The 57,083-nt window shown below is 68.5% G+C and carries 52 protein-coding genes (1 of these 52 only partly in view); 36 read left to right on the top strand and 16 right to left on the bottom strand.

What is annotated here, in order from left to right; translation table 11 throughout:
* The 4 genes in view from AR539_RS00400 to rsmD are tightly spaced (at most 42 nt apart) and all read left to right on the top strand, a layout consistent with a single transcriptional unit that may run on beyond the window.
* Positions 1 to 45 carry the end of a thiamine-phosphate kinase gene (locus tag AR539_RS00400; protein WP_066431171.1) on the top strand. The gene continues 996 nt to the left of window position 1, outside the view, so the window shows 45 of its 1,041 coding nt (coding positions 997-1,041); its start codon lies beyond the left edge, outside the window; its stop codon occupies positions 43 to 45.
* Positions 46 to 67: 22 nt separating this feature from the next.
* Entirely contained in the window at positions 68 to 1,117 is a 1,050-nt protein-coding gene (locus AR539_RS00405) for a DAK2 domain-containing protein (protein ID WP_066431174.1), read from the top strand.
* On the top strand, positions 1,107 to 3,362 hold the full coding sequence (locus AR539_RS00410) for an ATP-dependent DNA helicase RecG (protein ID WP_066431178.1): 2,256 nt from the start codon (positions 1,107 to 1,109) through the stop codon (positions 3,360 to 3,362). The genes AR539_RS00405 and AR539_RS00410 overlap by 11 nt, the downstream gene beginning before the upstream one ends.
* Positions 3,363 to 3,404: 42 nt before the next feature.
* Positions 3,405 to 4,031 carry a 16S rRNA (guanine(966)-N(2))-methyltransferase RsmD gene (rsmD, locus tag AR539_RS00415; RefSeq protein ID WP_066431181.1) on the top strand — a complete coding sequence of 209 codons (627 nt, stop codon included), beginning with the start codon at positions 3,405 to 3,407 and terminating at the stop codon, positions 4,029 to 4,031.
* A gap of 273 nt (positions 4,032 to 4,304) precedes the next feature.
* Here rsmD and AR539_RS00420 read toward each other — a convergent pair whose 3' ends face one another.
* From AR539_RS00420 to AR539_RS00430, 3 genes are read right to left on the bottom strand one after another with little or no spacing between them, the layout of a single operon-like run.
* Positions 4,305 to 5,087 carry a spermidine synthase gene (locus AR539_RS00420; protein WP_197410516.1) on the bottom strand — a complete coding sequence of 261 codons (783 nt, stop codon included), beginning with the start codon at positions 5,085 to 5,087 and terminating at the stop codon, positions 4,305 to 4,307.
* Positions 5,087 to 6,295, bottom strand: coding sequence for an aminotransferase class I/II-fold pyridoxal phosphate-dependent enzyme (locus AR539_RS00425; protein WP_066431183.1), 1,209 nt, complete (start codon positions 6,293 to 6,295; stop codon positions 5,087 to 5,089). The genes AR539_RS00420 and AR539_RS00425 overlap by 1 nt, the downstream gene beginning before the upstream one ends.
* Positions 6,292 to 7,161 carry an SDR family NAD(P)-dependent oxidoreductase gene (locus AR539_RS00430; RefSeq protein WP_066431186.1) on the bottom strand — a complete coding sequence of 290 codons (870 nt, stop codon included), beginning with the start codon at positions 7,159 to 7,161 and terminating at the stop codon, positions 6,292 to 6,294. Before AR539_RS00430 ends, AR539_RS00425 begins: the two co-directional genes overlap by 4 nt.
* A gap of 61 nt (positions 7,162 to 7,222) precedes the next feature.
* On the opposite strand from AR539_RS00430, the gene coaD reads away from it, so the two are divergent.
* From coaD to mutM, 5 genes are all read left to right on the top strand, one after another.
* Positions 7,223 to 7,723 carry a pantetheine-phosphate adenylyltransferase gene (coaD, locus tag AR539_RS00435; RefSeq protein ID WP_066431189.1) on the top strand — a complete coding sequence of 167 codons (501 nt, stop codon included), beginning with the start codon at positions 7,223 to 7,225 and terminating at the stop codon, positions 7,721 to 7,723.
* A 171-nt stretch (positions 7,724 to 7,894) separates the two neighbouring features.
* On the top strand, positions 7,895 to 8,419 hold the full coding sequence (locus AR539_RS18835; protein ID WP_082699121.1) for a YceD family protein: 525 nt from the start codon (positions 7,895 to 7,897) through the stop codon (positions 8,417 to 8,419).
* Positions 8,420 to 8,455: 36 nt separating this feature from the next.
* Positions 8,456 to 8,659 carry a 50S ribosomal protein L32 gene (rpmF, locus tag AR539_RS00445; RefSeq protein ID WP_009356569.1) on the top strand — a complete coding sequence of 68 codons (204 nt, stop codon included), beginning with the start codon at positions 8,456 to 8,458 and terminating at the stop codon, positions 8,657 to 8,659.
* A gap of 21 nt (positions 8,660 to 8,680) precedes the next feature.
* The gene (rnc, locus tag AR539_RS00450) at positions 8,681 to 9,373 is read left to right on the top strand and encodes a ribonuclease III (protein ID WP_066431193.1); all 693 of its coding nucleotides are present in this window, start codon (positions 8,681 to 8,683) and stop codon (positions 9,371 to 9,373) included.
* Positions 9,374 to 9,382: 9 nt separating this feature from the next.
* Positions 9,383 to 10,333 carry a bifunctional DNA-formamidopyrimidine glycosylase/DNA-(apurinic or apyrimidinic site) lyase gene (gene mutM, locus AR539_RS00455; protein ID WP_066431196.1) on the top strand — a complete coding sequence of 317 codons (951 nt, stop codon included), beginning with the start codon at positions 9,383 to 9,385 and terminating at the stop codon, positions 10,331 to 10,333.
* Position 10,334: 1 nt separating this feature from the next.
* Here the strand turns inward: mutM and AR539_RS00460 are convergent, their stop codons facing one another.
* The 4 genes from AR539_RS00460 to AR539_RS00475 all read right to left on the bottom strand — a co-directional run bounded on the left by AR539_RS00460 (position 10,335) and on the right by AR539_RS00475 (position 15,867).
* Positions 10,335 to 11,303: an NAD-dependent epimerase/dehydratase family protein gene (locus tag AR539_RS00460; protein ID WP_066431201.1), complete on the bottom strand. Its 969-nt coding sequence runs from the start codon at positions 11,301 to 11,303 to the stop codon at positions 10,335 to 10,337.
* Positions 11,300 to 13,999 (bottom strand): alpha/beta fold hydrolase, encoded by a 2,700-nt coding sequence (locus AR539_RS00465; protein WP_066431204.1) that lies wholly within the window; start codon positions 13,997 to 13,999, stop codon positions 11,300 to 11,302. Before AR539_RS00465 ends, AR539_RS00460 begins: the two co-directional genes overlap by 4 nt.
* A complete protein-coding gene (locus AR539_RS00470) occupies positions 13,993 to 15,015 on the bottom strand; it encodes a 3-oxoacyl-ACP synthase III (protein ID WP_066431207.1) in 1,023 nt (340 codons plus the stop codon). Before AR539_RS00470 ends, AR539_RS00465 begins: the two co-directional genes overlap by 7 nt.
* A gap of 147 nt (positions 15,016 to 15,162) precedes the next feature.
* Positions 15,163 to 15,867 carry a class I SAM-dependent methyltransferase gene (locus tag AR539_RS00475; protein WP_066431210.1) on the bottom strand — a complete coding sequence of 235 codons (705 nt, stop codon included), beginning with the start codon at positions 15,865 to 15,867 and terminating at the stop codon, positions 15,163 to 15,165.
* A gap of 298 nt (positions 15,868 to 16,165) precedes the next feature.
* Between AR539_RS00475 and AR539_RS00480 the strand changes: the two genes are divergently transcribed.
* The 3 genes from AR539_RS00480 to AR539_RS00490 are packed head-to-tail and all read left to right on the top strand — an operon-like array spanning position 16,166 to position 19,195.
* Positions 16,166 to 16,873, top strand: a complete 708-nt coding sequence (locus AR539_RS00480) for a hypothetical protein (protein ID WP_231728438.1) — start codon at positions 16,166 to 16,168, stop codon at positions 16,871 to 16,873.
* Positions 16,874 to 16,877: 4 nt separating this feature from the next.
* On the top strand, positions 16,878 to 18,170 hold the full coding sequence (locus AR539_RS00485) for an MFS transporter (RefSeq protein ID WP_082699122.1): 1,293 nt from the start codon (positions 16,878 to 16,880) through the stop codon (positions 18,168 to 18,170).
* Positions 18,167 to 19,195 carry a TolB family protein gene (locus AR539_RS00490; protein WP_066431213.1) on the top strand — a complete coding sequence of 343 codons (1,029 nt, stop codon included), beginning with the start codon at positions 18,167 to 18,169 and terminating at the stop codon, positions 19,193 to 19,195. Before AR539_RS00485 ends, AR539_RS00490 begins: the two co-directional genes overlap by 4 nt.
* A 34-nt stretch (positions 19,196 to 19,229) precedes the next feature.
* Here the strand turns inward: AR539_RS00490 and AR539_RS00495 are convergent, their stop codons facing one another.
* Positions 19,230 to 23,987, bottom strand: a complete 4,758-nt coding sequence (locus tag AR539_RS00495) for a DUF4082 domain-containing protein (protein ID WP_066431215.1) — start codon at positions 23,985 to 23,987, stop codon at positions 19,230 to 19,232.
* A gap of 386 nt (positions 23,988 to 24,373) precedes the next feature.
* Here AR539_RS00495 and smc point away from each other — a divergent pair, with 386 nt between their 5' ends.
* Both smc and ftsY read left to right on the top strand, forming a co-directional pair.
* Complete coding sequence (gene smc, locus AR539_RS00500) at positions 24,374 to 28,018, top strand: chromosome segregation protein SMC (protein ID WP_197410517.1); 3,645 nt, start codon at positions 24,374 to 24,376, stop codon at positions 28,016 to 28,018.
* Between the two features lie 62 nt (positions 28,019 to 28,080).
* On the top strand, positions 28,081 to 29,286 hold the full coding sequence (ftsY, locus tag AR539_RS00505) for a signal recognition particle-docking protein FtsY (RefSeq protein ID WP_066431217.1): 1,206 nt from the start codon (positions 28,081 to 28,083) through the stop codon (positions 29,284 to 29,286).
* Positions 29,287 to 29,371: 85 nt separating this feature from the next.
* On the opposite strand, the gene AR539_RS00510 is transcribed toward ftsY, so the two are convergent.
* Both AR539_RS00510 and AR539_RS00515 read right to left on the bottom strand, forming a co-directional pair.
* Complete coding sequence (locus AR539_RS00510; RefSeq protein ID WP_157360881.1) at positions 29,372 to 31,051, bottom strand: hypothetical protein; 1,680 nt, start codon at positions 31,049 to 31,051, stop codon at positions 29,372 to 29,374.
* Positions 31,052 to 31,162: 111 nt separating this feature from the next.
* Complete coding sequence (locus AR539_RS00515) at positions 31,163 to 32,410, bottom strand: MFS transporter (protein ID WP_066431219.1); 1,248 nt, start codon at positions 32,408 to 32,410, stop codon at positions 31,163 to 31,165.
* A 262-nt stretch (positions 32,411 to 32,672) separates the two neighbouring features.
* On the opposite strand from AR539_RS00515, the gene AR539_RS00520 reads away from it, so the two are divergent.
* Both AR539_RS00520 and AR539_RS00525 read left to right on the top strand, forming a co-directional pair.
* Positions 32,673 to 34,040 (top strand): ammonium transporter, encoded by a 1,368-nt coding sequence (locus AR539_RS00520; RefSeq protein ID WP_066431221.1) that lies wholly within the window; start codon positions 32,673 to 32,675, stop codon positions 34,038 to 34,040.
* On the top strand, positions 34,037 to 34,375 hold the full coding sequence (locus tag AR539_RS00525) for a P-II family nitrogen regulator (protein ID WP_024366371.1): 339 nt from the start codon (positions 34,037 to 34,039) through the stop codon (positions 34,373 to 34,375). The genes AR539_RS00520 and AR539_RS00525 overlap by 4 nt, the downstream gene beginning before the upstream one ends.
* 1,056 nt (positions 34,376 to 35,431) lie before the next feature.
* Here AR539_RS00525 and AR539_RS00530 read toward each other — a convergent pair.
* Complete coding sequence (locus AR539_RS00530; protein ID WP_066431223.1) at positions 35,432 to 36,823, bottom strand: glucose-6-phosphate dehydrogenase; 1,392 nt, start codon at positions 36,821 to 36,823, stop codon at positions 35,432 to 35,434.
* A 152-nt stretch (positions 36,824 to 36,975) separates the two neighbouring features.
* Here AR539_RS00530 and ffh point away from each other — a divergent pair, with 152 nt between their 5' ends.
* The 20 genes from ffh (at position 36,976) to AR539_RS18845 (ending at position 52,487) form a co-directional block, all read left to right on the top strand.
* Complete coding sequence (gene ffh, locus AR539_RS00535; RefSeq protein ID WP_066431228.1) at positions 36,976 to 38,562, top strand: signal recognition particle protein; 1,587 nt, start codon at positions 36,976 to 36,978, stop codon at positions 38,560 to 38,562.
* Between the two features lie 59 nt (positions 38,563 to 38,621).
* Positions 38,622 to 39,365: an alpha/beta fold hydrolase gene (locus AR539_RS00540; RefSeq protein WP_066431233.1), complete on the top strand. Its 744-nt coding sequence runs from the start codon at positions 38,622 to 38,624 to the stop codon at positions 39,363 to 39,365.
* A gap of 23 nt (positions 39,366 to 39,388) precedes the next feature.
* A complete protein-coding gene (locus AR539_RS00545) occupies positions 39,389 to 40,471 on the top strand; it encodes an amidohydrolase family protein (protein ID WP_066431237.1) in 1,083 nt (360 codons plus the stop codon).
* A 101-nt stretch (positions 40,472 to 40,572) separates the two neighbouring features.
* Complete coding sequence (locus AR539_RS00550; RefSeq protein ID WP_066431240.1) at positions 40,573 to 41,448, top strand: VOC family protein; 876 nt, start codon at positions 40,573 to 40,575, stop codon at positions 41,446 to 41,448.
* Positions 41,449 to 41,718: 270 nt separating this feature from the next.
* Positions 41,719 to 42,156 (top strand): hypothetical protein, encoded by a 438-nt coding sequence (locus AR539_RS00555; RefSeq protein WP_066431243.1) that lies wholly within the window; start codon positions 41,719 to 41,721, stop codon positions 42,154 to 42,156.
* A 252-nt stretch (positions 42,157 to 42,408) separates the two neighbouring features.
* On the top strand, positions 42,409 to 42,831 hold the full coding sequence (gene rpsP, locus AR539_RS00560) for a 30S ribosomal protein S16 (RefSeq protein ID WP_066431611.1): 423 nt from the start codon (positions 42,409 to 42,411) through the stop codon (positions 42,829 to 42,831).
* Position 42,832: 1 nt separating this feature from the next.
* The gene (locus AR539_RS00565; RefSeq protein WP_056426755.1) at positions 42,833 to 43,075 is read left to right on the top strand and encodes an RNA-binding protein; all 243 of its coding nucleotides are present in this window, start codon (positions 42,833 to 42,835) and stop codon (positions 43,073 to 43,075) included.
* Positions 43,076 to 43,202: 127 nt separating this feature from the next.
* Positions 43,203 to 43,772, top strand: a complete 570-nt coding sequence (gene rimM, locus AR539_RS00570) for a ribosome maturation factor RimM (RefSeq protein ID WP_066431246.1) — start codon at positions 43,203 to 43,205, stop codon at positions 43,770 to 43,772.
* Positions 43,773 to 44,579 (top strand): tRNA (guanosine(37)-N1)-methyltransferase TrmD, encoded by an 807-nt coding sequence (trmD, locus tag AR539_RS00575; RefSeq protein ID WP_066431254.1) that lies wholly within the window; start codon positions 43,773 to 43,775, stop codon positions 44,577 to 44,579.
* Between the two features lie 229 nt (positions 44,580 to 44,808).
* Positions 44,809 to 45,168, top strand: a complete 360-nt coding sequence (gene rplS, locus AR539_RS00580; protein ID WP_066431256.1) for a 50S ribosomal protein L19 — start codon at positions 44,809 to 44,811, stop codon at positions 45,166 to 45,168.
* Between the two features lie 105 nt (positions 45,169 to 45,273).
* Positions 45,274 to 45,954, top strand: a complete 681-nt coding sequence (gene lepB, locus AR539_RS00585) for a signal peptidase I (protein WP_066431258.1) — start codon at positions 45,274 to 45,276, stop codon at positions 45,952 to 45,954.
* A complete protein-coding gene (lepB, locus tag AR539_RS00590; protein ID WP_231728440.1) occupies positions 45,955 to 46,968 on the top strand; it encodes a signal peptidase I in 1,014 nt (337 codons plus the stop codon).
* 11 nt (positions 46,969 to 46,979) lie between these two features.
* Entirely contained in the window at positions 46,980 to 47,651 is a 672-nt protein-coding gene (locus tag AR539_RS00595; protein WP_066431261.1) for a ribonuclease HII, read from the top strand.
* Between the two features lie 44 nt (positions 47,652 to 47,695).
* Positions 47,696 to 48,022, top strand: coding sequence for a DUF2469 domain-containing protein (locus AR539_RS00600; RefSeq protein WP_018773443.1), 327 nt, complete (start codon positions 47,696 to 47,698; stop codon positions 48,020 to 48,022).
* Positions 48,023 to 48,024: 2 nt separating this feature from the next.
* Positions 48,025 to 48,405, top strand: a complete 381-nt coding sequence (locus AR539_RS00605; protein WP_066431269.1) for a VOC family protein — start codon at positions 48,025 to 48,027, stop codon at positions 48,403 to 48,405.
* 89 nt (positions 48,406 to 48,494) lie between these two features.
* Positions 48,495 to 48,851 carry a YraN family protein gene (locus tag AR539_RS00610; protein ID WP_066431273.1) on the top strand — a complete coding sequence of 119 codons (357 nt, stop codon included), beginning with the start codon at positions 48,495 to 48,497 and terminating at the stop codon, positions 48,849 to 48,851.
* Between the two features lie 145 nt (positions 48,852 to 48,996).
* The gene (locus AR539_RS19245; RefSeq protein ID WP_157360883.1) at positions 48,997 to 49,143 is read left to right on the top strand and encodes a hypothetical protein; all 147 of its coding nucleotides are present in this window, start codon (positions 48,997 to 48,999) and stop codon (positions 49,141 to 49,143) included.
* Positions 49,144 to 49,337: 194 nt separating this feature from the next.
* Positions 49,338 to 50,312, top strand: a complete 975-nt coding sequence (locus tag AR539_RS18840; protein ID WP_082699123.1) for a DNA cytosine methyltransferase — start codon at positions 49,338 to 49,340, stop codon at positions 50,310 to 50,312.
* The gene (locus tag AR539_RS00615) at positions 50,309 to 51,268 is read left to right on the top strand and encodes a DNA cytosine methyltransferase (protein WP_197410518.1); all 960 of its coding nucleotides are present in this window, start codon (positions 50,309 to 50,311) and stop codon (positions 51,266 to 51,268) included. The genes AR539_RS18840 and AR539_RS00615 overlap by 4 nt, the downstream gene beginning before the upstream one ends.
* Positions 51,261 to 52,487 carry an HNH endonuclease gene (locus AR539_RS18845; protein WP_082699124.1) on the top strand — a complete coding sequence of 409 codons (1,227 nt, stop codon included), beginning with the start codon at positions 51,261 to 51,263 and terminating at the stop codon, positions 52,485 to 52,487. Before AR539_RS00615 ends, AR539_RS18845 begins: the two co-directional genes overlap by 8 nt.
* Positions 52,488 to 52,671: 184 nt before the next feature.
* On the opposite strand, the gene AR539_RS00620 is transcribed toward AR539_RS18845, so the two are convergent.
* The 5 genes from AR539_RS00620 to AR539_RS00640 all read right to left on the bottom strand — a co-directional run bounded on the left by AR539_RS00620 (position 52,672) and on the right by AR539_RS00640 (position 56,929).
* Positions 52,672 to 53,268, bottom strand: a complete 597-nt coding sequence (locus tag AR539_RS00620) for a SprT-like domain-containing protein (RefSeq protein WP_066431277.1) — start codon at positions 53,266 to 53,268, stop codon at positions 52,672 to 52,674.
* 145 nt (positions 53,269 to 53,413) lie between these two features.
* Positions 53,414 to 54,241, bottom strand: coding sequence for a helix-turn-helix domain-containing protein (locus tag AR539_RS00625; RefSeq protein WP_066431279.1), 828 nt, complete (start codon positions 54,239 to 54,241; stop codon positions 53,414 to 53,416).
* Positions 54,242 to 54,408: 167 nt separating this feature from the next.
* The gene (locus AR539_RS00630; RefSeq protein ID WP_066431281.1) at positions 54,409 to 54,720 is read right to left on the bottom strand and encodes a DUF7169 domain-containing protein; all 312 of its coding nucleotides are present in this window, start codon (positions 54,718 to 54,720) and stop codon (positions 54,409 to 54,411) included.
* Complete coding sequence (locus AR539_RS00635; protein ID WP_197410519.1) at positions 54,717 to 55,022, bottom strand: DNA ligase LigA-related protein; 306 nt, start codon at positions 55,020 to 55,022, stop codon at positions 54,717 to 54,719. The genes AR539_RS00630 and AR539_RS00635 overlap by 4 nt, the downstream gene beginning before the upstream one ends.
* Positions 55,019 to 56,929: a DNA polymerase gene (locus AR539_RS00640; RefSeq protein ID WP_066431282.1), complete on the bottom strand. Its 1,911-nt coding sequence runs from the start codon at positions 56,927 to 56,929 to the stop codon at positions 55,019 to 55,021. The genes AR539_RS00635 and AR539_RS00640 overlap by 4 nt, the downstream gene beginning before the upstream one ends.
* Positions 56,930 to 57,083 lie beyond the last annotated feature (154 nt).

Genomic DNA, 57,083 nt, shown 5'->3' on the forward strand with positions numbered 1-57,083 from the left:
GGCAGGCCCGCTGACACCGTGGGATGGGATCACTTTGCAGACTAGGATTGCCGCCAACGCGCAAGCGATGAAGCGGTGGTTGGGCAAGGCGGAAACAACCCTTGGTAACCACAGCGACCGCCTCAACGCCATCAATATCTTCCCTGTCGCCGACGGCGACACCGGCACCAACCTGTACCTGACCGTCCGCGCCGCCGCCCAAGCGCTTCAAAGCCTCGACACGGCGGCGCTCCCGCAGATCGGTGCGGAGCCCGCCGGGGAGCCGCCCGTCCATGCGGTCGGCCCGCCGGACCCGGCGATGAACGACGTCGGCGCCGTCCTGGCCCGCGCCGGGCAGGCCGCCATGGAACAGGCCCGCGGCAACTCCGGCACCCTGTTCGCCGTTTTCCTCTGCGCCGCCGCCGAGCCGCTGGCCGGCCACCACCGGCTGGGCGCCCCGCTGCTGGCCGCCGCGCTGAACCGCGCGCAGATCCGGGCCTGGTCCGCGCTGAGCGATCCCGTGCCCGGCACCATGCTTTCCGTCATGGAAGCCGCCGCCCGCGCGGCTGCTGCCGTGGACGCCGCGCACGACGGCGACGACAGCAACCACACCCTGGGCCTGGCCCTGGACGCCGCCGTGGAAGCCGCCGTCGCAGCTGTAGTGCGCACCGAAGACCAGCTCGAGGCGCTGCACAACGCCCACGTGGTGGACGCCGGCGGTGTCGGGATGCTCCTGGTCCTCGACTGCCTCCGCTCCGCCGTCCTGGGCGAGGAACTCCAGGACAAGCTGCTGGACGGCCTCCACGGCTACGACGTCCAGGACCCGCACATCCACCAGGCCATGCCCCGGGACGAGGGCGTCGAGGTCATGTGCACCATCACGCTCTCGCCGCTGGACGCCGCCATGATGCGCCAGCAGCTCGATGAAATGGGCGATTCCGTCATCATGAGCCAGGTGGGCGGCGCAGCCGACGCCGCCGGCGCGTACCGCTGGCGCATCCACGTCCACGTGCCGGACGCCGAACCCGCAGTGGCGCTGATCCGCTCCCTCGGCGACCCCTCGGACATCAGCATCAGCGAGCTGGCCGTGTCACACGGCGAACCAGCCGCCCCGGCCCTCGACGGACATGACCGCTGAAGTAAAGAGCGCCGCGCCCGGCGGCGCGGCTCCCGGCACCAATGAACTGGCCCTGGCCCTCGAACGGCGGATCGGCAAGCGTTCCGCGGCGGTCATCGAAAAGCACCTCGGGATCACCACGGTGGGCGGGCTGCTGAACTACTTCCCCCGCCGCTACATGAACCGCGGCGAGCTCACCCCCATCAGCGAGGTGCCGCTCGACGAGGAAGTGACCCTCCTGGCCCGCGTCGTCTCCAGCAGCACCCGGACCATGCGCGCCCGCAAGGGGACGCTGACCGACGTCGTGGTCACCGACGACGCCGGCACCCTGAAAGTGAGCTTCTTCAACGCTTACCGCGCCAAGGCGGAGCTGCTGCCAGGCCGCCGGGCCCTGTTCTCCGGCCGGATCAGCCGCTACAACGGGGCCTTGGGGCTCACCAACCCCGACTACCAGCTGCTGGACGAAGACCCGGACTTGGCCGGGGAGGACCCGGAAAAGCTCGCTGCCATGCCCATCCCGGTGTACCCCGCCACCGCCAAACTGACCAGCTGGTCCATCCACAATGTGGTTAAGACCCTGCTGGACACCGCCGACCTGGCCGCCCTGCCGGACCCGCTCCCGGCCGACGTCGCCGCCCGGGAAAAGTTCCTGCCCGTCGCCGACTCCTACCGCCTCATCCACACCCCGGAGACCCCCGCGGACTGGCAGCGTGCCCGGGACCGTTTCCGCTACCAGGAAGCGCTGGTCCTCCAGTCCGCCCTGGCCCGGCGCCGCGCGCAGCTGGCCGCGGAGGAAGCCACCGCCCGCCGCCCCGCCGCGGACGGGCTGCTGGCCGCCTTTGACCGGCAGCTGCCGTTCACCCTGACGGCCGGGCAGTCCGCCGTCGGCAAGACCCTGGCCGCCGAGCTGGCCCGGGACTCGCCGATGAACCGGCTGCTCCAGGGCGAAGTGGGGTCCGGCAAGACAATCGTTGCCCTGCGCGCCATGCTGCAGGTGGTGGACGCCGGGGGACAGGCGGCCCTGCTGGCCCCTACCGAGGTCCTGGCCGCGCAGCACTTCGAATCGATCCGCCGCACCCTGGGCCCGCTCTCCCGCGACGGGCTCCTGGGCGGCTTCGGCGCCGACGCCGTCCAGGTCACGCTGCTGACCGGGTCCATGCCCACCGCGGCACGGAAGCAGGCCATGCTCGACGCCGCCTCCGGAACCGCCGGGATCGTGATCGGCACGCACGCCCTGCTCAGCGACAACGTCTCCTTCTACGACCTTGGCCTGATCGTGGTGGACGAGCAGCACCGCTTCGGCGTCGAGCAGCGCGACGTGCTCCGGTCCAAGGCGAGCAAGCCCCCGCACCTGCTGGTCATGACCGCAACTCCCATCCCCAGGACTGTCGCCATGACCGTGTTCGGGGACCTTGAAACGTCCGTCCTGGACGAGCTCCCGGCCGGCCGCGCGCCGATCACCACCCACGTGGTGGGCCTCGCGGAGCACCCCGCCTGGGCCACACGCGTCTGGACCCGGTCCCGGGAAGAGGTCGACGCCGGCCACCAGGTCTATGTGGTGTGCCCCAAGATCGGCTCGGACGACGACGGCGACTTCAGTCCCGGCGAAGCCGGTCCGGCCGATACGGACCTGGAAGACTCCGGCGCGCGCGAGCTGGCGTCCGTGACCGGCGTCGTGGAGCTCCTGCGGGACGAACCGGCCCTGGCCGGGGTGCCCGTTGCCCCGCTGCACGGCCGGCAGGACCCCGTGCTGAAGTCCGAGACCATGGCCTCTTTCACCGCCAACCAGACCAAGCTCCTGGTCTCCACCACCGTGATCGAAGTCGGCGTCGACGTCCACAACGCCACGCTTATGGTGATCCTCGACGCCGACCGCTTCGGCATCTCGCAGCTCCACCAGCTCCGCGGCCGAGTGGGCCGCGGCGGCCTGCCCGGCACCTGCCTGCTGGTGACCACACTGGAGCCGGGCCACCCCAGCCGGCGGCGGCTCGACGCCGTCGCAGCCACCACCGACGGCTTCGAACTGTCCCAGGAGGACCTCAAGCTGCGCCGCGAAGGCGACATCCTGGGCGCCTCGCAGTCCGGCGGACGGTCCACGCTGAAGCTGCTTCGGGTACTCGAACACGAGGATGTGATCGCCCGGGCCCGGCAGGACGCCTGGACGGTTGTTGGCGGCGACCCGTCCCTGGGTTCGCACCCTGCCCTCGCTGCGGCGATTGATGACTACCTCAACCCGGAAAAGGAGGCGTTCCTTGAACGCGGCTGACATCCTCCACACGTCCGTGCCCAAGTTCCAGGCCGTGCGGCCATGAGCCGCATCATTGCCGGCGCGGCTGGCGGCACCACCCTGGCCAGCGTCCCGGGATCTCTGACCCGCCCCACCACGGACCGGGTCAAGGAGGCGCTCTTCTCCCGGCTGGACGCCTTCGAGGTGATCGCGGACGCCCGCGTGCTGGACCTGTACGCCGGTTCCGGCTCGCTTGGCGTCGAGAGTGCCAGCCGCGGCGCCCGGGCCGTGGACCTCGTGGAGTCCGACGGTAAGGCCAGCGAGGTCTGCCAGCGCAACGCGGACCTTATCAATACCGTGGCGCGGCGGAAGGTGGTGTCCGTGCACCGGTCCAAGGTGGAATCCTTCCTGGACCGGGCGCAGGACTCTGTCCGCTGGGATCTTGTTTTCCTCGATCCGCCCTACCCGCTCGATGAACCCGCGCTGGCCGCGGTGCTGGCCAAGCTGCTCCCGCATCTGGCCGAGGGTGCCGTGGTGGTCGTGGAGCGTTCCTCGCGGAGCGCCGAACCGTCCTGGCCGGACGGCATGGAGCGCTTCGCCGAACGCAAGTACGGCGAGACGAAGCTCTGGTTCGCCGAACCCGGCGTGGAAGAGACCGGTGAAGAAGCTGACGCGGCCAAGGACGCCGGCCCGGAGGTCAGCGGCTAGTCCGGGTCCCCGCTCCACCACGGCGGAGCCAGCCCGCTCGTCCGGGAGCCTGGACCTGCTCCGCGCCAGGATCAGCGCATGGACATAGTGCCCATATGCGCGTCCCTGTACGCGAGGAATGGGCATGTCCTCCCGGACGGAGCCGCTTTGTCCGCCCCGGGAACCTGGACCTGCTCCGCGCAAGGATCAGCGCATGGACATAGTGCCCATATGTGCGTCACTGGATGCGAGGAATGGGCATGTCCTCCCGGACGCCGGCCCGGAGGTCAGCGGCTAGTCTGCGAGGGCATCCAGGTCGACGCCGGAGAGCACTTTCGCCGGGTGCGGCCCGCGGGCGGTCAGCGCCGCGGTCCAGACCTCCGGCCAGGGGCCCTGCGTTCCGGCCAGGATGATGTTGCCCGGGTAGCGGCCGCTGAACATGCCGGCCTCGGCGCAGGCCGCGACGTCCGCCATCGCACGGCGCAGTGCAGCCACCTGGCTGCGGACCAGGGTGAGCCCCGGCTCGTCGCCCACGTTGACAATCAGCACCCCGCGGGGGCTCAGTTTCGCCGCGGCCTCACGGTAGAACTCCGTACAGGCGATGTGCTCCGGCGCCTCAGGGCCGGAGAAGATGTCCAGGATTACGACGTCGAACCTCAGCTCCGGGGGCAGCTCCGCCAGGGCGTCGCGGGCGTCGCCGATGATGGTGTGCAGCTCCGTGCCCGCAGGCAGGGGGAGCTGTTCCAGCACAAAATCCAGGAGTTCCCGCTCCAGCTCCACCGCGTACTGCACGGACCCCGGCCGGGTGGCCTGGATGTACCGCGCCAGGGTCAGCGCACCGGCGCCGAGGTGCAGGGCCGTGACAGGTTCGCCCCACGGCGCCGCGAGGTCCACCACGTGGCCGATCCGGCGCAGGTACTCGTAGAAAATGTCCGAGGGGTCGGCCAGGTCCACGTGGGACTGCTCCGCGCCGCCGATGCTGAGCACGTAGCCGCCGTCGGTGAAGGTGTCGGGTTCGATCGTGGCGTGCTGGCCGGTGGTGCGCAGGAACCGCGCCGCGGCGGGGGAGTCCGCCATCAGAGCAGCCCCCGGAGCGCCGCGAGCCGTTCGGCGGCCTCCTGCAGGACGTCGATCCGCTTGCAGAACGCGAAGCGCAGCAGGCTCCGGGTGCGTTCGGCGCCCTCCGGGTGGCAGAACACAGGCACCGGAATCGCGGCCACGCCCACCAGCGCAGGCAGCCGGCGGGCCAGGTCCAGCGCGTCGGTGATGCCCAGCGGAGCGGTGTCCACGTTGACGAAGTACGTCCCCTGCGGGGTGAACACGTCGAGGCCGGCGGCGCGGAGGCCCTCGCTGAGGATGTCCCTCTTGAGCTGGAGCGTGTCGGCGATGCCCGTGTAGAACTCGTCCGGGAGGCCCAGCCCGGCCGCGATGGCGCTCTGGAACGGGGTGCCGGAGCTGTAGCTCAGGAACTGCTTGACCGTGCGGGCGGCGGACACCAGCTGCTCCGGTCCGCAGAGCCAGCCGATTTTCCAGCCCGTGAAGGAGAAGGTCTTCCCGGCGGAGGAGATGGTCAGGGTGCGCTCCGCGGCGCCGGGCAGCGTGGCCACCGGGATGTGGCGGACACCGAAGGTGAGGTGCTCGTAGACCTCGTCGCTGATGATGACGGCGTTGTGCCGGGCGGCGAGCTCAACGACGCGTTCCAGGACCTCGCGGGGGAACACGGCGCCGGTGGGGTTGTGCGGGTTGTTGAGCACTACCACCTTGGTCCGGCTGCTGAACGCCGCCTCCAGGGCGTCCAGGTCCGGCATGAAGTCCGGGGCCAGCAGCGGGGCCGTGACGTGGCGGGCCCCGGAAAGCCCGATGATCGCGCCGTAGGAATCGTAGAAGGGCTCGAACGTGAGGACCTCATCGCCCGGGCCCACGAGCGCCAGCAGCGAGGCCGCGATGGCCTCCGTGGCGCCGGTGGTGACGATGATGTCGGTCTGCGGGTCCGGCGTCAGGCCGTAGAAGCGCTCCTGGTGCAGGGAGATGGCCTCGCGCAGCTCCAGGATGCCCTTGCCCGGGGCGTACTGGTTGGCGCCGGCGGCGATGGCGGCCTGGGCTGCGGCCTTGATCTCCACCGGCCCGTCCTCGTCCGGAAAGCCCTGGCCCAGGTTGATGGCGCCGGTCTGCAGCGCCAGCGTGGTCATTTCCTCGAAGATGGTCACGCCGAGGGTGCCATCGGGGGAGAGCAGGTTGGCGCCGGTCGCCGTCCGCTGCCAGGGCAACTGCAGCGGCCCGCTCACCGGGTGCCCGCCTTCTCGTCCCGGTTTCCGGCCCGGCCGGTGAACTTGTCCATGGTGGAGTAGATCCCGAAGACCTTGCCGCCCACGAAGTCCCAGGCGCGCACCGGCAGCAGCCCGCGCAGCACCTTCCCCAGCTGCGCGGTGGCCGGGGCAATCAGCTGCGGCTGCCCGGCGACGGCGGCCCGCCAGGCGCGGTCCACGGCGTCCTCCGGCGTCATCAGGGGCGTCAGCAGCGGCCCGCGGGCGCCGTCGAACATTCCGGTGGAGATGTAGCTGGGGCAGAACGTGGTCACTGCCAGGTGCCGGTAGCCCTGCTGCTCGAGTTCCAGCCGGAGCGAGTCGCTCCAGCCGATCACCGCCCACTTGGAGGCGGCATACACGCTCATCCTCGGGTTGGAGACGGTGCCCGCGGCGGAGGCGATGTTCAGGATCCGGCGCGGCCGGCCGGCGTCGGCCATCATGTCCGGGAGGAACGCGTGGGTGACGTACATCGGCGCCAGCGCGTTGATGTCCATGGTGAGGGCGATGTCCTGTTCCGGGCGGTGGTCCCAGAACAGCGCACCGCGGACGATTCCGGCGTTGTTCACCAGCAGTGCCAGCGGGCCCTCCGCTCTGGCTTCCGCCGCGGCCGCGGCTATCGCCGCGCGGTCGGCGAGGTCCACCTGCCGGACTACGGCGCGGGCGCCGAGAGCGGTGACCTCGGCGGCGGTCGCGGCGAGGCCACCGGCGTCGACGTCCCAGAGGATTACGACGGCGGCGCCCTCACGGGCCGCCCGCAGGGCGTAGAGGCGGCCCATGCCCATGGCGGCTCCCGTGACCAGGACCACGCCCCCGGACACAGTAAAAGGAATGCTGGTGGCTGACATTCAGCCATGGTAACCCGGTCTCCTGCCTCAGGCGGGGCTGCCCATGGGGTAGGTTCGGAGCATGAGACGCGCCGTATGCCCTGGCTCCTTCGACCCCATCCACAACGGACACCTGGAGGTCATCGCGAGGGCCTCGGGCCTCTTCGACGAGGTGATCGTGGCGGTCTCCACCAACTACGCCAAAAAGTACCGCTTTACCCTTGAGGAGCGGATCGACATGGCGCAGGAAACCCTGGCCTCCCTGCGCGGCATTGTGGTCGAACCCGTGGGGGAGGGGCTCCTGGCCGAGTACTGCCGGCAACGGGGAGTCTCCGCCATCGTCAAGGGCCTGCGCTCCTCCTCCGATTTCGACTACGAGCTGCCGATGGCGACGATGAACCGGCAGCTGACCGGCGTCGAGACCGTGTTCCTGCCCGCCGAAGGCCACTACCTGCACCTGTCCTCGACCCTGATCAAGGAAGTGTTCACCCTCGGCGGCGATGTGTCCGAATTCGTGCCCCGATCGGTGCTCAAACGCCTGCACTCCGGCGAGGCGGACCAAGGGCGGCCGCGCAGAGGGTAAGCTTGACCGGTACTCGGCGGCCTGCTGCCGGTTGCGCGGCCCAAATGCGGTCGCCCGCGGTGCGAACCGCAGGCGCGCCCCGGTTTGAGTCCGTCCGGAAGATCAGGCTAAGATGGTACGTCGGTCATATGTTCAACAGGAGTTCTCATTAAACGAGATGCTAGTTCGCCCTTGGTGTTTGACGTCAAGGACCTCGGACGCAGTCCGGGAAGCATGCGGACGCTGACAGAACATGTACCCGCACCGGGTGATCTTGGTGTGGCGCTCATTGGCGTGCAGGAAGGCTCGGATATCGGGCTGGACCTGCGGCTGGAGGCCGTACACGAAGGAATTTTGGTATCAGGTACCGCGGAAGTCGAAGTAACCGGCGAATGCGGCCGATGCCTGGATCCCCTTGCGTATGACCTTGAGGTCAATGTGCAAGAACTTTTCTTCTACGAGGACGCTGAGTTCTCGGACGAGGAAGACGAAGAAGAGCAACGTCGAGTCGAGCACGATCTAATCGATCTTGAACCGGTGTTGCGGGACGCAGTTGTCACCATGCTGCCGTTCCAGCCGGTGTGCCGGGAAGACTGCCAGGGCCTTTGCTCCGAATGTGGAGTTCGCCTGGAAGACGAGCCGGGGCATCACCACGAGGTGGTAGATCCTCGCTGGGCTGCCCTAGCTGACTTGGCTAAGCCTGACCGGCAAAACTGATTTGTAAGTGTTGGACTAGAGAGAAATGAGTTAGCCGTGGCTGTCCCGAAGCGGAAAATGTCTCGCTCGAATACCCGCGCCCGCCGCTCCCAGTGGAAGGCAACCGCCCCCCACCTGGTGAAGACCGTCGAGAACGGCCAGGTCACCTACAGCCTGCCGCACCAGGCAAAGGTCGTTACCGACTCAGCTGGCACCGCGCTGTTCCTTGAATACAAGGGCCGCAAGGTCGCAGACGTCTAATCCGCCAAACGGCTGATAAAGATGTCTTCAACTGAAGAGCTTCTGAAGCGTCTCGGTGTCTCTATTGACGCCGGGACGCTTCGTCTTGCGCTCACACACCGTTCCTACGCCTACGAAAACGGTGGCATCCCCACCAACGAGCGCCTCGAGTTCCTGGGCGACTCCATCCTGGGGTTCTCGGTCACGGACGCGCTGTACCGCGACAACCCCATGCTGCCCGAAGGCGACCTGGCCAAGCGCCGGTCCGCCGTCGTCAGCACCAAAGCCCTCGCTGGAATCGGCCGCAGCATCGGATTGGGCGACTACATCTACCTCGGACAGGGCGAAAAGCTCACCGAAGGCAAGAACAAGGCGTCCATCCTCGCGGACACCATGGAGGCGCTGATCGGCGCCACGTACGTCTCCAACGACATCGAGACGGCACGCCAGCTGGTCATGCGCCTGATCGGCCCGCTGCTGAAGGACGCTGCCGCGCTTGGCGCCGGCACCGACTGGAAGACCAGCATCCAGGAGCTGGCGGCCAGCCGTCAGCTCGGAACCATCAATTACGCCGTGGAGGGCTCCGGTCCGGACCATGCCCGGACCTTCGAAGCGGTGCTGCGCATCGGCGGCAACGACTACGGCACCGGGACCGGCAACTCCAAGAAGGAAGCCGAACAGGAAGCCGCCGCGGACGCCTGGCGCAGGCTGTCGGCGCCCTCCGAAGGCGCTTAGGCACGCACCGTGCCCGAACTGCCCGAGGTCGAAGTTGTCCGCCGCGGCCTGGTGAGCTGGGTGCGGGGCCGGACCATCACCGCTGTTGAGGTGGTGGATCCGCGCTCCGTCCGCCGGCACGCCCTGGGCCCGGAGGACTTTGCCGGCAACCTTGAGGGCGCCCGCGTCCTGGACGTGGTGCGCCGCGGGAAGTTCCTGTGGATGCCCTTGGCGGACACCGCAACCCCCGGCGCGTCCCTTCCCGCCGTTGCGCTCATGGCCCATCTGGGCATGTCCGGCCAGCTGCTGATGCAGGACTCCTCGGCCGCGGACGAGAAACACCTGAAAGTGCGGCTGCGGCTCAGTGCCGCCGACGGCATGCCCGAACAGCTCCGGTTCGTGGATCAGCGAATCTTCGGCGGACTCTTCCTCACGTCGCTGGTTCCCACGCCCGACGGCGCCCCCGGCGGACTGGCCGAAACGCCGCTGCCGCTCATCGCCGAAGAAGCCGCCCACATCGCCCGGGACCCGCTGGACCCCTACTTCTCCTTCGACGCGTTCTACCGCCGGCTGCGGGCGCGCAAGACCGGCCTGAAGCGCGCGCTGCTGGACCAGGGACTGGTCTCCGGGATCGGCAACATCTACGCGGACGAAGCCCTCTGGAAAGCCAAGCTGCACTTCGCCCGGCCCACCGACACCCTCCGGCGGGCAGACGCCGAACGTGTCCTCGACGCCGCCCGCGACGTCATGACCGACGCGCTGGCAGCCGGCGGCACCAGCTTCGACTCGCTCTACGTCAACGTCAACGGGGCCTCCGGCTACTTCGACCGGTCGCTCAACGCCTACGGGCGCGAGGGCAAGGAGTGCAAACGCTGCGCCGAAGCCGGCCGGGTCACCCTCCTCCGGCGGGACCAGTTCATGAACCGCTCCTCCTACACCTGCCCGGTCTGCCAGCCCCGGCCCCGCAACGGCCGCTGGTAGCTCACGCCCTGTAGTGCCCGGCCAGCCTTGCCAGGCCCTCGTCGAGGGACACGGCAGGGGTCCAGTCGAGGAGCCAGCGGGTTTCCCGCTGGTCGAACCAGTGGGCTGTGGAGAGCTGCTCGGCGAGGAATCGAGTCATGGGCGGCTCGTCCTGGCGGCCGAGCCGGGTCCAGGCCTTCTCCACCACCCAGCCGGCACCCCGGGCGAGCCGGCCCGGCACCGACCACGACGGCGGGCGGACGCCGCCCGCGGCGCAGATGCCCGCCAGCAGTTCGCCCACCGGGCGGGGTTCGCCGTTGCTGACCACCACCGCTTTGCCGTGGACATGCTCCATGCGGTGCAGGGCGGCGGCGATGGCCGAGGCGGCGTTGTCCACGTAGGTGGTGTCGATGAGGGCGGCCCCGGCGTCGAGCAGCGGCAGGCGGCCGCGGCCGGCCCGGTCCAGCACCCGTTCCACCAGCTGCGTGTCGCCCGGGCCCCAGACGATGTGCGGCCGCACCGCTGCGACCCGGAAACCCGGCCCGTCCGCTGCCAGCGCCAGCAGCTCGGCCGCCGCCTTGGTGCGGGAGTAGTCGCCGTGCGCGCGGGCCGGGTCCGCGCGCACGGCGCCCAGCCCGACGATCGCGGCCCCGGAGTTCGCCACGGACGGCGAGGAGACGAACACCAGGTCCCGCACGCCGGCGTCGCGGGCGGCGCGGAGCAGGCGGCGGGTGCCCTCGACATTGACCTCGTCGAACTCGGCGGGGCGGCCCGCAAACGAGACTTTCGCCGCCAGGTGGATGACACCCTCCGCGCCGGAGACGGCACGGCGGACGGCGGCGTCGTCGGTGAGGGAGCCGCAGGCGTCCGTGGCGCCCTCGACCCCGGACGGGCGGCGCTGGAAGGTGGTGACGGCATGGCCCCGCCGCACCAGCAGGGCGGCCACCTCGCGGCCCAGCAGCCCGCTGGCACCAGTGACAAGCACCCTCATGGCGTGCCCGGACGGCCGCCGGCCAGCACCGAGGAGGCCCAGCGGGCCAGCCGGGTCCTGTCGATCTTGGCGTTGTGGCGGATGTCGGTCGGCTGGGCGGGCACGGCCAGCACGGCGGAGATGCTGATGCCGGCCCGGCGGGCCGCATCGCGCACGCGCCGGGCGAGGTGCGGCGCGGCCGGGCCGGCCCGGCGGGCCGGAGGTACGGTTTCGACGACGGCCACGACGGCCTGCGTTCCGGCCGGCCCGACACCGACGACGGCGGCGAGCCCGACGTCGTCCAGGCGTTCGATGGCCTGCTCGGCGCCCACCGGGGTCACCACCGCACCCGGGGCGGTGACCACGTGCGCCAGCCGGCCCTCCACCCAGAGCCGGCCGGCGGCGTCGAAGTGCCCGACGTCGCCGGTGCGGTGCCACCCGGGCGTGCGGGCGCTCTCCCGCTGGGTCAGCCAGAGCCGGTCGTAGGCGTCCTTGACGTGCGGGGCGCTGACCAGGATCTCGCCGGTCACCCCGGTCTCTGTGACGGGGCAATCGCCGGGGGCAGTGCCGTCCCCGGCGAGCGGGACGACGGCGACGCGGGCACCGTGCACGGGCAGGCCCACACAGACGCCGTTGCCGGCCCCTGCCACGGTTCCGCCGGCGGCGTCGGCCTCCGCGGCGCGGATCTGTTCGAGGCTGATGTCGGTGACCGGCAACGCCTCGGTCATTCCGTAGGGGGTGTGCAGCGACGCCCGGGGCAGCAGCCGCTGCACCTCGGCGAGGAGGGGCTCCGGGACGGGTGCGCCGGCGGACAGCAGCAGCTCCACGCCGTCCAGGGCACGCTGCCCGGCCCCGTCCAGGCTGTCCCTGGTCGCGAGGACGTTGCGCAGCGCCGCGGGCGAGGCGAAGACCACCGTGGCGTCAATGGCGGCGGCAGCGTCCGCCAGCGCTCGGGCGGTCAGCGTGCGGGGCGCGGTGACGTCCATGGCGGGAGTCACCGACACCGCTCCGAGCGCCGGGCCCAGCAGGGCGAACGGCGCGAAGCCCGCCACCAGGCGTGCGCCGGGGCGGATCCCCAGGGTCGCAGCCACGGTGTCCCGCATGGCGGCCAGCTGCCGGTGGGTGTAGAGCACGCCCTTCGCGGGCCCGGTGGAGCCGGAGGTGAAGAGCACGGCGGCGGGGGCGTCCGGGGCGGGTGCCTGCGACGGCGGGGGCTTTCCGGCTCCCCGCCGGGACAGGGCAGCGAGGGAGGTTTCGACGGCGAGGAGGCGGCGGCGGCCGGGCGGCAGATCCCGCACACTGATGCGCCGCCCCGGCCAGCCAAGCACCGAGGCAGCTGCGAGCGCCTTGTCGATGCCGATGAGGAAGTCCGGGGTGGCGCCCTTGACCGCGCGGCTGAGGCCGCGGGTGCCCAGGCCGGCGTCGGCGACGACCACCACGGCACCGATCCTGAGGCAGGCGTAGAGGACCACGGTCAGATCCACCCCCGGCGGAACCATCAGGCTCACCCGGCTGCCGTGCTGCACCCCGGCTTCCTGCAGTCCCGCCGCGAGCGCGGCGATGTCCCGTTCCAGCTCCCGCCAGTCCAGCGCGCGGGAGACGCTGCCGTCCGGGGCCATTTCCGCGACGGCGGTGTCCCCTCCTGCGGGGCCTGCTGCCAGGTCGGTGAGCGGAGCCCAGAGGGGCGCGTTCCCGGCGGGGCCGCCGGCCCCCAGGGGTTCGGATGTGGCGTCCCCGGCGGGTGCGCTGTCATCTCCGGGCGCGCTGTCCTCGCCGGAGCCGACCGGCAGGCCTTGCCCGGCGAGCCAGGCGAAGACCGGAGCCGCAATGTCCCGGTCTTCCGGAAGCAGGTGGCCGGCTCCCTCAAACCGGTGCACGTCCGCGTGCGGCAGCCGGGCGGTGAGGTCCTTGAGGTACCGGTTGGAGAAGATCGGGTCCTGCGGGCCCCAGAGGACCAGTGCCGGAACCTTCAGCCCACGCACCCCTTCGGCGACCCGGTCCAGCGCCGGGAAGCTGGGATGGGACGGGCCCACAGGAATGTCCGCCACAAAGTTCCCCACGCCCGCGCGGCGGCCGGCCCCACGGTAGGGGGCCATAAACGCGTCCCGGACCTCCGGGGTTAGCGGCGGGCGGGCCAGGGCGTGCGTCACGCGAAGGAAGGTGTCCGACGTCGTGGTTCCCCAGCGGTGCACGGCAGGGTGCAGCGCCAGCCGCAGCGGCCGGGGGATCGGGGACCCGGCGGGCTGGTGGACGGCGGTGTTGGTCAGCACGACGGCGGCAAGCTGCTGCGGGTGGGCCACGGCCCAGCCGAGGCTGATCACGCCGCCCCAGTCGTGGCCGACCGTGACCACGGGTCCGTCCAGCCCGAGCGCGTCGGTGAGGTCGCCCAGGTCGTTGATCCGGTCCGCCAGGCGCCGGAATGTGCCGGTGCGCTCGGAGTAGCCCATGTCCAGCTGGTCCACCGCCACCACGCGCCACGGGCGGGACGGGTCGGAGCCGGCGGCCAGGAGGGTGCGCCACAGGTAGGACCACGTCGGGTTGCCGTGCACGCACAGCAGCGTGCCCGCAGGTACAAGGCCGCGGCGGGAGAGCTGGGCGCCATTGTCGAGCAGGTGCCAGCGCCGCACGGTCCCGGGCTCATCCGCGGCGGAGGTGGAGGCCACCTCGATCTCGCGTGACCATCCGGGGTCGACGCCGGGCCAGCCGGCCGCTACCACTCGATCTCCACCATCGCGGTGTTCAGGCCGGAACCGACGCCCATGCACAGCACCCTGTCACCGGGTCCGAGCGTCTGCGCCTCGGCCGCGAGGGTCATGGGAAGGGAGGCGGGCCCCACATTGCCCCAGCGGGGGAACGTGATGGGGACCTTGTCCGGATCCAGATCGAGTGCTTCGATGACCGCCTGGGTGTAGGCGTTGCTTACCTGGTGTGTGACGTACCGGTCCATGGCGGCCCAGTTCCACTCCGGCTGGGCCTCGTGCCAGGCGTCGGACACCAGTTGCAGGCCGCCGTCGAGCAGCCCCTTCGTGTCGGTGGCCATGCCGTCGATGCCGCCCACGCACAAGTCGTGGTGCTCGGTGCCGGCCCGCATCACGCCGCCCACCAGCCGGTGCGCGCCGGGGTGCTGGTCGGCCGGCCCCAGGACGGCAGCAGCGGCTCCGGAGCCCAGCGTGAGGGTGGCGAACTCGCGGTTGAAATCCTCGCGTGTGGTCTCCGGCCGCTGCAGCCGCGCCAGGGTGGCCTCCTGCGTCGCCTGGGCGTCCTCGCCGTTGACGATCAGCGCGTACTTGATCTGGCCGGAATCGATCATGTTGGCCGCCAGCGTCATGCCGTTGACGAATCCCAGGCAGGCGTTGGCCAGGTCGAAGTTCATGGCGGACGAGGGAAGGCCCAGCCCGTGGTGGATCTTCACGGCGACGGATGGTTCAAGGTTCCGCCGCGTGACGGACGTGTTGATCAGCAGCCCCACCTCGGACGTCTCGACGCCGGACTCGGCCAGGGCTTTCGCGCCGGCCTCGATGGCGGCGTCGTCGAAGGACGTCCCGGCGGCCCACCAGCGCCGGTGCGTGATGCCGGCGACGCGTTCGAGCAGCTTCGGGGGGAACTTCAGCCGGCGCAGCGTCGACGCCAGCCTGCGGTCGAATTCCGCGGAACTGACGCTGTTCGGAGCCTCGACGCTGCTCACCGAAAGCAAAGCGGTGTTGCGGTGCCGGAATGTTGCATTCCCTACCAAATTCAAGCCCCTGTTCGTGTCTGTCCTGCGCCCTGCGGATAACCGCAGTCCAAGCACAGGCCCAAGAGCTTAACTATGCCCGCTGCAGCCCGGTTCCCGCATTCCGCCCGGCAGATATTGCACGGCTCGGTCCAGGTGCGGCTGGCCTCAGCCGGCGTCGAGGACGAAGAAGAGGAAGCACAGGAACGCTGTCTTCTCGCCGCTGAGGATCCGCGGCGGGAGGAGCTCCTCCGGGGTGTCCGGGGACGGTGCCGGTTCGCTGACCGTGGCCACACGGTATCCCGCCGACGTGAAGGCGTTGATCATGGCGTGGAGCGGGCGGTGCCAGAAGGTCAGGACCGCAGGGTTGCCGTTGAACTCGTAGTCCTCCGAGTACTGCCGGACGGCGAAGTAGTCCTCCGCGGGGTAATTGACCACGCTGACCGCGGGATGGTTGACCGAGACGATCAGCCGGCCGCCGGGCTTCAGCACACGCCGCAATTCGGCCAGCGGACCGGCCCAGTCCTCCAGATAGTGCAGCACCAGGGAGGCGACGACGTCGTCGAAGGTGCCGTTGTCGAAAGGCAACGGCCCGCTGAGGTCGGCCACGTGCAGGTCGGCGGCCGTGCCCAGGCGCTGACGGGCCAGGTCGAGCATCGCAGGGCTGGAATCGAGGCCGGTCATGATCGCGCCCTTTGCGCCCAACGCCGCGGACAGGGGCCCGGAACCGCATCCCGCGTCCAGGATGCGTCGGCCGTCGACGTCGCCGGCCAGGCTGATCATCGCCGGCCGCTCGTAGTACGCGTTCAGGAGGCTGGACTCGTTTTCTGCCGCGTAGCTTTCGGCGAAACTGTCGTAGTGGTCGGCTTTCACGGATCCTCATTCCCCGAATAGGAGCCCCTGGTCAGGGCAGGCAGCCTGATCCTAACAACCCTCCGTCCGGGCCGGCCCGCACTGTCAGTCCCTGCGCCGTCCATCCGGGGCCCGGCGATTTGCCCGGCCCCGCCCGCAACGGATGCTGGTAGCGGAGGCCCGCAATTCAAGTAGTCCTACTCTTACGCCGGCGTTCCCCGCGCTGAAAGACTGGGACGATGGGTGCTAGGGGAACAACAACCATGGTCTCGCCGGGCGCTGTCTCGCCGGGCGCTGCTGCCCGGGCCAGGAACCGTCCATGAAAACCAAATGGCTGGTCGCCGCGGGAGCCGGCGTGGCGGCCCTGCTGGGCGGCACCGCCGTGGCGCTGGACCAGATGACGGCCGCTGAATCCTCGGTGTCGGGCGCGCCGCCGGCGGGCAACAGCCCGCACACTGCCGGCAGCAGCCCGGGCGATGCGGGTACTGCCGGTGTTCCGGGTGCCCCGGGCTCCGGCGGGGAAGCATCCGCCGGGAGTACAGCGGCTCCTTCCCGGGGATCCGCTGACGGAGCGGCTTCGGTCCCAGTGGGCCGTGAGGTGCTTCCCCCCGTCAGTGCCACCCCCACCGGGCTGCCCGCGCCGACCGCACCGGCAGCCCTGGTCAGCGCGCCCCTGCCCGCCGCGGCGTCGGCCCAGGGCGGGATCGTGGACGGCTATCCAACGGATATCCTCCCGTTCCCTGACGCAACGGTGCTGGTCTCGACGTCGGTCTCCCCGGCGGAGGGAACGCTGCAGGTGGCCGCCGACGCCATCGCCCCCTTGAGCCAGGACGCGGTGGCCGGGCACTACCAGCAGGTCCTGGGCGGCCTGGGTTTCTGGTCCGAACCCGTTCCTGCCGCGGACGGACAACGGGCCATCCGCTTCGGCCGGGGCACCGACTCCCTGACGTTCACGGCCTCCACCACGGGCACCGGAGGCACCCGGTTCATGCTCCTGGGAAACCTGCGCGCTGCTGACGGGGGATAGCGCCATGTACCTCTCCATGTCCGACCGCAACGGCGGCAAGAAGGACCAGCAGCCACCCGCGGGCGCGGATCCGGCCGGGCCCGCCGGGCCGCGTTTCCGGCTTTCCCCGGTGATTCTCTGGCTGGGTGTGGTCAGCATGCTCACCGATGTCTCGTCCGAGTCAGTCTCTGCGGTCCTGCCCCTCTACATCACCGCGTTCCTGGGCCTGTCCACCATTGCGTTTGGCATCCTGGACGGAATCAACCAGGGGGCCAGCGCCATTGTCCGGATCGCCGCGGGGTATGCCTCCGACCGCATCGGCCGGCCCAAACCGGTGGCCGTCGCGGGCTACGGCCTCTCCATGCTGGCCCGGATCGGGCTGCTGTTCGCGGCCGGATTCTGGGCCCTGACCGCCGTCGTGACCGCGGACCGCGTGGGCAAGGGCATCCGCACGGCCCCCCGCGATGCGCTGATCTCGGTGTCCGCCCAGCCTGAACACCAGGCGCGGCATTTCGGAGTGCACCGGATGCTGGACAGCATCGGTGCGGCCACCGGCCCGCTGCTGGCCTTCTTCGTCCTGATGCTGATCCCCAACGGCTACTCCACCGTCTTTGTGGTCTCCCTGGCGTTCGCGGCCCTGGGGGTGGCGGTGCTGGTGCTGCTGGTGCCAAACCTGAGAACACGCCCGCAGGACAGAAAGCCGGGCACAAAGGGGCAGGGGAAGACAGGCTTCCGCTGGCGCCTGCTGCGTGAACCCGGGCTGGGCCGGCTCCTGATGGCGGCCGGGATCCTGGGCCTGCTGACGGTCGGCGACGGCTTCATCTACCTGGTACTGCAGGACAGGGACGCCTTCGCCGTGCAATGGTTCCCGCTGCTCTACGTGGGCACGAACGTGGTGTTCCTGCTCCTCGCCATTCCGCTGGGCCGCCTCGCGGACCGCTGGGGCAAGGCGCGGGTCTTTATCCTGGGGCACGTGGCGCTCCTTGCCTGTTACCTGCTGGCCGCCGTACCGGTCGGGGGACTTGGGCTGACCCTGGCCTGTCTTGTCCTGCTTGGGGCCTTTTACGCCGCGACGGACGGGGTTCTCGCGGCCCTGGCCAGCCAGCTGACCCCGCCGGACAAGCTTGCCACCGGGCTTGGGACCGCGCAGACCGTCGTGGCACTGAGCCGCATGACCGCTTCGGTGGGCTTCGGTGTCCTGTGGTTCGCCGTCGGGCCTGCCGTTGCGATGGGGGTGGTCGGCGTGCTGCTGGCAGCGGGGGTGGTGGCGTCCTGGTTCCTGCTGCGCGGCGGGGTGCTGCACGGGGCCGCAGCGTGAGCGCCGCCGGGCGTACGGCGCGCTGGGGGATCCTGCTGGTGATCACCGTGCTGGTCATCGCCGCAGCCGGCGCTTACGCCGCGAACGCGTTCGGGCGCTTCCAGGAAAGCCGGACGGCGGCGTCCGCGGCACGGGTGGCCACCGGTGCCGCCGTGCTGCAGAAGGGCTCGGTCCTGTTCCGCAACACGGCGCCCGGCCAGGGCTACGGAACCATCGGCGTCGTCCCGTTGTCCGACCCCGCCGGCGAACGGTCCCTGGCGGCAGCTGCCTGCGACAGGGTCTACGGCACGCTGCAGAACATTGTCTGCCTCAGGACCAACCGGGGCCTTGTCACCAATTTCGAGGCAGCCGTGCTGGGACCGGACTGGCAGCCGGCCAGGAGCTGGGCGTTGCCGGGCATCCCCAGCCGGACACGGATCAGCCCGGACGGCTCCCTCGTGGCCACCACGGTGTTCGTTTCCGGCCACGCCTACGGAAACGGGAACTTCTCGACCGAGACCTCCATTACTGCGGTGCAGGGCGGCACCGTCGCCGGCAACCTTGAGGATTTTGCGCTGCTGGTCAACGGCACCCGCATCACCGCCGCGGACCGCAACATCTGGGGTGTCACCTTTGCCCCGGGCCAGAGGGACACGTTCTATGCGACGGCGGCATCATCGGGCCGGATCTGGCTGGTGAAAGGAAACATCCCGGCGCGCACCCTGACGGCCGTCTACGACGGCGTCGAATGCCCGTCGATCTCGCCCGACGGCACCCGGGTCGCCTACAAGAAAAACACCGGCAGCGCGCTGGCGGTGCACTGGCGGGTGGCCTACCTCGACCTGGCCAGCGGGAAGGAAACTGTGCTGTCCGAGCCGCGGAGCGTGGACGACCAGATCGAATGGCTGGACGACCGGACCTTGCTCTACGGGCTCGCCCGCGACGGTGTTGCCGGCGACAGCGACATCTGGCAGATCACCGCGGATCCGGCGTCGCGCTCTTCAGTCTTTATCGAACACGCCTGGTCGCCGTCCGTGGTGCGCTGACCGTGGTGCGCTGACAGGGAGCAGCGCCCGGCGGTCAGGGGGCGGCGGGGGCGAAGACGACATCGACGAAGTAGTTGGTGGCGTTCCACGAGTTCGACGGCACGGACCCGCCGGCCCCGTACTGGTACCGGCCGTTGTTCGGGCCCGGGGCCGTCAGGAGGCCGTTGATCCAGGGTTCGGCGAAGAACGCCGCCGTGTAGGCGTAGTTGCCGTTGGGGGCCAGGTAGGACACCACATAGCTTTGACCGGGCTCAAGCGGGACGGGGGCAGCGAACGTGGCGGTCTGCCAGCCGGTGGCTGTCTCGTCCGTGAACGTCACCTGGGCCAGCCGCTCGCCGGCGGCGGTCCACAGCGAACCGACGTGGGTGCCGGTGTTCCCTGCGCCCTTGTAGAACCGCACGCCCGTGGCGCTGCCGGCTGCGGACACTGAGAAGGCCGTGCCGAGTTCAATGGATGACGTGTCCCCGGTGGCGGCCTGCACCGCCGGAAGGAGGGGGCCGAACAGGGTCTGCCCGGGCCCGCCGGGGTTGGACGTGGTGAACTGCCAGGAGACCGGCGCCAGTTCGGCGCCCTGGTCCGAGAGGAGGCTGCCGGCGCTCGCGGTGAGCGCCGTGGCAGCGGGCAGTGCCTGGTCCGGTGTGAACGTGATGGTTTTGCCGTCCGCCGAAAGGGCGGCCGTGCCGGCGACGGCGGTGCCGCCGGCGGTCAGCCCGAACGTGTAGCCGGCCCGGACGGGCGCAGAGAACGTCACCGAGGGTTTCGAGGTCAGCGGGACGTCGGCGGAATCGGGCGCCGGCACCTGGGCTGTCACCGTGAGCGGCGGAATGGACGCCAGGAAGTCCACGTCCACGAGGTAGCTTGCCGTCGAGGAGGATGCCGGGAAGTCCCCGTTGTAGGTGTACGCGCCGGCGCCGGACGCCGTGCGGAGCGGTCCGCTGGTGACGGGTGAGCTGAGGCCGCCCGGCACCGCTGAATAGACTCCGCCGGGTGTCCGGTATGCGGCTACGTATTCGGTGTCCGCCGCGATGTCCACGGGCTGGCTGAAGGTGGCGGTCTGCCAGCCGGAGGAGGACTCACCGGTGAAGGTGACGGCAGCCAGCTGCTGGCCTCCGGCGGTGTAGAGGGCCCCGGTGTGGACGCCCGTGTTGTCCGCCGCCTTATAGAAACGGATGCCCGTGACCTTGCCCGGGGAACTGCTCGCGAAGCGCACCCCCAGCGTCAGCGGCACGCCGTCGTTGAATGCCGGGCCGCCGGGGCTGACGGAGTCCTGGTACAGCGAGCACGGGCAGACGCCCTCCTGCCGCGGGGCCGGGACCGTCGTGAACGTCCACGTGCCGCCGTCGCCGAGCTGCTGCCCCGTCGCCGAGGTGGCGGCCAGCGTGGCCGTGTACGTGGTGCCTGCCGCCAGCGGTGAGGATGGCGTGAAGGTGGCCCGGTTCGCCGCCGCGTCATAGGACGCCGTTCCCGGCACCGCGGCGGAGTCCGGACCGGCCAGGGTCAGAGTCACACCTGACGCCGGCTTGGACAAGGTGGCCGTGACTGTGGAGTCCAGGGCCACGCTTGAGGATCCGGGCAGCGGCGCCTGCGCGCTGGCCACAAACGGCGGATCCGGGTACTGGACCACCACGTCAACGAGGTAGCTGGCGGCGGAGCGGTTCCCCGGGAAGTCGTTGGTGTAGGAGTAGGCCCCGGCGTCGGAGGCGGTCCGCAGGTTCCCGACGCTCAGCCCGGGTCCGAAGCCGTTCACGGTCGCGGAGTAGGAGCCCGTGGTGCTCCTGTACGCCACGATGTATTCGGTGTTCGCCGTCATGGGAACGGGCTGGTTGAAGTACGCCGTCTGCCACCCGGAGGAACTCTCGTTGGCGAAGGTGACCGTGGCCAGCTGCTCGCCGCCTGCGGTGAACAGGGCGCCGGAGTGGGTGCCCGTATTGCCTGCTGACTTGTAGAAACGGACGCCCGTGACGGTCCCCGCCGCGGTGCTGGAGAAGCGGACCCCTAGGGTCAGCGGCACCCCGTCCCGGATCTCCTGGATTCCCGGGGCCACCGAGTCGTCAAAGAAACTGCAGGGGCAGGTTCCCGGCGCCGGCGGGGACACCACGGTGGTGAACTGCCAGGCGGCGCCGCTGGTCAGCGCGCCGCCGCCCACGTCCGTGGCGCTGAGTGCCGCTGCGTATACCGTGCCGAGTTCCAGCGCCGCCGCGGGGGTGAAGGTGACCTTCCGCGTGGCGGGATCGTAGCCGGTGGTGCCCGGGACGGCCGTGCCGTTCGCCGTCAGGGTCAGTTGCACGCTGTCCGCGGTTACGGCTTTGGACAGCACTGCCCCCACGGTGGTGGCCTGCGGGACGCTGGAGGAGCCGCCCAGCGGCCAGTGCCCGGACGCTGTCAGGGGGGAGGTGTCGACGGTGTCGAAGAGGGCATCCACGAAGTAGTTGCCGTTGATGTAGCTGGTGGACGGGAACGAACCCGGTGCCGCGTACACGCCGGCCGGGGCGCTGCCGAAGCCGCCGGCGACGGTGAGGGGCGCGTCGGTCAGGCCGAAGCTGGCCCACTGGTAGTCCTTGGTGGCGTAGCGGCCGTTCGGCGCCGTGTAGGAGGCCACGTACTTCTGCCCGGCGGTGACCGGAACGGGCTGGCTGAAGCGTACTTCCTGCCAGCCGGACGCCGTTTCGGACGTGAATGCCGCGGTGGCGAGCCGCTGGCCCGCGGCGGTCCAGAGCGAGCCGCTGTGGGCTCCGGTGTTGGCGGTGCTCTTGTAAAAGCGCACCCCGGTGACGAAGCCGTCGACGCTGGGCGTGAAGTTCAGCCCGAGTTCGTACGCACCGCCGTCCTGGGAATCCGGCACGTCCGGAACCTGCTGGCCGAACACCGAGTACGGTCCCGTCAGTTTGAGGCCGCGGGTGGCGGGGGCGCCGATGTTGGCGCTGTCGTCGATGGCGCGCACCTGGATGCTGGCCGTGGCCAGGCCCTTCTGGATGTAGGTGTAGGTCCAGTTCTGCTTGCCTTGGGCGGGGCGCCAGGTGGCCCCGCCGTCGGTGGAGACTTCGACGCCGGCCACAATGCCGGCGGCGTCGGAGGCCGTGCCGGACACGGTGACGGCTGACCCGTGCTTGACGGTGGTCCCGTCGGCGGGGGAGGTGATTGCCACTGCGGGACCGGCTGTGTCTGTGCTGGCCGTCGCCGGTGACAGTGCCGCGTCGCGGGTGGCGGGCTGGGCGCCCATGTCGGCCAGCAGGTTGATTTGGGCCTGCTGCATCCGCGGGTCCGCCGGTGCGCCGTCGCCGTCGTGCACCTGGTCCAGCCCCCACGTCCACTGGACGGTGCCCGCGGAGAAGACCAGCGCCCCGCTGGGCGCCCGGTACAGGGTGGTGCTGTGTGTGGTGGTCCCCGGCAGGACGGCGTTGCCGAAGTCCTGCAGGTACTGCGGTGCGGGGCCGGTCGTGGTGGAAAGCCGGATCAGGCCGGCGGGCCGGAACCCGTTGTCCACGTCCTCATTGGATTCATAGCCCACGGTGTGCGGCGCCAGCGCCGCGGAGCTCCCGGCGGCGAGCGCCGCCAGCGGGGTGTTGCGCCACAGCCGCGCTTTGCCCTCGGCTGCGCTGACGGTGATGGGGAGGTCCGTGTAGTTGGACATGTACATGGTCCCGGTCAGGGCGTTCTCGGGCATCCCGCCGCCGTTGGCGGGCGCTGCGTACCTTGGGTCCCGCCAGGTCCCGGTCCATCCCGTGCTGGGGTCGATCTTCCCGTTGGCCCAGGTTTCCTTGTAGGACGTGATGGTGCGGCCGGCCGCGCCGTCCACGGGCGAGGGCTCCAGCCGGGTGCGCCAGTACACCTCGTTGCCGGAGAGGAACTGCAGGTTCACACCGGCGTCGCGGGCCGCCTCGACGTTGGCGCGCTGCGCGCCGGACCAGTACTCGTCGTGGCCCACGGAGAGGAAGACCTTGTGGTTCAGGAGCTGGGCGCCGTTCCGGTCGGTGTCCACCCCGCTGATGTAGCTGACGTCGTACCCGTTCTTCTCGAGGAAACGGACCAGGGGATACTCGTTGCTGAAGTAGAAGTCGCGTCCCGCCATGGACCCGCGGGTATTGACCGGCCGGTTGTAGCTGATCTTGTAGGCCCGGCCGTTGTCGGCGCCCTGGTAGAAATCCGAGCCGCCGTAGCTGTTGTAGGCCTGCCACGAGGTATCGGAGGTCTGGAAAACGACGTCGGACCGGCTGCCGTCCGCGCGGACCACAAACGTGATGTGGCTGCGGCCGCCGGTGTCCGGCCGGGTCAGGAGGGCCACATAGACGCCGGACACGGCCGTCGCGGGGACCTGCCACGTCGCGGAGACCGCCCAGGTCCCGCAGTCGTAGAGTTCCGTGGTGGCGTCCGTGAGGCACTGCGGCTGGTTCTGCCGGAAGGCCGACGGCGTGACGTCGGCAATCTTGCGGGCGCCGAGTCCCTGGTACCAGCCGGTCCGGTAGATCCGGATCGTGTAGCTGGCCGCGGTGGTGTCCACCTTGAACCTGACGGGCTGGCCCGCGTTGACACTGATCTCGGTCGAGAACCCCTGAATGTCCGCCTCTCCGGCGCCGTCGATGTCCCACTCAGACGGCGGGCTGCCGGGTTTGGAATTCTCACACGCCACGGCGTTCAGGAGCGGGGCGCAGGGGTCCGCCGCGCTGGCCGCCGGGAGCAGGGCCGGCGCGGCCGCAACGGGAAGCAGCGCCGCCACGAGCGCCAGCACCAGCGCCAAGGGGAGGGCGACGCGCTGGAACGCTGTCAGTGTGCGGCCGGCTGCAGAAACAGACATGTGGACTCCTGAGTGAGTGCGCTGCGGCGGTATCGGGCCGGCACGCCATGCACCGGCCTGTGCCGCACCCCCCGGGGCAGCCAACCAAGGTTTTCACTTGTCCTAAACTGAGCTGCCGGCCACCCGCCCCCAAAGCGCCCCTGGCAGAACACGGACGGTCTGCATTCTGCTGTGTGCATTCTGCCGTGTGCGTTCTGCCGCGTCGGCCCGGCGTGAGCCCGCCGGCCCGAGCTGCGCCCAGCAACTCTGGCGCCAGCCTATGGTCCGGCCCGGAAACGCTCCAAAGGAATTCCTTGGGAAAAGCCTAAATCCGCTGAATTTCCGGTGGTGGCGGTAGATTTGAGGCAGGAACAGCCGTTTCCGCCAGCCAGGAGAACCGAAACACTTTGCACCTCAAAAGCCTGACCGTCCGGGGATTCAAGTCCTTCGCTTCGGCGACGACCTTCGAATTCGAGCCAGGGGTCACCGCAGTGGTTGGCCCCAACGGCTCCGGCAAGTCGAATGTGGTGGATGCCCTGGCCTGGGTGATGGGCGAGCAGGGCGCCAAGACCCTGCGCGGCGGCAAGATGGAGGACGTCATCTTCGCGGGCACGTCCGGCCGCCCGCCCCTGGGCCGCGCCCACGTCTCGCTCACCATCGACAACAGCGACGGCGCCCTGCCGATCGAGTACAGCGAAGTCACCATTTCCCGCACCCTGTTCCGCACCGGCGGCTCGGAATACGCCATCAACGGCGCCGGCTGCCGGCTGCTGGACATCCAGGAACTCCTCTCCGACTCCGGCCTGGGCCGGGAAATGCACGTGATCGTGGGGCAGGGGCAGCTGGACAAGGTGCTGCACGCCACCCCGGAGGACCGCCGCGGGTTCATTGAAGAAGCCGCGGGCATCCTCAAGCACCGCCGCCGCAAGGAAAAGACGGTCCGCAAGCTCGAGGCCATGCAGGCCAACCTCGCCCGCCTCAGCGACCTCACCGGCGAAATCCGGCGCCAGCTCACGCCGCTGGGCAAACAGGCCGAGGTGGCCCGCCGTGCCCAGACGGTCCAGTTCGAAGTCCGCGACGCCCGGTGCCGCCTCCTCGCCGACGACCTGGTCCAGCTGCAGTCCGCGCTGGCCCAGGACGTCGCGGACGAAAGCGCGCTCAAGGCCCGCCGCGCCGTCGTCGGGCAGGAACTTGACCTTGGCAGGCAGCGGCAGGCCGGCCTTGAACAGCTCGCCGCGGAAGCCACCCCCGCACTCAACGCCGCCCGGGACACCTGGTACCAGCTCTCCGCGGGCCGGGAACGGCTGCGCTCCCTGGGCGCGCTCGCCGAGGAGCGGCGCCGGCTGCTGGGAACCGCGGACACGGTCCCGGACTCCGGCCGCGACCCGGACAGGCTCGACCGGCAGGCGGCCGCCGCCCGGGCCGAACAGGCGGGGCTGGAACGCCAGATCGACGAGCGCGGCGCCGCCCTGGCCGCCGCGACGGCCGCCAAACAGGAAGCCGAAAACGCTGCCGCCGCCGAGGACAAGCGGCTCGCGGCCCTGCTCCGGGCTGCGGCGGACCGCCGTGAAGGCCTCGCCAAGCTTGCCGGACAGGTGGGTGCCGCCCGCTCCCGGGTCGAATCGGCCCAGGCCGAAGTCGGCCGCCTCCGGGAATCCCTCGCAGCGGGGGAGGAACGCCGCCGGCAGGCCCAGAGCGAGTTCACCGCGCTCGAATCCCAGGTGGCGGGTGTGGAGGACGGCGAGGAAACCCTCGACGCCGACTACGAGGACGCCAGCGCGGCCCTCGACGCCATCACCGCCGAAATCGACGCACTGGAGACCGCCGAACGCGACGGCGAACGGGAACGCGGCGCCCTCATGGCCCGCCGCGACGCCCTCCAGCTCGGCCTGAACCGCAAGGACGGCACGGGCCACGTCCTCGGCGCGGGGCTCCCAGGGGTGCTGGGATCGCTCGCAGCCATGATCTCGGTGGAACCCGGCTTTGAGGCCGCCATCGCGGCGGCCCTGGGCGCAGCCTCCGACGCCGTGGTGGTCCAGGACGCCGAGGCGGCGGCCGCCGCCGTGCAGCGGCTGAAGGACGACGACGCCGGCCGGGCGGCCCTGCTGCTGGCGCGCGCGGCTGATGGCGCGCCCGGTTCTGTTTCCGGCCCTGCCGCTGACCCCGCCACTGACTCTGCCGAGCTGCCCGCGGGCGCCCGGTGGGCCGCGGAGCTGGTCACGGCATCCGGCCCCGGCGACGCCGCCCTGCCCGGGCTGCCCCTGGACCGGCTGCTGCTGGACGCATTGTTTGAGGGAACCGCCGTCGTCGAGGACCTGGCCGGCGCCGCCGCACTGGTCGCCCGCCGCCCGGAACTGACCGCCGTCACCACAGCCGGAGACGTTGTCACCGCCCTGACCGTCAGCGGAGGGTCCGCCAAGGCGCCGTCACTGATCGAGGTGCAGGCCGCCGTCGACGACGCCGCCGCGCGGCTGGCCGCCGTCACCGCCGGGCTGGAACGCCAGCGCTTCGCACTCGCCGCCGCCCGGGCCAAGCGGGCCGAGGCGCAGGACCGTGCCGACGCGGCCCTGGACAAACTCCACGACTCGGACGCCCGGCTGGCCGCCGTCGCCGAACGCCTGGGGCACCTGAACTCGGTGCTCCGCAGCGCCGTCGGCGAAAGCGAGCGGCTCGCGGCCTCCCTCGCCAAGGCCGAAGCCAACATTGCCGGCGAACAGGAGGCGCTCACCGCCGTCGCGGCCCGGCTTGCCGCCGCCCAGGAATCCCCGGCCGAGGAGGAGCCCTCCCCGGAACACCGTGACGCCCTGGCCCTGGCCGCCTCGCTGGCCCGCAGCGCCGAAATGGACGCCCGGCTCGCCCTGCGCAGCGCCGAGGAACAGCTCACCGCCGTCCGCAACCGGGCGTCGTCACTCGAACGCGCGGCCGCCACCGAGCGGCACGCCCGCGAGGAGGCAGCGGAACGGGCCCGCCGCCGCCGGCTGCAGGCCAGGCGCGCTGCCGCCGTGTCGGCCGCCGTCGGCCAGGTGGTCGGCTTCATCGACGTCTCCGTGGAACTGGCCCGGGAGGAACGGGACCGCGCCGAGGAACGCAAGGAACAGATGGACGCCGACCTCACCGCCGTCCGCACCAGCAACGACGCCCTGGCCCGCGAGCTGGCCGAACTGACCGACTCCGTCCACCGCGACGAAATGGCGCGCGCGCAGCAGCGCCTCCGGACCGAGGCCCTGGAGCTCAGGAGCGTCGAGGAGCTGGGCCTCACCGCGGACCAGCTCGTGGCGGATTTCGGCCCGGACCAGCCGGTCCCCGTGCCAGCCGCGGAATCCGGGGACAAGTGGGCCGCGCTGCGCGCCCCCGTGGACGAGGAGGGCCGCGAGATTGTGGCAGGAAAGCCGTTCGTCCGCGAGGAACAGGAGAAGCGCCTCAAACGGGCCGAACGGGACCTGTCCGCCCTGGGCCGGGTCAACCCGCTGGCGCTGGAGGAATTCGCTGCCCTCGAGGAACGCCACCAGTTCCTCAGCACCCAGCTCGAGGACCTCAAATCCAGCCGCAAGGACCTCCTGGACATCATCAAGGAAGTGGACGACCGGGTCCAGAAGGTCTTCGCCGAGGCCTTCGAGGACACCTCCGCGCAGTTCGTCCGGATCTTCGCCCGGCTGTTCCCGGGCGGCGAGGGACGGCTGGTCCTCACCGACCCCTCCGACATGCTCACCACCGGCATCGAGGTGGAGGCCCGGCCAGCCGGGAAGAAAATCAAGCGCCTCTCGCTGCTCTCCGGCGGCGAACGGTCGCTGACCGCGGTGGCGCTCCTGGTCGCGATCTTCAAAGCCCGGCCCTCGCCCTTCTACGTTATGGACGAGGTGGAGGCTGCCCTGGATGACACCAACCTGGGCCGGCTGATCACCATCTTCGAGGAGCTGCGCGAATCCAGCCAGCTCATCATCATCACCCACCAGAAACGCACCATGGAAGTTGCCGACGCCCTGTACGGCGTCACCATGCGCGGCGACGGCGTCTCCACCGTCATCAGCCAGCGACTCGGCGCCCAGGTCTGAGGCGCACCGGGACCCGGTGGAGGGCTCCGCGACGGCGTTTCGGGGTGTGAGAAGCTAGGGGAGTGAACGACATCCTCCCTATTCTTCTGCCCATTCTCGCCGCCCTGGTGGTTCTCGGTGCGCTCCTTCCGGTCCTGATGAAGACCCGGAAGAACATCACCAACTACCCCGAAAAGCGTGACGCGAACGATCCCGTCCAGCCGGGCGGCGGAACCCTCCTCGAGGACCGCCCCGCGCCGGTGCGCGACCGCAACGCCCCCGGCGCCGTCGACGTCGGGGACCTGGAAACAGTCGAAGTCCCGGACACCGTTGCCGGCCTGGAAACGGTGCCCGTGGAGACGCCGCTGCCGGTGGCCGGCCGCCTGGTCCGCCTGCGCGAACGCCTGGTCAAGTCCAACAACATACTGGGCAAAGGCCTGCTGGCCCTCCTCTCCGCCGACAAGATCGATGAGAACGTCTGGGACGAGGTGGAGGAGACCCTCCTGCTCGCCGACCTGGGCACCGAGCCCACCCTCCAGCTGGTGGACGCGCTGCGCGAACGCGTGAAGGTGCTGGGCACCCGCTCACCGGAGCAGGTCAAGGCCCTGCTGCGGGAGGAACTCATCAAGCTCGTGGACCCCACCATGGACCGCAGCCTGAACGTCACCCGCCACGCCGACAAGCCCGCCGTCGTGCTGGTGGTCGGCGTCAACGGCGTTGGCAAGACCACCACCGTGGGCAAGCTCGCCCGCGTGCTCGTCGCTGAGGACAAGGACGTGCTGCTGGGCGCGGCGGACACCTTCCGCGCCGCTGCCGCCGAGCAGCTCGCCACCTGGGGCCAGCGCGTCGGCGTCCCCACCGTGAAGTCCGACGTCGACGGCGCGGACCCGGCGTCGGTCGCCTATGAGGCGGTCAAGGCCGGCATCGATCAGGAGGTCGACGTCGTGATGGTGGACACCGCCGGGCGGCTGCAGAACAAAGTCGGGCTGATGGACGAGCTCGGCAAGGTCAAGCGCGTCATCGAGAAGCTGGCCGAGGTGGACGAGGTGCTGCTGGTCCTGGATGCCACCACCGGGCAGAACGGCCTCAACCAGGCCCGTGTGTTCGCCGAGGTGGTCAACATCACCGGCATCGTCCTGACCAAGCTGGACGGCACGGCCAAGGGCGGCATCGTGGTGGCCATCCAGAAGTCCCTGGGTGTCCCGGTCAAGCTGATCGGCCTGGGCGAAGGCGCGGACGACCTCGCCCCCTTCGACGCCGAGAACTTCGTTGACGCCATCCTGAACTAGGCTCCCCTTAAACGCCGCTGGCTCCCAGCCGTTGCCGTCCGGACGATCCGGTTCGGGAACAGCTGGGAGCCAGCGGTGTTTGGGGCTAGTGCTTGAAGTTCAGGACGGTGACCGTTCCGGCCGTCAGCTTGAACGTCTGCTGACGGGAGCCGTACGCGAACCCCTCCACTGTGGCGCGCTCGGCCAGCGGAATCGGTTCGGACTTGGCGCCGTCGATCACGGTGCTGTCCTCGGCGGCGAAGCTGGGACCGGACATCTGGGTCATGGTCCCGGTCAGGGCGCGCTCGGGCAGATTGAGCGTGACCTCGGTCTGGGCCGCCTTCTCAGGGTCGTTCTGGTTGACCAGGACCACGCTGGTGCTGCCGTCGTCGTTCCGCAGTGCGTAGCTGTACATCAGGCCGCCGCCCTTCGAATCCAGCTTGAGGTACTTGCCGCCCTCCATTTCGGCCACCATGGAGATGCCGAAGAAGTTCGCGCGGCCGGAGAAGTTTCCGTCCGGCTTCAGGTAGGCGCCGCCGCTGCAGATGGCCGACATGGGCGGGCCGCCCTTGCAGGTCAGCATCGAGCTGTGGAACCCGATCCGGGTGATGCCCAGCTGCGCGGCGTTGAGCGCGTAGTCAGCGGTCCACAGCGCCGAGGCGTGGGTCCGGGAGGTCTCGTTCGACCCCGGGCACGCGGCGATGCCGGTCTCCGGCAGCCAGGTTTCGATTCCTGCGGCCCGGGCGGTTTCGAGGGCCGCCTGCTGGTAGTCGCTGGCGCGCTGGTGCATCAGCGGGCTCATCACGTTGGCGATGGTCGGCGAGCTCTTCGGGTCGCCGCCGTCGCAGCTGTGGAGCGGGTAGTTGTGGAAGGACAGGATCTTCTTCTGCGGGATGTCAGCATCGATGAACGGCTGCCACCATTTGCGGTCGTACGCGCCCGGGCCCGAGATGGGCACATTGGGCGCCACCGCGTTCATGGCCTTCGCGTAGGCCTTGAGTTCCTCAACGTACTGCTCCGTGCTGTAGCCGCCCGGGCGGACACCGTTGGCACCGAACCCGTTGGGCTCGTTCCCGACCGTGAAGCTCAGCAGCCGGGGGCCGAAGATTTCCGTTGCGTGCTTGGCCATGTCGGCGGCGCGCTCCGGATCGTAGTGGCCCAGGTCCACGGTGAGGCTGACGGTCGCATCCGCAGCTTCCAGCAGGGTGTTCAGCCGGGCCAGGTCCGCCGGGCCGACGGCCCGGACCGGGTGCGCCTTGTCGCCCTTGTAGCCGGTGGCCGGAACGGCCTCGTTGGTGGAGGTCCAGAAGAAGCGGCGGTCCACGGCGTTGCCGCCGAAGCGGAGCACGGGCTGGTCGGCTTCCTTGAACAGTTTCACCAGGGAGGCGTTGTCACCGCTGAGCATGGGATCGGCCAGGTCGGTGGCCTCCAGCGAGATGCCAACGAGTCCCTTGGTCAGGGACGTGCCGACCTGGTCGTTCGAGACACTGACCTGCAGCGGCTCGACGGGCTCCAGCGGGGAGCCGGCGGGCGGGCCCGCCTGCTGGTAATAGGTGACCTCCGGCGCCGGGGGCAGCGCGGCCTCGGATGTGGGGGCGGTGCCCGCGGGGGCCGCGGCGTCTCCGCCGTCGGCCGGCCGGAGGAAGAACACCAGGGACGCCACAACGGCGATGACCGCAAGGACGGACAGGACGACGGCGGGGCGCAGCTTCCGGGGCCGCGTTCCGGGCGTGTCCTCCCGTCTGGAATCGGGCGCGGGGTCGTAGTGCGGGTCTTGGGGTGGCATGACTAAGTTCTCCGGCTTCTGGGTGGGATCTCCCAACAGCCTAACGAAGTCCGCCGCCGGGCGCCCCCCGCGGGACGCCGGAACTGCTTGCCGTGTGCCCTGGCAGGGGCGTCAGGCAGCGCGGTGAACGGGGCGCTGGAATGTCTCGCGGGCCAGCAGCCAGCCGGCGGCGGCCGCGATGAGGACACCGCCGGTGACACCGAAGGCCCAGCCGTAGCCCAGCCGGTCGGCGAGGAGGCCCGCCAGCACCGGTCCGATGATCGCGCCGCTGTCCGCCGTCATCTGGAAGATGGCCAGCACCCGCCCGCCGGAGCGCTCGTTCCCGATCACGTCGGCCATGGCCGCCTGCTGGGCCGGGCCCAGCAGGCCGGACCCGACGCCGGCAACAGCCGTGGCCAGCAGGAACCAGAGCAGCTCGTGGGTGAAGCCGATGGCCGCCGTCGCGGTTCCGGTCACCAGCAGCCCGGAAATCATCAGCGGCTTCCGGCCCAGGGTGTCCGCGAGTTTGCCGGAGAACGTCAGCGCCACGGCGTTGGCCGCGGCGAATACCGCCAGCGCCCAGCCGGCGGATTCCGGCCCGGCGTTCAGGGCGGCAACGGCGAAGAGCGGCACCGTGGCCATCCGCACCCCGAAGGTGGCCCAGCCGTTGGCGAAGCTGGAGAACAACCCTGCCCGGTAGGCACTGTCCCGCAGAGCGTCGCGCAGTTCCATGGCCGGGGCCGTGCTCCCGTCCGGGCGGGAGGCGGCCGGCACGTGGCTGAGCTGGGTCTGCACCACCAGCGCGGCCAGGACCAGCGCGGCCGCGTAGACCAGGAACGGCACGCGCAGCCCGAAGCCGGCCAGCAGGCCGCCCACCACCGGGCCGCACACGTTGCCGATCAGGAACGCCGAGGCGTACGCCCCGGAAACCCGGCCCCGGCTTTCGGGCGGGGCCAGCCTAACCACCAGGGCCATGGACGCCACCGTGAACATCACTGAACCCGCGCCGCCGAGGCCGCGGAAGATCAGCAGCTGCCAGTAGTCCTGCGCAAACGCACACGCCGCCGTCGACGCCGCAACGATCAGCAGGCCGGCCACGTAGACCGGCCGTTCCCCGAGCCGCACGATCAGCGCACCGCCGGCAGGGGCGAACACCAGCCGCATAAAGGCGAAGATGCTGACGATCACCGCGGCCGCCGTCGCGCCGACGTCGAACGTGGTGGCGAACTGGGGGAGGACGGGCGCCACGAGGCCGAAACCGAGGGCGATGAGGAAGGCCGCGACCAACATCACCTTGATGTCCCGGGGCAGCACTGCCTTTCCGCTGCTGCGGGGGGATGCCAGCGGCGGGGAACCCGCGGGGCGGGGGGTCTTACTCATGGCGGTGGCTTCCTGGCGGTGCGGGCGCACTGGCGTGCGGGGAGAAGTGATGTTGGAACGGATGAAACATAACCGTAACAAGAAGGATTTGCACCATTTACTTCCGGGAGGTTCTTGTAACAACCCGGCAATCTAATTCCTCCACCGGCGAAACACTCCGCGGACAAACTTTTCTGTAGAACGCAACCAGCGTTGAGGCATGCGGAGGACACTCCGCGAAACACCCAACAGATTCGCATCCAAGCAAGGGAGGACGTGCACCATGGAACTTACCGCAGGTCACGTATGGCTGATGGTGGCGGCGGCACTCGTGCTGTTCATGACACCAGGACTCGCATTTTTCTACGGCGGCATGACACGCGCCAAGGCTGCACTGAACATGATGATGATGAGCTTCATCTCCATCGGCATGGTCGGTGTGGTCTGGGTGCTCTGGGGCGCCTCGATGAGCTCCGGCGAGGGCTTCATGCAGATGGTCGGAAACCCGTTCGCCACCTTCGGGCTGGAGGGCATCGACACCCCTGACGGTCTCATCAAGGTCGGCTACGCGGCCACCTTCGCCATCATCACCGTCGCACTGATCAGCGGCGCCATTGCCGACCGCGCCAAGTTCGGCGCCTGGTCCGTCTTCGTCCCCGTCTGGGTCACGCTGGTGTACTGCCCGCTGGCCTACATGGTCTGGGGCGGCGGGCTGTTCGGCCCGGAAGGCGCCATCGGCCAGGCCCTCGGCCCGGCGATTGACTTCGCCGGCGGTACCGTGGTCCACATCAACGCCGGCGTCGCCGCACTGATCCTCGTGCTGATCATCGGCAACCGCAAGGGCTTCGGCAAGGATCCCAACCACCGCCCGCACAACATCCCGTTCGTGATGCTCGGTGCCGCGATCCTGTGGTTCGGCTGGTTCGGCTTCAACGGCGGCGCAGCCACCACCGCGGAACAGGGCGGCCTGATCTGGGTCAACACCCTCGCAGCCCCGGCCGCGGCCATGCTCGGCTGGCTCATCACCGAACGCATCCGCGACGGCCACCCGACCTCGCTCGGTGCCGCCTCCGGTGTTGTCGCCGGCCTCGTCGCCATCACCCCGGCCTGCGCCAACGTCAGCCCGGTCGGCGCCCTCGCCCTCGGCCTGATCGCCGGTGCGGCATCCGCCCTGGCCGTGGGCCTCAAGTTCCGCTGGGGCTTCGATGACTCGCTCGACGTCGTCGGCGTCCACCTGGTCTCCGGCATCATCGGCACCGTGGCGCTGGGCTTCATCGCCCTCCCCACCGACGGCGTCGGCGGTGGCCTGTTCTACGGCGGCGGCCTCACCCAGATGTGGGCCCAGCTCGCAGCGGCCGGCATCGCCATCGCCTACTCGGCAGTGATGACCTCCATCATCGCCCTCGCCATCCACAAGACCATGGGCTTCAGGGTCTCCCAGGAGCAGGAAGTGGTGGGCGTGGACCTCAGCCTGCACGCAGAGACCGCCTACGAGTTCGGCGTCGGCGGCCACGGCGGAAGCTTCACCCCGCTGCATGAGCTCATCACCGGCAAGACGCAGGCCGTGGCAGTCCCGGCCGCCGAAACGGTGGACGCGGCATCCAACGGCAAAACGACCGCAGCAGCAGGCAAGGAAAGTGTGGAGGCATGAAACTGATCACAGCAATCGTCCGGCCGGAAAAGCTCGACACCATCCGCGAAGGCCTCGAAGCCTACGGAGTGCAGGGCCTCACCGTCAGCGCAGCCAGCGGCTACGGCCGCCAGCGCGGCTACACCGAGGTGTACCGCGGCGCCGAGTACAACGTGGACCTGCTCCCCAAGATCCGGGTAGAGGTCCTGGCCACCGACGAACAGGCGGACGACATCCTGGATGTCATCATCGCCAGCTCGAATACGGGCCGGGCCGGAGACGGCAAGGTGTGGACGATGGATGTGTTCGAGGCAGTACGGGTCCGCACCGGTGAGCGCGGATCGGCTGCCATCTAGGCAAGAACCTCACAGCTCCAAGCAACGCATCTCCATATAACGCAGCGGGCCGGGAACCTGAAAGGGTACCCGGCCCGCTGTGCTGTGCCCGCTGGCTTCCGGACCACGCCCGACGGCGGCCCGCCCGTTCCGCCACGCGAGTCGTTTTCGACGCATGAAGCGCCCGGCGACGCGCTGCGTGTCCTTCGACGCGCTAGTGGTCTGGCGAGGCGGTAAGTGCTTGGCGCTGCGGTACTCCGGTGTCGTCCGGCAATTTGCGCGTCGCTGAGCAAGAACCGCATCGCCAGGAGAGCAGGTCGGCCCGGGCTCCATGCCACCGCCGGCCTCCACGCTGCCCGAATGGTTCGGCGCGGCGTGGCGTGTCCGGCGACGCGCGAGTGGTCAGGCGACGCGTAAGGCGCCTGGCGACGTGCTCTACCTTCCCGGCGGGGCGCGGAGGTTCTGGCGGCGCGCTACCCGCCCTTCGACGCGCAAAGTGCCTGACGCGGCGGTATTCCCGTAGCGTCCGGCAATTTGCGCGTCGTGGAGCGGGAAACGCGTCGCCAGGGCGCCCGACGTCGGCCCGCACCCGCCCGCCAACCTCAGCCGCGCCACATCCGCCCGGCCCCTGCGCGGAGCGTTCCTCGACGCGCTGGGTGTACTTCGATGCGCGAAGGTTTTGGCGACGCGCGAAGTGTCTGACGCAGCGGTATGCCCGTAGCGTCAGGCTTTTTGCGCGTCGCGGAGCAGGAACCGCATCGCGACGACGCCCGCGGCGGCCCGCACCCGCCAGCCTCAGCCGCGCCACATCCGCCGGCCCTGCGCGGAGTGTTCTTCGAATCGGGTTGGGCCCGGCGACTCGCTTCGTGTCCCGCGAGACATTACGTGTCCGGCGATGCGCGAATGTTCTGGCGACGCGGAAAGTGCCTGGCGCGGCGGTATTCCCGTGTCGCCCGGCTTTTTGCGCGTCGCGGAGCGCGAATCGCGTCGCCAGGACGCCGGCGGCGGCCGGCACCTTCCGCGCCGCGCGCCGCGTCGGCACCCCAGTGGTCTATCGCCGCCCGACGGCCGCGCGCGTCAGCGGGCCGGCCAGCCTTCCGGGCCGGCGCTTCCGGCGGGGTACTCATCGAGCGGCACGCTGTCCTTGGCCCAGGCCTTCAGGACCGGCTCCAGGATCCGCCAGCAGTCCTCGGCGGTGTCGGCGCGGACGGAGAGCAGCGGATCCCCGGTGAGGACGCCTTCCAGGACTTCGCCGTACGGCAGCAGTTCGGAAGCGCTCAGCTCAGCCCTCAGTGTGGCGCGGTCCAGGCTCAGCACGTCGCCGGGGCCGTTCACATCGACGTCGAACTGCAGCGTGTCCGGCCCGAAGCCGATCCTCAGCTGGTTGGGGGAGTCCACGCCGGTGAAGCCCTTGGGCAGGTGCGGCACGGGCCGGAACGTCACCACGGCTTCCTTCCGTTTGTTGCCCAGGGCCTTGCCGGAGCGCAGCGTGAACGGGACGCCCTGCCAGCGCCAGTTGTCGATCTCCACCTGCACTTCGGCGAGCGTCTCGGTGCCGCGTGCGGCGTCCACGCCTTCCTCCTTGGCGTAGTCCGGAACCTCCCGGCCGCCCACAGTTCCCGCGGTGTACCGGGCCCGGCGGGTGTTCCTGGCGTAAGGCGCCTTGATGCTGCTCGCCCGCAGCACCGTGGCCACGGCATCCCGCAGGTCACGTTCGTCCACGGAGGCCGGCGGTTCGATCGCCATGAGGGCCATGATCTGCAGCAGGTGGCTCTGGACCATGTCGCGCAGGGCGCCGGCGCCGTCGTAGTAGCGGGCGCGCCCCTCGAGGGCGAGGTCCTCGTCGAAGACGATCTCGACACTCTCGATGTGTTCGCGGTTCCACACCGGCTCCAGGAAGGTGTTGGCGAAGCGGAGGCCCAGGATGTTCAGTACCGTCGCCTTGCCCAGGAAGTGGTCCACCCGGTGGATGTGGTCCTCCGGCACCAGGGCGGCCAGGGTCTGGTTCAGGTGCCGGGCGGACTCCTCGCTGGAACCGAACGGCTTTTCCATCACCAGCCGTGTCCCGGCAGGCACCTGCGCCGGCTCCAGTGCCTCGCAGGCCAGCTGGCTGACACGCGGCGGCAGGGCAAAGTAGATGGCCACGGGTCCCGGAAGCTGCGCCAGCAGGCCCGCCAGCTGCCCGTCCGCGGTGACGTCCAGCTGGTGGTAGCTGGTGGTCTCGCGGATCCGCTTGAGCTCCCGCTGGCCGGCGGCGTCGGCCTGGGAATTGGCGTCCGCAAAAGAGGTGTCAACACGCTCCCGCCACTGCTCCGGTGTCCAGGCGTCCGAGCCCGCGCCCACCAGGGCCAGCCCGTCGGCGCGTCCCCGGGCGACGAGCCTGGCCAGTCCCGGCAGCAGGAGCCTGCCGGTGAGGTCGCCGGACGCGCCGAGGATGAGCAGGGTTTTTACAGTTGTTTGGCTGGTCACCTAAGCCAGCATGCCATCTTGAACGCGCGTCTTGGTACCCTAGATAGTCGAGTCCCGTTGTCGAGGCGGTTCGTTCACGCGAACCTCAGTCGCGACGCTGGCGTGCCGGACCGGCCGCCATCCGAAGATCCACTGAAAGAAGTGCACGGCGCGTGTTCAATTCACTCTCTGACCGGTTGACAGCAACCTTCAAGAATCTTCGTGGCAAGGGCCGCCTGACCGAGGCGGACGTTGACGCCACAGTCCGCGAAATCCGGCGCGCCCTCCTGGACGCCGACGTCGCAGTGCCCGTGGTCCGCGAATTCACCGGCCGCGTGCGGGAGCGCGCGCTCGGCGCCGAGGTCTCCGCGGCGCTGAACCCGGGCCAGCAGATCGTGAAGATCGTCAACGAGGAGCTCGTCGAGATCCTGGGCGGAGAGACGCGCCGGATCCGCCTCGCGAAGACCGGACCCACCATCATCATGCTCGCCGGCCTCCAGGGTGCCGGTAAGACCACGCTGGCCGGCAAGCTCTCCAAGCACCTCAAGTCGCAGGGCCACAGCCCCATGCTGGTCGCCTGCGACCTGCAGCGCCCCAACGCCGTCACCCAGCTCCAGGTGGTGGGCCAGCGCGCCGGAGTGCCCGTCTTCGCCCCGCACCCGGGCGCCAGCTCCACCGAACTCGAGCACCCGGCCGGCGACCCGGTCGCCGTCGCCCGCGCCGGCGTCGAGGAAGCCCGCCGCACCCTGCACGACGTCGTGATCGTTGACACCGCCGGCCGCACCGGCGTCGACGCCGAAATGATGGAACAGGCGCGCCAGATCCGCCGCGCCATTGTTCCCAACGAAGTGCTGTTCGTGGTCGACGCCATGATCGGCCAGGACGCCGTCAACACGGCCATGGCCTTCGATGAGGGCGTCAACTTCACGGGCATCGTGCTGTCCAAGCTCGACGGCGACGCCCGCGGTGGCGCCGCGCTCTCCGTTTCTTCGGTCACCGGCAAGCCCGTGATGTTCGCGTCCACCGGCGAAGGCCTGGACGACTTCGAGCTCTTCCACCCGGACCGCATGGCCTCCCGCATCCTCGACCTCGGTGACGTGCTCACCCTGATCGAGCAGGCCGAGAAGAACTGGGACAAGGACGAAGCCGCCCGGATGGCGAAGAAATTCGCCGACCAGGAAGACTTCACCCTGGATGACTTCCTCGCCCAGATGCAGCAGATCCGCAACATGGGCTCCATGAAGAAGATGCTCATGATGATGCCCGGTGCGCAGAACATCCGGCAGCAGCTGGAGCAGTTCGACGAGCGCGAGATCGACCGGGTCGAGGCCATTGTCCGGTCCATGACCCCGCATGAGCGGGTGGCTCCGAAGATCATCAACGGGTCCCGCCGCGCCCGCATCGCCCGCGGTTCCGGCGTCCACGTCTCCGAGGTCAACGGCCTGCTGGAGCGCTTCGCACAGGCCCAGAAGATGATGAAGAAGATGGCTGCCGGCGGCGGAATGCCCGGCATGCCGGGGATGCCCGGCATGGGCGGCGGCGGGCCCCGCAAGGGCGCCAAGGCCGCACCCAAGAAGAAGGCGCGCTCCGGCAACCCGGCCAAGGCCGCGCAGGAGCGCAAGGACGCCGAGGCCCGGCGTGCCGCCGGCGCCAAAGCCCTCCCCACCGGCGCCGCGTTCGGCCAGCAGGGCGGCGATTTCGATCCGTCCCAGCTGAACCTGCCGAAGGGCTTTGACAAGTTCCTCGGCGGGGGCAAATAGGCCCTGCCGGCCGAGATGTCGCCGGCCCCTTTGCGGGGCCGGTGCCATAGGGTTAGACCATGTTCAAGCAGCGCGTAGTTTTCGTCCACGGGGCGGGCAGCTTCGGAGCTGCGGCGTGGCCGAAACAGCACGGCATGGCGCTGAACTATGACGCCCTGTTCCTGCGCCGCCACGGCTTCGACCCCGTGGCCGAACCGCTGGAAACCGACTTCGCGGCCGACGCCGCCATCGTCCTGGGCTCCCTCGCCGACGACGGCCGCGGCGCCGCCGGCGGGCACGTCGTGGCGCATTCCCAAGGTGCCATCGCGGCCATGATGGCCGCCGTCGAGCGCCCCGACCTGGTGCAGTCACTGACCCTGGTGGAACCGGCCTGCCTTTCCCTCACCGCGGAGCTGCCGGCCACCGCCGCGCACCGGGCGCTTATGCAGCCGCTCTTCGAGGTCCGCCACCATCTGGGCGACGAGGATTTCCACCGCGAGTTCGTCCGCCGCGTGTTCGCGGCCCACACGCCCGCCCAGGCCGGCCTCGGCGCTCCCGAGGACCAGCGGGAGGCGCGCCGGCTCCGCCTGCAGGCCCCGCCCTGGGACGCCCCGCTGCAGATCGTGCCGGGCGTTCCCACGCTGGTGCTGACCGGCGGCTGGGAGCCGCTCTACGAGGAAATTGCCGGCTACCTGCGCGAGACCGGCGCCCTGCACCGCACCGCGGCAGGCGGGCACCGGCCGCACGACTCCGTTGAAGGTGACCGGATCATCCGGACGTTCATCGCCGACGTCGGACGCCAGCAGCACGCCCGCGCCTCCTGAAGCAGGCACCTTACGCTTAACCCATGACCCGCATCATTGAGTTCAGCGGCACCGTCCTCACCGGCCCCGGCACGGAGCACCACGGCCTGTGGTCCGTCGACGGTCACCTGACCTTCCGCAGACCCGCAGCCGCCCCCGACCTCATCCTCGACGGCTGGGTCATCCCCGGGCTGGTGGATGCGCACTGCCACATCGGGCTCGGCCCCGGCGGGGAAGTGCCGGAAGGGCTGGCTGAAGAACAGGCCGTGACCGACCGCGACGCCGGAACCCTGCTGGTCCGCGACGCGGGCGCCGTCCACGACACCCGCTGGATCCAGCAGCGCGCCGACCTGCCGCGCCTCATCCGCTCCGGACGGCACATCGCGCGGACCCGACGCTACCTGCGGGGGTTCGCCGTCGAGGTGGAGCCTGGGGACCTGGTGGAGGCCGTGCGCAAGCAGGCCCGCGCCGGCGACGGCTGGGTGAAGCTTGTGGGGGACTGGATCGACCGCGACGCCGGCGACCTCGCCCCGAGTTTCCCGGCCCGGGCCCTGAGGGACGCCGTCCAGGCCGCGCATGACGAGGGCGCCCGGGTCACGGCCCACTGCTTCGCCGAAGACACCCTCGATGACATGCTCGACGCCGGGATCGACTGCATCGAGCACGCCACCGGCCTGCTTCCCCGCCACCTGCCGCGGTTCGTCGAACAGGGCGTGCCGATCGTCCCGACCCTGGTCAACATCGCCACGTTCCCCGATATCGCCGCCCAGGCCGACGCCAAGTTCCCCCGCTACGCGGCGCATATGCGCCAGCTCTGGGAACGCCGGGCGGAGCGCGTCCGGGAAGCCTTCGACGCCGGTGTCACCATCTACGCGGGAACGGACGCCGGCAGCGTCATCAGCCACGGACGCATCGTCGACGAACTTGAGGCGCTGCACGCCGCCGGGCTCCCGGCTGCCGCAGCGCTCGACGCCGGCGCCTGGGCCGCACGGGACTGGCTCGGGGCGGACGGCATCACCGAGGGCGCCAGCGCAGACGTCCTGGTCTTTGCCGACGACCCGCGCAGGAACCTGGCCACCCTGCACCACCTCAAAAACATCGTGCTGCGGGGTGAACCGGTCCGGTAAAAACCTGCCTGCTCCATTAGGAATAAATTGAAGCTTCAAGTAATTTATATCTATGAAGGGTCATCGAGGGACGGTGGCCGCCGAAGCATCGGAGCGATGACATGACCGCAGAAACCAGCACCCAGGACCTCCTTCCCGCCGACCTCACCATGGGCACAGTGATGCTCAAAGTCGGCGACATGAAGCTCATGACCGACTACTACCAGCGCGCCCTGGGCCTCGACATCGTGGCCGAGCAGGACGGCGGGCTCTACCTCGGGCGCAAGCAGAAGCCGCTGGTGCATCTGGCCCCGGCCCCCGGGCTGAACCTCCCCTCCCGAGGCGAGGCGGGCCTCTTCCACACCGCCCTGCTGTTCGAGGACCAGTCCGCCCTCGCGGCCACGGTCGCGTCCGCCGCGCAGTTCGAGCCGCAGTCCTTCACCGGCAGCGCCGACCACCTCGTCAGCGAGGCCTTCTACTTCAATGACCCCGAAGGCAACGGCATCGAGCTGTACTGGGACCGCCCCCGCGACGCCTGGTCCTGGGACGGCAAGAACGTCGTCATGGACAGCCTCGCCCTGCCGCCGCAGCGCTACCTTGAGCAGCACCTCACCGAGGCCTCGCTGGCGGGCCAGCGCGAGACGGATGCCGACGTCGGGCACGTCCACCTGCAGGTGGGCGACGTGCAGTCCGCGCACGACTTCTACGTCGGCACGCTCGGCTTCGAAAAGACCGCCGGATGGCACGGCCAGGCGCTCTTCGTTTCCGCCGGCGGCTACCACCACCACATGGCCATGAACGTCTGGAACAGCCGGGGCGCCGGCCCCCGCCGCGACACCCTGGGCCTCGGCGAGGTGCTGATCGAAGTGCCGTCCGGGGACGACGTCGGCTCCCTCGCCGAGCGCCTCAAGGCCGCGGGCGTCCAGTCCCACCACACCGGTTTGGAACTGCGCTTCGAGGACCCGTGGCGCAACCGGATCCGCGTCGCCGTCCGCTGACCCCAAGGGGACATGCCCATTTTTTACGCCGGTCACCGGACATGGAGGCAGTATGTCCAGTGGCTGTGGCCTTCGGAGGGCATGTCCGGTGGTGGCTGGCCAGTATGTCCAGTGGCCGCGGCCATCGGGGTGCGTGTCCCTTGGTGACACGCGGCTATGTCCAGTGGTTGCGGTGACCAGGGCGCATGTCCCTCGCGGCAGGCGTAACGGATAGGCTGGAGCGACGCTAAAAACAGCGGACCAGCGCCGCCGAACGTAAGGACGGGTTCCATGGGATTCACCGAAGTCTTTGTCGCCACCCACGATGAAGCCCTCAAGCGTGCCGCCGCCCTCGACGGCGGTGCGGCCGCTGCCGCCGGCGCCGTCCGGATCGCGGACATCACCGACTTCGAAGTCGAGCGCCTGGGCGACCTGGCCGGCTCCGCGGTGCACGCCGCCGGCGCCGACTACGAACTCGCCATGGTGGACGTCGCCAGCGACTCCCTCCTCGGCGTGCCTGCGGCCATGGTCCGCGCCCTGGCCGAGCTCCTCAGCTACGAGACCGAGGGGGAGGGCAACGTCCTCGATGAGGTCGCTGAGAGCTGGGCCGCCGAGGAGGACATGCCCTTCGGTGCGGAGCAGGCTTCACGCATCGTCCGGCAGCTCGCTGAACTGGCCGCCGGCGTCGACCCGGCCAGCAAATCCGGCCTTTACGTCTGGACCTCCTGAGCCGTGCGCTGACCCGCGCACTGACCCGTGCGCGGACCCGCGCGAGGCCTCCGGAAGGCCACGCCATGGGCCGGTTGCGGGTGTCAAGTCGATATCCCGTCGCTGATCTGGCACAATGATCAGGTACTTGATCTGCGTGGCCCCTCTCTCCGCGTCCGGATCTTGTCCTTTTAGAACCCCCTAGTATGGCCCGCCCCACGGGTGCAGAACGCCGGGCTCGACCCCGTTTCAGAAACAGGAGTGACCACAAAAGTGGCCGTAAAGATTCGCCTTAAGCGCTTCGGCAAGATGCGCGCACCGTACTACCGCATCGTCGTCATGGACGCACGCTCCAAGCGTGACGGCCGTGCCATCGAAGAGATCGGCAAGTACCACCCGACCGAAGAGCCCTCGTACATCGAGGTCGACTCGGACCGTGCCCAGTACTGGCTCGGCGTCGGCGCACAGCCGTCCGAGCAGGTTGCCGCGATCCTCAAGATCACCGGTGACTGGCAGAAGTTCAAGGGTCTCCCGGGCCAGGAGGGTACCCTCAAGACCAAGGCCGCCAAGGCTGAGTTCGTTGCCCCGGAAAAGGGTTCCGTGATCATCCCGGAAGCCATCACCAAGAAGGCCAAGAAGGACGAAGCAGCTGAGGCTCCCGCCGACGCCGAAGCAGAGACCACCGAGGCTGAGTAAATTGCTGGCAGAAGCGCTCGAGCACTTGGTCCGCGGGATTGTTGACAGCCCCGAGGACGTCAAGGTCAGTGCCAAGAACAACCGCCGCGGGGACACCCTCGAGGTGCGCGTTCATCAGGACGACCTCGGACGGGTGATCGGACGCCAGGGCCGCACCGCACGCGCTTTGCGCACTGTGGTGGCAGCACTGGCCGACGGCGAGCCGGTCAGGGTCGACGTCGTCGACACCGACCGCCGCCGGTAGCGCGACCAGCATTACTTGTCTTTAGTCCGGCCCCTCCACCAGCTTATGGTGGAGGGGCCGGACTGTTTTGCGCAGTAAAACGCACCGACAAATCCAAGACTCAAAGAGAATTCGAACAGAGGAACAGATGCAGCTCCAGGTGGCACGAATCGGCAAACCCCACGGCATCCGCGGCGAAGTGACCGTCCAGGTGCTGACCGATGCGCCCGGCGAACGCTTTGTCCCCGGAACGCAGTTCATCGTGGAGCCGGCCTCCTCGGGGCCGCTCACCGTGTTCAGTGCCCGCTGGAACAAGGACATCCTGCTGCTGGCCTTTGACGAGGTGGAGACCCGCAACGACGCCGAGGCCCTCCGCGGCGCCAAGCTGTTCATCGAAACCGAAGACATCGGCGCCGACGACGACGATGAGGGCTGGTACGAGCACGAGCTCGAGGGCCTGGAAGTCCGCGTGGGCGGCAGCGTGGTGGGCAAGGTCACCGGCCTGCACACCATGCCGGTCCAGGACCTGCTGGTGGTCACCACGAACGACGGCCAGGAAGTCCTGGTCCCGTTCGTCGAGCAGATTGTGCCCGAGGTCAACGTGGGCGAAAAGTACGTGGTGGTCACCCCGCCGCCCGGGCTCTTTGAAGTGAACGCCGAGGACACGGACAAGCCCGGCAGCGCCGGGGGTTCCGCCGACGCCGGAGAGCACGCCTAAATGCGGATCGACGTCGTCAGCATCTTCCCCGAGTACCTGGCGCCGCTGGAGCTGTCACTGATCGGCAAGGCGCGGCAGGACGGCCTGCTGGAACTGAACGTCCTCGATCTCCGGGACTTCACCACGGACCGGCATCGGACCGTGGATGACACCCCCTACGGCGGCGGCGCCGGCATGGTCATGAAGCCCGAGCCATGGGCCCAGGCGCTCACGTCCGTGGCCGGACCCGGGGCCGGTGCGGAGAAGCCGGTCCTGATTGTGCCGTCACCGGCGGGGGAGCGGTTCACCCAGGCCACGGCCCACGAACTGGCCGGGGAGGACCGCCTGGTGTTCGCCTGCGGGCGCTATGAAGGCATTGACGAGCGGGTCCTGGAATGGGCCGCCGAACATTTCACTGTGCGGCCCATGAGCCTGGGCGATTACGTCCTGAACGGCGGCGAAGTGGCCGTCCTGGCCATGGTGGAGGCCATCGGCCGCCTGCTGCCCGGCGTCGTCGGCAACCCCGAATCCCTGGTCGAGGAATCGCACTCGGACGGGCTGCTGGAGTACCCCGTCTACACCAAGCCGTCCAGCTGGCGGGACCGCAACGTCCCGGCGGTGCTGCTCAGCGGCAACCACGGCAAGATCGCCCAGTGGCGCCGGCACGAGCAGTACCGGCGCACCGCTGAACGCCGCCCCGACCTGCTGGAAGGGTTCGACGCCGGCGCGCTGCCCCGCGCGGACCGCACCGCCTTCGCGGACCTCGGGTACGACGTCGTCGACGGCCGCCTGGCGCGCCGCCCGGCCGACGGCGGAGAACCCGCCTGAGCAGATTGGCCGGACGGCCCCGGGTGTGGCAAAATTAGTCCTTGTGCCTGCTGGGTTGCGAACCTGCCACAGGGGGAGCGCCACCAACAGCACGGCACCCCGGCCCCGTCTATTCCTGACGGAGCCGGATCAACAACTTTTCGGCGGGAATTTCCGGACGCACCCGCGTCCGGGCTTGGCCGCCGTGACCCAACGTGAAGGACCTGTGGCGTTCACCAGGAGTGGATTAATGCATATCCTCGATTCCGTAGATGCAGCCTCGCTGCGCAACGATGTTCCCGAATTCCGTGCGGGTGACACCCTCAAGGTGCACGTGAACATCATCGAAGGCAAGAACTCCCGCGTCCAGGTCTTCCAGGGCTTCGTCCTGGGCCGCCAGGGCGACGGCGTCCGCGAAACCTTCACCGTCCGCAAGGTCTCCTTCGGCGTCGGCGTGGAGCGTACCTTCCCGGTACACTCCCCGATCATCGACAAGATCGAGCTCGTCTCCAAGGGTGACGTGCGCCGCGCCAAGCTTTACTACATGCGCAACCTGCGTGGTAAGGCCGCGAAGATCAAGGAAAAGCGCGACTTCCAGACCGCCAAGTAAGTCCTTCCAGACTTCCTTCGCGGGTCCGCGAACCGTGTCCGGCCAGCGCCGGAGCTTCCGCAACAGCGCTGTTCACTTCAGAAAAGCGTTATGAGGATACGGATCATGGAACACACAAAACGCCAGCCCAGGAGACTCGGCTGGCGTTTTGTGTTGCTGGCCGTTTTTCTCGCGGTCCTCATCAGCGGCCTGGTCCGCGCGCTCTGGCTCGACGTCTACTACATCCCCTCCGCCTCGATGGAACCGCTGTTCCAGGAAGGGGACAGGATCCTCGTCTCGCGGACGGACTTCCGGTCCGAACCGGTGGGCCGCGGCGACATTGTGGTCTTCGACGGCCGCGGTTCCTTCGCCCCGCTGGGCAGCGGCGCGGCTCCCGCGCTGGACTTCCTAGCCGGCGCCGGCCACTGGCTTGGCCTGGCCGGGGGCGACACCACCTATATCAAACGCGTGATCGGCGTCGCGGGCGACCATGTGGTCTGCTGCGACGACGACGGCAGGCTCACCGTCAACGGCCAGCCGGTCGAGGAACCGTACCTCTATGCGGGCGACACCCCCAGCCAGCTGAAGTTCAGCGTGCTTGTTCCCGAAGGCAGGCTCTGGCTGATGGGGGACCACCGCTCGCAGTCCGCCGATTCCCGCAGCCTCCTGGGCGCGCCCGGCGGGGGCATGGTGCCGCTGGACCGGGTCATCGGACGGCCGGTACAGATCATCTGGCCGCTTGATAGATTTACAGCAATAGCCCGGCCCCCCGAAGCCACCCCATCCACAGCAACGAACGGACAGTAAATGCCCGAGACCGGACCCCGGACTCCTGATCCGCGGGGGCAGGAACAGCCCCGGGTGACCTCCTCCGCGATCCCCGCCCCGGAGTATCCCGCGGACGGCTATGCTGCCGAGCCCGGCTACCGCCCGGAGCCCGGACACGACGCTGCTCCCGATTCTCCGGCCGGGGCATCCGGCGCCCCGGCTGCCAACGCCGCGGCCGTCAACGATTCGGGTGCCAACGCCGCGGGGGACGTTCCGGCCGCTGACGCTGCCGCCACCGCCTCAGCCCCCGCCTCCGGAGGGCCGGCGCACGCCGAAACCGCGTCGAAGCGCGCCCGCCGGGCCAAAGCCGAGGAGCGCCGCAGCCCGATGTTCCTCTGGGCCAAGGAAGTGGCCACCGTGGTGCTGGTCGCCATCGTGCTGTCCTTCCTCATCAAGACGTTCTTCTTCCGCGCCTTCTACATCCCGTCCGAATCCATGGTGAACACCCTGGATGTCAATGACCGGATCTTCGTCAACCTGCTGGTCCCGGAGCCGTTCGCCCTGGAGCGCGGCGACGTCGTGGTGTTCCGCGACACCCAGGACTGGCTGGTCCCCGTGGCGGAGAAGGACGCCGGCCCCTTCGCCTGGGTCCAGGGCGGCCTGACGTTCATCGGCCTCCTGCCGGACAACTCGGAGCAGCACCTGGTCAAGCGCGTCATCGGACTGCCGGGTGACCACGTGGTGTGCTGCGACGCCGGCGGACGGCTCACCGTCAACGGGGCAGCGCTCGACGAGCCGTACATCAATCCCGCCGAAGTGCCCCAGGTCCGCGATTTCGACGTGGTGGTCCCGGCCGGGAAGGTGTGGGTCATGGGCGACAACCGCAACCATTCCGCCGACTCCCGCGCCCATATGGACAGCAACGGCGGGTTCGTCGACATCGAAGACATCGAGGGCAAGGCCGCCGTCATCGCCTGGCCCCTGAACCGCATCACCGCGCTCGACAACTACTCCGAGGTCTTTGGCGGCGTGCCGGCCCCGGAAGGAAAGTAGCGGCGGCCGCCATGTCCGAAGCCCCCACCCTCGACTACGAGCGCCGCTTCCGCAGCTCCGGCGCCCGGCTCCTCGCCGGCATCGACGAGGTGGGCCGCGGTGCCCTCGCCGGGCCGGTCAGCGTGGGAATCGCCGTCGTGGACCTGCACCAGCAGAAACTGCTGGCCGACGTGCGGGACAGCAAACTGCTCAAGGTGGCGGACCGCGAACGGCTGGTGCCCCTGGTCCGCAGCTGGAGTGTCGCCTCCGCCGTCGGGCATGCCTCGGCGAATGACATCGACGCCCTCGGCATCGTCGCGGCCCTCCGGCTCGCCGGCACCCGTGCGTGGTTCGCCGTCCTGGACGCCGGCGTGCGGCCCGACGTCGTCCTCCTGGACGGGAGCCACAACTGGCTCTCCCCGGAGGCCCAGCCCTCCCTGTTCGACGACGGGCCGCCGGAGCCGGGCTGCGACGCGCCGGTGCATACACTGGTCAAGGCGGACATGCAGTGCCTGAGCGTCGCCGCCGCGTCCATCCTGGCGAAGGTGGAGCGCGATGCCACGATGCGCGACCTGCACCGGGAATACCCGGCCTTCGGCTGGGACGTGAACAAGGGCTACGGAACCGCCGTCCACAAGGATGCGCTCCGCGCAGCCGGGCCCACGCCGTACCACCGGGTGAGCTGGCAGCTGCTCGCAGACTGAGTCGCGTGGCGCGCGGGCGCCGCGGGATGGTGCAAGATGGAACCATGAGTGCCGAGGACCTTGAAAACTATGAGACCGACATGGAGCTGCAGCTCTACCGCGAATACCGCGACGTTGTCGGGCTGTTCAGCTACGTGGTCGAGACCGAGCGGCGTTTCTACCTGGCCAACCATGTCGACCTGCAGGCCCGCAGTGCCGACGGTGAGGTCTACTTCGACCTGACCCTGCAGGACGCCTGGGTCTGGGATGTCTACCGCTCCGCCCGCTTCGTCAAGAGTGTCCGGGTCATCACCTTCAAGGACGTCAACGTCGAAGAGCTGCCGCGCAGCGAGGAGCTCGCCCTGCCCAAGGTCGAGGACCTGGGGAACTGAGCATGTCCAGCCGGATCTCGTCCATCGCCATCGACGCCGCCGAGCCGCGCGTCATCGCCGACTTCTGGTGCCGCGTCCTCGACTGGCGCGTCATTGACGAGGAGGACGGCGTCATCAGCATCGGGCGGGCTGACGGCTCCTGGCCCACCATCGACGTCATAGCGGTGCCTGAGAAGAAAGCCGTCAAGAACCGGCTGCACCTGGACCTCCGCGCGGACGGCACCTCCACCGCTGAGGAGCTGCAGCGGCTCCTGGACCTGGGCGCGCGGCGCACGGACGTGGGCCAGGGCCCGGACGCCACGTGGGTTGTCCTCAGCGACCCCGAGGGCAACGAGTTCTGCCTGCTCTCCCGCACCGTGCAGGAAGCCCGCGCCGAAGCGTAAGTCCGGGCTTACCGGGCAGGGCCCGGAAGTTACCCACATAGCCTGATTGGCGCCTGTGCTGTTCCGGGGTTCCGGAACAGGCTTGTTCCATGAGAGCAAAGGACGTGCTGGGCCGGCGCGGGGAGGAACTCGCGGCCGGCTACCTCGAAGCCCAGGGCATGCGGATCGTGGACCGCAACTGGCGGTGCCCCGACGGTGAAATCGACATTGTCGCGCTCGACGGCGATGCGCTGGTGATCGCCGAGGTCAAGACGCGCAGGTCCCTCGCCTACGGGCATCCCTTCGAAGCCGTCGGCGTCGACAAACTGGCCCGGCTGCACCGGCTGGCCTCCGCCTGGTGCCGGGACCATGAACTCCGCATGCCGCTGCGCCGGGTCGACGTGCTCGCAGTGCTCGACGACGGCACCGGCGTCCCGTCCGTGGAGCACCTCAAGGGGGTGGGGTAGGTGGCGCTCGGCCGGACCTACTCGGTGGCCCTCGTCGGGCTGAACGGCTACATCGTTGAAGTCGAGGCCGACATCGGCCAGCCGATGTCCAACAAAAGACACATGATCGAATTGTTCCCTCTGCTGGAAGAAGTAGCCTGTAGCCATGGAGGATAGGTACGACGCCGGCAAATCAGGCGATGAGCTGTATCAGATTGTCCTGGCCGTAGAGGAACTGCTCGGGGGAGAGCTGTCCGGAGAGGAGCTGGCCGAGCTGGTCGCCGCCGCGGACAAAGATATCGACGAGAACTAACAGACTCCGGTCGCCGATGAAGGATGAAGCATTGTGGTTCCGGGCGGCCGCCCGTGGCCAGATTTGCCGCGTCCGGCTTGCGTGCAGGTCAATCCCAGCTGATCTTCGAGGCGGAAGAGCGACATGAGACACATCATCCCGTCGTTGTCGGGGCGGTCCAGTAAACTCGGAACGGAGCTAGGGAAGAAGGAATTGTGCAGGTTGTGTCGTTGTTTTCAGGGGCTGGTGGCCTCGACCTAGGTCTACTACAGGCGGGTCATAGAGTCATCTGGGCCAATGATTTTGACCAGGATTCCGTGTCTACCTACTCGGCCAACATAGGTAAGCACATCGTGCTCAAGTCGATCGAGGACGTGCCGTCGTCCGACATCCCTGATTCGGACATAGTCGTGGGCGGGTTCCCGTGCCAAGGTTTTTCTCAAGCCAACCTCAATCGGGCGTTGGATGATCCACGAAACGCTCTGTATCGTCAGTTCGTGCGAGTGCTCTCAGAAAAGCAGCCGAAATACTTCATCGCCGAGAACGTGCGCGGGCTCCTGTCTCTGGACTCGGGGCGAGCATTTGAAAGCATCACCAAGGGTTTTGAGGAAGCAGGCTACCGCGTCGCAGCCAAGGTCTTAAATGCGGCCGACTTCGGCGTGCCGCAGAATCGGCATCGCGTAATCTTCATGGGAACGCGCGTAGATCTGCCTGAGTCTGCGAACCTCACTCACCCCGAACCGACGCATTCTTCTCTGCCCTCTGCTGAAGGAAAGCTTCCTCACGTGACAGTTGGTGAGGCCCTTGCGGCCGTTCCTGACCCCATAGAGTTTCCGGACGCAGTCCCCAACCAAGCGTTTTCGCGCTACAAGTTCGTAGAGCGCAACTTCACCGGACATCGATCCACTGATCCGAACAAGCCATCCCCGACCATCCTGGCGAGAGGGAACGGCGGGGGTGGCGTCAACGCCACCCCGCACCCGAACGGCTTGCGCCGGATGAGTATCAGGGAGAGCGCAGCAATTCAGACATTTCCGCTGACGTTCAACTTCGTGGGGCGTTTGGGCTCTGCGTATAGGCAAGTAGGCAACGCGGTTCCTGTCGGACTCGGACGTGCCCTTGGGAACGCCGTGGCGAGTGCTGAAGAGACACTCCTTTCGTCTATGAGTCGTTCGGAGCGTGCAGCGTGAAGCACAAAGTAGTTTCGCTGTTCGCGGGCGCGGGCGGCTTGGACCTTGGATTCTCGATGGCCGGAGGCTATGACCTGGTCTGGGCGAACGATAGTGATCCGGACGCTGTCTCGACCTATAGAGCCAATTTCGGCAATCATGCAGTTCTCGGCGATATTCGCGAGATCCCGTCGGAAGAAATTCCTGGCTGCGACGTCGTTCTGGGGGGCTTCCCATGCCAAGGATTCTCCCTTGCCAACACGGGCCGACGCGCAGACGACGCCCGCAACGTCTTGTATATGGAAATGCTGCGGGTCGTGGCCTCCAAGCGCCCCAAGGCTTTCGTAGCTGAGAATGTCAAAGGCCTGGTATTGATGGACAAAGGCGAGGTCCTCCGCAGGATCGTCGCGGACTTTGAAGAGCTCGGCTACGACGTTAAGTGGAAGGTTCTCAACGCAGCGGACTTCGGAGTTCCGCAGAGGCGAGAGCGCGTTTTTATCGTCGGCGTCCGTCAGGACCTCGAGGTTGACTTCGACTTTCCGTCCCCGACTCACGGTCGACGCCCGGACTCGGGGAAGTTGCCTTGGGTCTCGGTAGGTCACGCACTGAGAGACATCCCAGACCCAGACTCACAACACGACTTGACGAACCACACCTATTCGAAGTACAAACTGCGGTTCAACGGTTACATCGGACACCGCGCGATCGACCCCGACTTGCCCGCCCCCACAGTCACTGGGCGGGGCGACAACAAGGGTGGAGTTGTAGTGCTTCATCACCCGTCGAATGAACGGCGAATGTCGGTCCGCGAGCTCGCTGTCGTCCAGTCGTTCCCGGTCAACTTCGACTTTGACTGCAACCAGTCCGCCGCCTACCGCCTCATTGGCAACGCCGTCGCACCAAGCATGGGTCGCGCAGTCGCTGAATCACTTCAGCACGCTCTGAAGACGGCGAAGGTCACCACAGGTGATGATTGAGCCGACGCCGACGCTCCCCTTCGCGGACTACAAATGGAAGTGGGCTAGCCTCCAGCCAACTGAGAGCCTAAACAGACCCGAGTATTTTGTCGGCGTTCTCCGCGCACTTGCGAGCAATCAGGGTAGGCGCAAGAGTGATCCGAGGTTTACTGCGGACCTAAGGCGGATCGAGAAAGAGATCGATTTCGCGAAGGGTCCATCGCTGGCACGTGGAGCGAACGAACGCAACATCATCAGAAACGCCGGACAGTACTGGAAAGTTCTGGGAGTACTAGGGCCGGAGCTTCCAATTACCCTAACGCCTCTGGGAAAGCTTTATGCTGCGAGGGATATTAGTCTCCAGGAATTCGCCGTACACACTGTGCTCAACCTGAGGCTTCCTAGTTCGGTGTATCGGCCCGAAGAAGTTGCTGAATGGAAAGCTGCTGGGATTTCTTTTCGGCCATTGCTCTTGATCCTTCAGATCGTCGCCGCCCTCGCGGATATACCTGGGACAGACCTGTACATCTCCGAGTCTGAACTCGCTGATATAGTTCAGCCCCTGTCAGCAACAACAACGGATCCCTCGCGAATTGCGATGGCAATTGCCTACCACCGCGCCGGACTGCTGGACATCTCCTCCTGGCCGACAACGGTCTCCAAGTCGAACGATCGTCGCGTGTCCGCTGAGTTTCTCCTGTTCCTAGCAAGCCACAACCTCCTTCGTGAAGTGGAATCGCCTCCGTCGAATCAGAAGTACAAGCTGGCTTTCGCTCTGCCAGACGACATTCTTGAACTAGCTGACATCGATCCGGCTCGCCTCCTGGGTGATATCGGGATCGAGGAAGTTGCGGCAGAAATTAGCGTCCGAGTGGAACGTCGTCGTGTCTCGCGTGAAGTCTACGACCGGCCCGGTCAGAAAAAATTCCGCGACGATGTGCTCGACATTTCTCAACAACGTTGCCTTTTGACCGGTACTCAGTTGCCCGCGGTTCTTCAGGCGGCCCACATCAGACCGGTGGCATCGGACGGTTCAGACCTGGTTGGTAATGGCCTGTGCCTCCGATCCGATGTTCACACGCTGTTTGACTCCAATAGAATCCGCATTCGACCGGATGGAGAGATGTCTTATTCGGGGGAGGTGCTTAGGGATCCCTCCTACTCGGACCTGCCCGGAAACGTCATCTTGCCCCAGCACGTCAACAAAGCCGAGGTTCATTGGCGTTGGTCCTTTGTGTAGTTGGTGACGCAGCCCCGCGCGTAGGCTTCGGGCGGGTATTCGGTGACGGGCTCGGCGGTCATGCCTTATTGAAAGCCGGCGTTTGCAATTACTTTCGATCCCACACCGTGTAAACACTCGTAGGCCCCCAGTAACTTACTGAGGGCCTACGAGCAGAGGCCGCACCGATCTCGCGGAGGGCGCCTTACGCTTCGAGCATTTGCTCGCCGCAGTGAGGGCAAATCGGGGCGCCGTACTCGGCGAGCCACTGGCGGGTGAGGCGGACCTTGTAGCCGGAGCCCTCGGGGCACTCGACCTTCATCATGCGGGTGGTCTGCTTCTTCGGGCCGTCGGCGCCTTCGCCGGGGCTTACGAGCGCCGCATGCGGGTACTCGCCGAGCTCGGCGGCGACCGCTTCGAGCTCGACCTTCAGTGCGTCGCCGGCCACGGTAGCGGTCATCTTGCCGGTGAGGCCGAGGGCCTTGGCGATCTTGGCGAAGCGTCCCTTGTGGCCGCTCTGGCAGTCGTCGATAGCGTGAATGAGCTCGTGGGCCAGGACGTCCAAGACGCGCACGGCGTCGTCCAGGACCGGGCTGATGAACAGCTGGGAGACGGAGTCGGCGGCGACCTTCGTCGACCAGCACTGACCGATCACGGAGTTCTTCCGGCCGTTGCCACCGGGCCAGCCGACGGAGACGCGGACGGCGGGGATGGTCTCGGCGGTGAGAGCAGAGAAGAGCGGGCGAAGGGCCTCGACGGCGGCTACGAGCCATTCCTCGCGGGTGGTGAACTTGGCGGTCATTTTGGGGCTTCCTTCCCTCGGGTGGTTGTCCTTGCCTTGTGTAAACAGCCTAAGTCACGCAAGGAGTCTTGCGCAAGTCGTGACACGGAAAGGCCCCCGACAGTTTTGCCGAGGGTCTTTCGTGAGTGGTGGTGTGTGAGGCGACTTACGCGACGGCGAGAGCTTGACGCATCTTGCCGAGTGCAGAGGACCGCCGGCGCTGGACCGTAGGGCGGGTCATGCCGAGCTTGTGGCCGATTTCTGCGTCGGCGACGGGATCGCCGTAAGTCTCGAAGCCGTAGGCCAGGCGGCATACGCGCTCTTCGGTGTCGTCGACGGCGTCGAAGGCAGCGGCCACGAGGAGGGCGTCTTCTTCGGCGGCCGAGTTGTCCCAGATCGGGCGGGCGTCAATATCGCGGGAGCCCTCGGCGGACTGGCCGCCCTTTGTGGCCGATCCGTGTTCGTCGTCAGCGCCGGTCAGGCCGTCGTAGGAGTCGACGTCGCGGACGGCCGAGAGGACCGAGAAGAACGTCTCCCGGCTCATTTCGTACTTTGGAGCCAGGGCGGCGGCCTCGTAGACGTTGTCGTTGGCCTTGCGGAGGATCGAGTAGAACCGGGTGAGGGTCCGCTGGGGGACCGTGAAGGCGATTGTCCCGTTCAGCTGAGATACGGCGTGCCAGAGGTGCTGAGATACGATTGCGGCGAGCCGATCGTGAGCTTCAGGGTCGAAGGCGTGGATCGCTTCGTAGAGGCCGGTCACGGCCAGCGAGCGGAGCTCTTCCTTCTGGTCGACCGTGGCGTTGGCGCCGCCAGCGTTGCGGAAGCGGCCGACCGTTTTGTTCAGTGTGTGAGCGTATGCGTAGAGCAGGGCGACAGTGGCCTCGGAGTCGCCAGCCTTGGCGGCAGCGATAGCCTCGCGCTCGGCCTCGGCGGAGTCGAAACGGCGTTCGATGTTGCGGTCGAAGATGTCGGAGAGAGCCTTGTCGAGGGCCATTTTTGGGCATCCTTTCGTGAGGCGTTTTACGCCATATCTGTATTGACCGATATAGATTTTTTGAATCGGTGGCATCAAGGTTAGAAGGCGCAAAACGCCTCACGCAAGTTAGGGCGAAGCTCGTTATCCATTTGTTATACGTGAGGCGTTTTGCGTGGAGGTCCGGGTTACTCTCCGTTCCAGCGGGCTACCGCTGCCTCGACGTTTACACGCGCCTGCCGTAGCTCGACGGCGTAGCGGGCGAGGGCTTCCTCCGCTGCGCTTACGGCATCCCTGACGGCCAAACGCCGGGGGTCGAGGACAATGTCGCCGGTCGGGTCGCCGTGGCCGCCCGAGGCCCGCTGTGTGGTGTCCTCGCGGGGCTGAGGAACCGGGGAGCGTTCCCACTGGACTTCGTCGGCGACGCCGAGGGCCAGGGCCAGCCGGAGGGACTCTTCGGCGACGGTGCGGACGGTGTCGGCGAGGTTGATATTGCTCATTTCGTGGTGGTCCTTTCGGAGTAGGTGAGGAGGTCGCCGGCGACGCGGTTAGCGCGTTCGTCGTCGAGGGGTAGGTCGTAGCCGGTCGAGCTCGTGAAGTTCCGGAAGGCGTCCCGGTGATAGGCGACGCTCTCGGAGATTTTGGGGTGCTCGGACTGAAGGCGGATTAGCTCCTGAGCCCATGCGTCGTAGGTCGCGTCGGGGATCAGGGAGGAGTCGAGCCTGTAGTAGAGGATCGAGTGAACCAGGACTTGACGCCGCCGCCTCTCGATCAGGGAGGCGACGACGTCGGGAGCGCTCACCAGATGCCCGCCATAGGGTCGGCGCCGTAGGCGGCTCCCCAGTTGCGGCCGGTCACTTCGCCGGTCGAGCTCAGCGGCACGCCGTAGAACATGCCGGACATGATCCGGCCGATTTCGGCAGCCACTTCGTCGGCGACGTCTGCCGGTGCCTGAGCGAGGAGTTCGTCGTGGATAGGCAAGAGCAGGTAGTCGCCGAGGCCGGCGTCGAAGAGGTCCACGATCGCCTGAGCGAGAATGTCGCGCGCGGTCGACTGGATCACGTAATTGGTCGCGGAGTAGAGCCGGTCGCGGTCGAGCGGAAGGTGACGGCCGCTGACCGTGATTACTTCCTTCTTGCCGAACTCGGCGCGGCTCTGGAGCTTTTTCGAGTAGCGCTTGATTTCCGGATAGACGCGGTCATACTCGGCGATCGCGTGCTTGACGCCGTCCATAGGGGCGCCGGTCTGCCGTGCCAGGGTTTCGGCGCCGCCACCGTAGACCTTGCCGAAGCCGGTTCCCTTCATGAGCTTGCGGTGGAACTTTGTGTAGTTCGGCCCGTAGACAAGCTCGGCGGTGTAGCCGTGAAGGTCGACGCCCGTCTCGATCGCGTGCTTCATGGCCTTCACGTCGGCGAGGGCCGCGAGCACTCGTAGCTCGATCTGGTCGTAGTCGGAACTAATCATGACGTGGCCGGGGTCGGCGACGACGGCCCGCCTGATCTTGAAGTCGCCGGAGGGCAACTGTTGGAGCGGGGGCCGGGAGACGGACATTCGAGCTGTGCGGGCTTGAAGGCCGTTGATCGAGGCGTGGAGCCGGTCGTCAGGGTCGCGGTAGTCGAGGAAAGCGTCGACATAGGAGGTCTGCCACTTGCTCGCCCGCTTGGCTCTCATGACGGCGTCGGCGAGCGGGTTCGGATCGCGGGCTTCGATCCGCTCCCATTCCCGGTCGAGGTCGGCCAGGGTGGAGAGAACGGCCTTGTCGACCTTCCACTTGCCGCCGTCGGTTTTCTCGGTGAGGGTTTCGCCCATGCCGAGGAGCGCGTCGGCGACTTGGTCGGTCGAGTTTATGTTCTCCACGCCGTAGCGCTTGGCGACCAGGGCGTAGTCCTCGTGCTCCTTCTGGAGGTCGAGCCGCAGCTGGTGAATGTAGGCGACGTCGAGCTTCATGCCTTTGCGTTGCATGACGCAGAGGAGGCCCTGAAGGTGATGCTCGAACTTCGAGAGCGGGTTCAGACCTAGATCCTTGATCGTCGGCGCGAGCTCGTAGAAGAGCCGCGTCACAAGGATTACGTCAAGGCCGGCGTAGCGGACGTAGAGCTCGTGGTCGATCTTGATGTTGGCGAAGCCGTAGGAAACGTGCGGGCGCTTGCCGCTCTTGCGAACGTGGGCGTCGACGGTCTCCTTCGAGACGGTCTTCTTCCAGTCGGCGTAGAGCTTGGAGAAGATCGAGGAAAGGCCCTCTTCGGTGTCCGGCGCCGTGTCGTCGACGTAGATTTCCGAGAGCTCCTTCAGCCTGAGGCCGGCGCCGCCTTCGGACTTCATGCGGGGGTCGAGAAGGTGGGCGAAGATTTTCGTGTCAAAGACGCGATCCGCGAGCTCCTCGATCTTCACGCCGAGGGTCCGGTCGATCACCTGAAGGTCGAAGGCGGCGTTGTGGACGACGAAATGCCGGTTTTGCCGGAGGGCCTCACAGATCACGTCGGCGAAGAGGTCCACGCGGAGTACCCACGCCTCGCGGCCGTTGCCGATCTGCACGAGGCGGCACTCGAAGCCGTCTTCGTAGATTCCGAGGCCGGTGGTTTCCGTGTCGAGGCCGAGGACTTTGTCGCCCTGAGCCAGGAAGTCACGGAAGCCCGCGAGCTCCGAACGCCGCTCCGGGAAATAGATGGTGCAAGCATCGCCCGCGATCGTGTGATTGAGGATGAGCAAGGGTTCCCTCCTTCGAGGTCGTGTAAACGGGGGATAGTGGCCGGGGGCGGCTTTGCACCGCCGACGATTTCGGGTCGCCCTGATTTGTCCCGGCCTTGGCGCCCCTCCCTCCGGAGTCCAGTCACGAGGGGAGGGGCGGTCGGTCAGCTAGACC

Source organism: Arthrobacter sp. EPSL27, from assembly GCF_001512305.1.
Classification (GTDB): domain Bacteria; phylum Actinomycetota; class Actinomycetes; order Actinomycetales; family Micrococcaceae; genus Arthrobacter.

Excerpts from the sequence above, each read along its gene's own strand:
- AR539_RS18845 (WP_082699124.1), top strand. The coding sequence starts at position 51,261 with ATGATTGAGCCGACGCCGACGCTCCCCTTCGCGGACTACAAATGGAAG.
- AR539_RS00540 (WP_066431233.1), top strand. The coding sequence starts at position 38,622 with ATGTTCAAGCAGCGCGTAGTTTTCGTCCACGGGGCGGGCAGCTTCGGA.
- AR539_RS00460 (WP_066431201.1), bottom strand. The coding sequence starts at position 11,303 with ATGAGGGTGCTTGTCACTGGTGCCAGCGGGCTGCTGGGCCGCGAGGTG.
- AR539_RS00600 (WP_018773443.1), top strand. The coding sequence starts at position 47,696 with ATGAGTGCCGAGGACCTTGAAAACTATGAGACCGACATGGAGCTGCAG.
- AR539_RS00515 (WP_066431219.1), bottom strand. The coding sequence starts at position 32,410 with ATGAGTAAGACCCCCCGCCCCGCGGGTTCCCCGCCGCTGGCATCCCCC.
- AR539_RS00550 (WP_066431240.1), top strand. The coding sequence starts at position 40,573 with ATGACCGCAGAAACCAGCACCCAGGACCTCCTTCCCGCCGACCTCACC.
- AR539_RS00405 (WP_066431174.1), top strand. The coding sequence starts at position 68 with ATGAAGCGGTGGTTGGGCAAGGCGGAAACAACCCTTGGTAACCACAGC.
- AR539_RS00610 (WP_066431273.1), top strand. The coding sequence starts at position 48,495 with ATGAGAGCAAAGGACGTGCTGGGCCGGCGCGGGGAGGAACTCGCGGCC.
- rimM (WP_066431246.1), top strand. The coding sequence starts at position 43,203 with ATGCAGCTCCAGGTGGCACGAATCGGCAAACCCCACGGCATCCGCGGC.
- AR539_RS00525 (WP_024366371.1), top strand. The coding sequence starts at position 34,037 with ATGAAACTGATCACAGCAATCGTCCGGCCGGAAAAGCTCGACACCATC.
- AR539_RS00625 (WP_066431279.1), bottom strand. The coding sequence starts at position 54,241 with ATGGCCCTCGACAAGGCTCTCTCCGACATCTTCGACCGCAACATCGAA.
- AR539_RS00595 (WP_066431261.1), top strand. The coding sequence starts at position 46,980 with ATGTCCGAAGCCCCCACCCTCGACTACGAGCGCCGCTTCCGCAGCTCC.
- AR539_RS00520 (WP_066431221.1), top strand. The coding sequence starts at position 32,673 with ATGGAACTTACCGCAGGTCACGTATGGCTGATGGTGGCGGCGGCACTC.
- rnc (WP_066431193.1), top strand. The coding sequence starts at position 8,681 with ATGTCTTCAACTGAAGAGCTTCTGAAGCGTCTCGGTGTCTCTATTGAC.
- rsmD (WP_066431181.1), top strand. The coding sequence starts at position 3,405 with ATGAGCCGCATCATTGCCGGCGCGGCTGGCGGCACCACCCTGGCCAGC.
- AR539_RS00485 (WP_082699122.1), top strand. The coding sequence starts at position 16,878 with ATGTACCTCTCCATGTCCGACCGCAACGGCGGCAAGAAGGACCAGCAG.
- AR539_RS19245 (WP_157360883.1), top strand. The coding sequence starts at position 48,997 with ATGGAGGATAGGTACGACGCCGGCAAATCAGGCGATGAGCTGTATCAG.
- AR539_RS00410 (WP_066431178.1), top strand. The coding sequence starts at position 1,107 with ATGACCGCTGAAGTAAAGAGCGCCGCGCCCGGCGGCGCGGCTCCCGGC.
- AR539_RS00495 (WP_066431215.1), bottom strand. The coding sequence starts at position 23,987 with ATGTCTGTTTCTGCAGCCGGCCGCACACTGACAGCGTTCCAGCGCGTC.
- AR539_RS00555 (WP_066431243.1), top strand. The coding sequence starts at position 41,719 with ATGGGATTCACCGAAGTCTTTGTCGCCACCCACGATGAAGCCCTCAAG.
- lepB (WP_066431258.1), top strand. The coding sequence starts at position 45,274 with ATGGAACACACAAAACGCCAGCCCAGGAGACTCGGCTGGCGTTTTGTG.
- AR539_RS00480 (WP_231728438.1), top strand. The coding sequence starts at position 16,166 with ATGAAAACCAAATGGCTGGTCGCCGCGGGAGCCGGCGTGGCGGCCCTG.
- AR539_RS00605 (WP_066431269.1), top strand. The coding sequence starts at position 48,025 with ATGTCCAGCCGGATCTCGTCCATCGCCATCGACGCCGCCGAGCCGCGC.
- AR539_RS00545 (WP_066431237.1), top strand. The coding sequence starts at position 39,389 with ATGACCCGCATCATTGAGTTCAGCGGCACCGTCCTCACCGGCCCCGGC.
- trmD (WP_066431254.1), top strand. The coding sequence starts at position 43,773 with ATGCGGATCGACGTCGTCAGCATCTTCCCCGAGTACCTGGCGCCGCTG.
- AR539_RS00420 (WP_197410516.1), bottom strand. The coding sequence starts at position 5,087 with ATGGCGGACTCCCCCGCCGCGGCGCGGTTCCTGCGCACCACCGGCCAG.
- AR539_RS00510 (WP_157360881.1), bottom strand. The coding sequence starts at position 31,051 with ATGCCACCCCAAGACCCGCACTACGACCCCGCGCCCGATTCCAGACGG.
- coaD (WP_066431189.1), top strand. The coding sequence starts at position 7,223 with ATGAGACGCGCCGTATGCCCTGGCTCCTTCGACCCCATCCACAACGGA.
- AR539_RS00630 (WP_066431281.1), bottom strand. The coding sequence starts at position 54,720 with ATGAGCAATATCAACCTCGCCGACACCGTCCGCACCGTCGCCGAAGAG.
- AR539_RS00430 (WP_066431186.1), bottom strand. The coding sequence starts at position 7,161 with ATGTCAGCCACCAGCATTCCTTTTACTGTGTCCGGGGGCGTGGTCCTG.
- lepB (WP_231728440.1), top strand. The coding sequence starts at position 45,955 with ATGCCCGAGACCGGACCCCGGACTCCTGATCCGCGGGGGCAGGAACAG.
- rplS (WP_066431256.1), top strand. The coding sequence starts at position 44,809 with ATGCATATCCTCGATTCCGTAGATGCAGCCTCGCTGCGCAACGATGTT.
- AR539_RS00620 (WP_066431277.1), bottom strand. The coding sequence starts at position 53,268 with ATGACCGCCAAGTTCACCACCCGCGAGGAATGGCTCGTAGCCGCCGTC.